Consider the following 56,884-nt stretch of genomic DNA (forward strand, 5'->3'; position numbering starts at 1 on the left):
GAATCTTCATCGCATGCTGCAAGGTGAACTGATGCACCAAGGGACGCGAGAAATTGATCACCGGATTTTTGGATTTCACCGGCTCATCATTGTTCGCCCATGAAAGCTGCTGCTTGTCCGTGTTACTTGCAAAGATGGAACTGACAAAAAGGAAGACCGCCACTCCTGCGAGCAGCAATCCCAGAATCAGCATTAACTCTGCACTTCCCATTTTCGCCTCTTCGTGTTCAAGTATCCTCATGAAACCAGCATTGATCTTGGCCTCAGAGTCACCGCGCCGAAAACAGCTTCTTAGCGAAGCGGGTTTTTCATTCGACGTGGTTCCAGTTAAAGTATCGGAAATTCCTAACAAAAACCTGAATGTAAACGATCAGATTTTAGATATCGCCAGACGAAAAGCGAGTGCCGCTTTGCCCCTGCTAAAGTCCAGCCGTACAGACGCGTTTATCGTGCTTTGCGCGGACACGGAGGTGATTTTCGACGGGGCCCCCCTGGGGAAGCCCGCCGATCGTCAGGATGCCTACCGCATTCTTAAACTTTTGTCGGGTAAATATCATGAGGTGATCACGGCGGTGTGCCTGGTCGAGTCCAGCACGGGCAAGGAAGTGTCTCAGACTGAGACCACCAAAATTTATTTCCGGGAGCTGACTGACGATGAAATCTGGACCTACATAGACACCGGCGAACCGATGGACAAAGCCGGCGCTTATGGAATTCAAGGCCAGGGCGGGAAATTCGTTGATCACTTCGAAGGGCCCTTCGACAACGTAGTGGGACTTCCCGTCGAGCTGGTGAAAAATCTACTGTCCAAATTTTAAACAGCGAAAGATCTCTGGGGCCTTCAGCGCACCTTCTGTTATGGTGCGCCTTTCAGCTCTTAACCGGAGGTCTTGATTCATGAAACGTCCTATTTCTTTGGCTTTGTCTGCGCTGACTTTTACGGCTGCCCTGGCTCACGCACAGGAAGAAGTTCTGCCTCAGGCGCCTTCCAACGAAAAATTGATTGAACTGCAGACGACTCAGGGTATGAAACGGGCGGTGGAGAAAGTCCTGAACCTCGATACTGAATGGGGCATCTTCGACAAATTCAAACCGAACCGCTGCAAGTACGCCATTCAGATTCCTGACTCTGTCACTCGCGGCACCATCGCCCTGACTTTCGATGACGGACCAAATCCTGAAACGACGCCAGTGATTTTGGATGTGCTAAAAGCGCATGGCGCCAAGGCGACTTTCTTTATTTTGGGAAGCAAAATCAAAGGCAACGAATCCATCCTGCGCCGTATGGTCGCCGAAGGTCATCAACTGGCGAATCACTCTTACAGCCATCCGAACTTCCATGAACTGAGTTCTTCACGCATGAATTCAGAAATCTCGCAAACCGACCGTCTGCTTCGCACTGTGGGCACGCCGCGCTTCTTCCGTTATCCCTACGGAAACTCCACATGCTCCAGCAACGAACTGGTCAGCTCTTTGGGTTATGTGAATGTAGGCTGGGATATCGACACCTGTGACTGGGCTTTTGCTGATGGCCAAGTAAGCGACAAAGAAAACGCCACCTGCCAGGCTCCACAGCACCTGCGCCGCGATTACGCGGGCTACGTCGCCAACGTGGTGGCCCAAACCCAAGGCGGCGTTCTGCTGATGCACGACATTCACAAAAACACCGCGCACAGCCTGGATCGCCTGATGACGATGCTGGAACAAGACGGCTACCGTTTCGTCTCCCTCACCGACCGCAACATCTTCCCCAAACTAAACCGCCGCTAACCCCAAAAGGTATCTGCTTACTTTTTCCGAAGCCCTGCACAAAACGCGGCGCTTCTGCAAAAGTAAGCAGGTACCTTTTAGATTCTTAGAGGATAGGGCTGGGATTGCAGTCCTATTTTTTTTAAATGTTCTAGTATTTCGCGGTCGGCGATGATGGAATAGCCGCGAATTTCTTCCAAGACCCGTGTCCACGGGCGCTGATCCCAGAATTTCTTTTTCAATTTTCGTGTTTTAGCTGCCCCGGTGATCATCAGGGCCAACATTCCGCTGACGGCGCGAATGAAGGGCGCAAAGGTGCGCCGTTTGCGCAGGCGAATCAGCACATGCAGGCTTTCGCCGGAGCAGACGATTTCCCTGAGGGAAATACCGTATTTTCTTGCCTGAGTCTTTAAAACTGAATCGATGATTTTTCTGTTCTTTGATTTTTCAAAAGCCCATTCGCCCCGGGCTGATTCTGACGACAACACAACATGCATCATGTTTTTCAAAGAAAGCGGTCGCGCCGTTTTGGCGTGGCTGTTCTTTAAAAGCTGACCCCCGAACTGCTTCGTAAGTTGCAGACGGGGGTTATCTATACGGGTTGTGGCTCTTCGGGAGGAGCGTCTCATGAACCATGTTCTACCATCATTTCCGATGTCGTCAACAAAAAAGTAGCGATGGTATTTTTCTGGACATTTTTGCGAAGAGGATGATAGTTTTCCGGTCATGGCATTAAAAGAGATCATAGAAAAAGCAAAACCCGCGAAGATCCTGGCCGTTTCCAAACTTCAACCGGCAAAAAAGGTGCGTATCCTGTACGCCGAGGGTCAGCGCCTGTTTGGTGAAAATTACGTTCAGGAAGCCCTTGAAAAACAAAGTGTGCTTTCTGACCTTCCTGATATTCAGTGGCATCTGATTGGACACCTTCAAAAGAACAAAGCAAAAATGGTGGTTGGAAAATTCCACCTCATCCATTCGGTGGACTCTCTGGAACTAGCCCAGGTGATCAGCCGGCAGTGCGAACAAAAAGGCGTCAGACAAAATATCCTGATCCAGGTGAATCTGGCGGGCGAAGCCAGCAAAGAGGGCTTTTCCACTGAAACCCTGGAAAGCCAGTGGGCGGACCTGACAAAACTGCCGCATCTTCATATTTATGGCCTGATGACCATGCCCCCATTAACCGAAACCGGGGCCGAAGTACGTCCTTACTTTGCAGAGCTGCGCCGACTGCGCGACCGACTGAAAGCGGCCACGGACACGACAGTTCACCCACTGAATGAGCTGTCAATGGGCACGAGTCACGATTATCCGGTCGCGGTCGAAGAAGGCGCCACAATCGTGCGGCTTGGGACTATTTTATTTGGCGAACGTCCCGCCAAAGGGTAGGATCACTATATGAATCCCTTGTTGAAATCGCAAAAAATCGGCTTTCTGGGTGCAGGGAATATGGCGCAAGCCATGATCAAAGGTCTCGTCGAAGGAGGCTTTCCTGCCAAAAACATCTTCGCTTCCAACCGCTCCGAAGGAAAACTTCACAAGCTCGCTGAAACTTTCAAAATAAATCCGGTCTTCAGCAATGACGAGCTGGTCGACACTTGCGACATCATCATTCTGGCCATCAAGCCTCAGGATCTTCTGCAGGCTCTGGAGCCTGTGACCCGCAGCTTTGACGAACACAAGATCGTCATCAGTGTCGCTGCCGGCATCCGCATGGAGAAACTGGAACGCTACATTCAGGGCGCCCGACTTGCCCGAGTTATGCCCAACACCCCGTCCCTGATCGGTCGCGGTGTCATCGGTTATCTTTTGAATGATGAAGACGACGGCGGACTGGATAGCACAGTGGAAGATCTTTTCCAGCCACTGGGTCGCGTGATTCAGGTGCACGACGAGGATCAGTTTGAAGCTTTGATGGTTTCCTGCTCCAGCGGAACCGGATTTGTCTTTGAAATGATGATGTACTGGCAGGACTGGATCGAAGAGCACGGCTTCTCTGTTGAAGAGGCGCGCATGATGACGATTGAAACTTTTGTCGGCGCTTCATTGCTGGCGGCGCAAGCCCGCGAAGGGGTTGAAGACCTGCAGGCCCGCGTCACCTCCAAGAAAGGTGTCACGGCGGCTGGACTTCAGTCCATGAGAGAGCTTGAGATTGAACGCGCTCTTCGCATCAGCTTTGAAAAAGCAGCGATGAGAAACAAAGAAATGGCCCGGGAAATCAAATAACCTTGCCCAGGCACAGACTCGGCCTTTATCCTTAATCATGTTGTTCAAGGAGGAACAAAATGAGAATTACTCCTATCGATATCGCTCACAAATCTTTTGGTAAAAAGATGATGGGTCTTGATGCTGACGAGGTTATGGATTTCCTTCAGCAGATCGCCGCTCAGATGGAGTCTTTAATTCAGGAACGAAACACATTCAGGAACGAAACACCCTGAAAGAAGCCATCCGCGAAAAAGAACTTTCTTTGATGGAATACAAAGAGCGCGATCAGGTTTTGAAAGAAACCATCGCCACAGCAACCCAGATGGCAGACCGCCTTCGCCAGGATGCCGACCGTGAAGCGAAACTGATCATCGCCGATGCTCAGCAAAAGGCTGAAATCATCACCCGTGATTCCCGTGACTCTTTGAAGAAAATGTACCAGGAAGTGACAGAACTGAAGCGTGCGCGCATGCAGTTTGAAGCCAACCTGAAAGCTCTGGCCCAGGCGCATTTGTCCCTGCTGGAACAAGGTGAAAAGTACATGCCGCAAGCGCAACTTCCAAATCACAATATCGTGAATGGAAATGGCTCTGGCCGCACCACCAACGTGTCCCCGCTTTCTGCCGAATAAGCAGCGCAAAAGACACCATGATTGAATCAACAAAAGGTGGAGTTCGACTCCACCTTTTTATTCAGCCCAAGTCATCCAAGAACGAAGTTGTCGGTCCCCACAACGGCGAACTCAAGATCAAACTGACCGCCCCGCCTGTCGACGGAAAAGCCAACGAATGCCTGATCGAGTTTCTGTCGGATCTTTTTGATATTCCCAAGCGCGATGTACATCTGATCAAAGGCGAAACCGGGCGCCACAAAGTGGTGGAACTGTCCGGCCTTGATGCCGAAAAAACAAGGGAAGCACTGAGGCTTCCCAAAAACTAACGACGTTTCTTTTTGTTGGATTTCAGCTCGATCTGGAATTCCGTATCATCGAGCTGCTGTTGCAGTTCATCATCAACACGCGGGCGCTTTTTCGGCTGCGTCGGACGTGGCTTGAACAGATTCTGATCCACTCCGTCGCTGGTTTGCTCTTTGAAGCGGCGAACTTTCTTTTCAGAACTCAGGTCGCTTTCCTCATACATGTTGGAGCGATAGTTCGGCACCGGGTTTTCAACCGGCGGAGCGTATTCAGGCTCGGAATAACCTTCACTCATATCGAAGCTGTAGCGGATGAAACCACCCACGTGGAATCCGGCTGCCGAGTTAGAACCGGTCAAAGTCATGCCTCCGTTGGCCTGCACACTCAGCTTCGGACTGATCAACCAGGTGGCGTACAACTGGCTGTCCATCAGATTCGGCTTCACAGAATAGAACTTCATGGAACCGGCATTGACGCTGTTGATATAGGATGTTCTTAAAGCTTCCGTCACATCCGTCGTGTCATCAGATACACTTTGATAACCAAAAAGCTCAGCCCCCAAACGCAGGCGCTGCATTTTCATTTGCGCCCCCACACCCCAAGGCATCAGGAACGAACGACCACTGCCACGATAGTTAAACCCCAGCCAGCCATAACCGCGCAAGGTGCCGAAATCTTTTTGCGCGATCAAACGGGAGCGAACCTCAAAAACCCCTTCAGAATTCAATACGGTATCCGAAGCAGGGTTCACCTCTTCAAAAGGCATGACCGCGATGACTTCCGGAATCAACTGAAACAGGTCGGAATACATTAAGAAATCAAAGCCCACGGCCGCTTCACTGATGGAGCTGTTGGAACGGCTTGCAACCGAATCCTTGCTTTCAGCGTTGCTAATCGTTCCCCAACCAAAAATGGACCAGTTCTTTTTCGGAACATAGCGGGTTCCAAATGAAGTGTCGATCAACGAGTAGCTGTTGCCACTCACCAGGCTCTGACTGCCGCCCCCTGAAGCCGGGTAATTGGCCTCAGAATAGAAATAGTTGGCATTCACCTCGAAATCCCAGTGATCCCGGCGAAACTCCTTGTAGTTATCCACAGCCAGAGCCGGCAATGAAATCGAAAAAATAGACAGAGCGACACACGCCCAACGCGGAAGATTATTTGCCATTTTCATAACTTCCTAATATTAACAACCCTATGACTGCGACATCAAACAAATCACAGCTTGCCATCATCTTTTTCACTGTTTTCCTGTATTTAGTGGGCTTTGGTGTGGTTATCCCGATCCTCCCCATCCTAAGTCGCAACTTCGGCGCGACCGCTCTTGAAACCGGCCTGCTGCTTTCCGTTTACTCCCTGATGCAGTTCCTGTTCGCACCGTTCTGGGGCCGCCTCAGCGACCGACTGGGTCGCCGTCCGATTTTACTGTTCTGTCTGGTGGGCGAAACTCTTTCTTACATCATGTTTGCCTGGGCAAGGTCTTTAGAGTGGCTCTTTGTTGCGCGTATTCTGGCGGGTTTCTTTGGTGCAAGTCTTTCCACAGCCTCGGCTTATATTTCAGACATCACTCCGAAACATGAGCGCTCCAAGGGCATGGCCCTGATTGGCGCCGCATTCGGTTTGGGCTTTGTTGTCGGCCCGGCTCTGGGGGGCGGTCTTGCGGTTTGGGGTCAGCACATCAATCCGGCCCCGCACTTTGACACTTCGTTTGCGTCTTACTGGGTGGCGGCGTTGTGCTTTGCTAACTTCCTGTTCGGCGTGAAGTTCCTGAAAGAATCCTTAAGCGAGAAAAGCGAATCCGCCGCAAAAAGAAAGCGCTTCTCGATCATGTGGCAGTATCTGAACAAAAAAACTGTCGGCCCCCTGATGACTGTGTTCTTGCTGTCCTCCTTGGCAATGTCATCGATGGAGGCCACACTGATTTTGTTCATGGGCGAAAAGTACCAATGGGACGTTAAGCAGGTCAGCTTTGGCTTCGCGTATATCGGAGTCATCATCATCTTCACTCAGGGTTTTTTGGTGCGCCGACTGCTGCCAAAATGGGGCGAGCGCAAAGTGCTTCGCCTGGGCATCTTGCTTTTGGCAGTGGGTTTAACCGGGATCGCCGTTGCTGACTCTATCACCGGCATGGCCATCACCATGACTTTGCTGTCACTGGGCAACGGTTTGGCCAATCCGTCGACCTTGGGAAGTATCAGTCTGTTGTCTGAGGCCAACGAACAAGGGGCTGCGATGGGAGTCACACAAAGCATGGCTTCCTTGGGGCGCATTTTGGGTCCAGCCTTGGGAGGCGCACTTTACGGAACGGTGGCCATCACGGCTCCCTTCTGGGCATCAGGTTTGATGGCGTTCCTTGGGCTTGCCATCGTTATTATCATTTATAAATTCATCCCCGAACACGGGCGTGTAGGATAGATCATGGACTTTAATTCAATCGGCTTTTTCCAATTCGACAATCTGATTCAAACCCGCACGCCGTTTCTTTTGGTGATCCTGGACAATGTGGATCTGAATGACTGGTACAAAAGCGTGACCAAAATGCACCTGGATAACATCAGTCTGCCATCCACCCCCGAGGGGGCGTTGGAGGCGGTTAAAGGCAAGAGCCTGCCTCCGCACTTTGCCGTGGTGGTTCTGGATCGCGATGAAAAGTCGGCCCCCCAGGTTGCGGCCATGTTGGAGCAAGCCGGATTCATCAACAGTTTCTATGTTAAAGGTGGTTTTGAAGGCCTCCTGATCGAACGCCAACAATAATTTGACACAGAACCAACACAAAAATTTAAAGCATTGTTGTTGAAGGCAAGACTTTATACCATACTAGCAACATCAAAACTTAGAACTTTAAACAAGGAAGTAACATGAAAAAGTTTTTGATTGCAGCTCTTGCTACAACAACGATGACTTCTGCAGCTCAGGCCGGAACTTTGAATTTGGACCTGCGTGCAGACTACAACTCAACCACTTATGACGAGTCTTCTCAACCGGACGTCTCTAAGTTCTACTTCAAGACAGGTCGCTTGGATTATATGGGCAAAGCCACGGAAGATCTTTCTTTCCGCGTTCGCTTGGCTTTCAATAAATCAGCAACTCAGCTTGTGGACAGCGCTCAAACTGCGGTTGAATACGCGTTCCTGACTCACAAGATGTCTGATATGTTCGCGTTGTCCGTAGGTCGCTTCAACACTGAATTCGGTGGTTTCGAAGGTGCTACGAGCGGTGCAGACTTGTACCTGACTTCCCAATTCTACACAGGCCGTGGACCTGATGGAGCTCTGGGTGGCGCAAACCTGGGTACTTCTGATCTTCTATACATGACTGGTGCTAAAGGGACTTTCACTTTCGGTGGCCACAATGTTTACGTAATGGCGACAAACGAAGCTGACAACGCAACGGCTGTTGGACCTGCCGCAACTCAGAATACAATGATGATGGGTGCTGTTTGGAGAGGCGCTTGGACAGAGGACAAAGCTTTGATGACAAACCTTTCTTACCACACATTGAACGGCCCTTCTGACGGTGACAAACACCAGTTCATGACTGCAGGTGTGATGTGGAATGCAAAACCAGCTATGGTTTCTGTAGACTACTTGATGTCTGAAGCAAAATTGGATGCTGGCGAGAAAGACACCGTAACTTCCATCGTGGCGAAATTCGCTTACACTGGTTGGGAACAGTGGACCCCGCGTCTTGAGTTCCAGACTTCTGAAGAAAAACTGGAAATCGGCGGCGAAGCTACCAACAAATTCATCGGTTACGGTGCAGTTCTTGAGTACAAACCATACGCTGACACCAACTTCCGCTACCACCTTGCTTACGCAAATGTGAAGGAAGAACCAGAAGCTGGCGACGACATCACAAGCCAGGAAATCGTTTTGGGTGCCCGCTTGATGGCGGACTTCCTAAAATAACGAAAATAAGCACTGTTCATACAGACTTAGATCAAGGGAGGCCGAAAGCCTCCCTTTTTTATTTCGCACCGCTCCCCATCCCCACACCTTCCCTCGTCTATTTTCACCTGAACTTCTGCCGATTTGGCCTATCCCAAAGTGCTTGAATTTGTTAGCCTCTAGGGGTTAAAAACTTAAGAATTTCATATCCTTAAAACCTTTAGAGGTCGTTGAAAATGTCAGAACAGTTATCAGATCGTTATAATCCCGCAGATGTTGAATCGCGCACGTATGAATGGTGGGAAAAGAACGGGTACTTCAAAGCCCAGGATCAATCCACAAAACCTCCATTCTCTATCATCCTTCCTCCGCCGAACGTCACGGGATTCCTGCACATGGGTCACGCTTTGGATCACACAATCCAGGACATGATGATCCGCTGGAAAAGAATGAACGGCTACAACACCATGTGGTTGCCGGGTACAGATCACGCCGGTATCGCGACTCAATCCGTGGTCGAGCGTGAATTGAAAAAAGACGGTGTCACTCGTCACGATCTGGGTCGTGAAAAATTCGTGGAGAAAGTTTGGGACTGGAAACACCAGTACGGAAACCGCATCTATGGACAAATGCGCCGCTTGGGTGATTCCTGCGACTGGGATCGCGCTGTGTTCACTTTGGACGAAGGCGTTTCCAAAGCCGTTCGCAAAGTGTTCGTATCCCTTCACAAAAAAGGTCTGATCTATCGTGGTCAGCGTCTGGTGAACTGGTCCGGTCCTCTGGAAACAGCGATCTCTGACCTGGAAGTTGAACACAAGCAGATCAAAGGTTCTTTGTATCACGTGAAATATCCTTTGGAAGACGGTTCCGGCTTCCTGATTGTGGCGACGACTCGTCCAGAAACCATGCTGGGTGACTCTGCCGTTTGCGTGCATCCAGAAGATGAGCGCTACAAGCACCTGATTGGCAAAAACGTTCTGCTGCCTCTGACCAACAGAAAAATCAAGATCATCGCTGACACTTACGTGGATAAAGAATTCGGTTCTGGCGTGGTAAAAATCACTCCGGCGCACGACTTCAATGACTACAAGATCGGGAAGTCCCACAATCTTGAGTTCATTAACATCCTGACGAAGAAAGCCGAGATCAACGAAAACGGTGGCGTTTACGCCGGCTTGAAAGTTCAAGAGGCGCGCAAGCGCATCCTGGAAGACCTGAAAGCTCAGGATCTTCTGGAAAAAGAAGAACCCCACGTTCATTCCGTAGGTCACTGTTCCCGCTCGGGTGCGGTGGTAGAGCCTTACCTGTCTGAACAGTGGTTCGTGAAAATGGAAGCTTTGGCTGTTCCGGCAAAACGTGTTGCTGAAAACGGCACCATCCGCTTTGAACCGGAATCTTGGACAAAAGTTTACCTGCACTGGCTGAACAACATCGAAGACTGGTGTATTTCCCGTCAATTGTGGTGGGGTCACCGCATTCCGGTTTGGTACTGTGAAGACTGCAACCATCAGACAGTGGCTGAAACAGATGTCACGGCATGCGAAAAGTGCGGCAGTACAAAACTTCACCAGGACGACGACGTTCTGGATACATGGTTCAGTTCCGCTTTGTGGCCGTTCTCAACAATGGGCTGGCCAAATGAAACGGAAACCCTGAAAACATTCTACCCAACCAGTTATCTGGTGACCGGTCACGATATCATCTTCTTCTGGGTGGCTCGTATGATCATGATGGGTCTTGAGTTCCAAAGAGACGTTCCATTCCGTACGGTTTACATCCACGGCCTGGTGCGCGACTCTCAAGGGCGCAAGATGTCCAAGTCTTTGGGCAACTCCATTGACCCGGTGGAAATGATTGAAAAACACGGTGCCGATGCTTTGCGTTTCACGTTTGCGGCGCACTTGTATTCAGGCAAAGACTTCAAGTTCAGCGAACAGCGTCTTGAAGGCTACCGCAACTTCATGAACAAAGTCTGGAACGCGGCTCGTTTCGCGCTTTCCAATCTTGCTGACTTCAAGGCTCCGGCGGAAGGTGTAAAAGCTTTGCCGAACAAAGCCCATATCAGCGTCTTTGACCAGTGGATCATCTCCAAACTTGAGGAAGTGACCAAAACTGTTGAAGAAGCGATGGAACAGGAAAGATTCTCTGATGCCTCCACAGCTCTGTACCAGTTCATCTGGAATCAGTTCTGTGACTGGTATATCGAGTTCACCAAACCGATCCTGAACGGCAACAATGCGGAAGAAAAAGCCGCCACCCAACTGGTGATTGCTCAGGTTCTGAACCGTATCATGCGCCTGCTGCACCCGTTTGCTCCATTTATCTCTGAAGAGATTTACCAGAAGCTTCCGATCAAAGGCACCGCATGTATCGTGGATCAGTACCCGAATGCCCGTAACGACAAAGAATTCCTAAGCCTGGGTTCTGCCCAAGCCGCTTTGGAAATCGACATCGTGAAAGAAGTGATCACCGCGATCCGCAATATCCGTGGTGAAAACCGCATCAGCCCGGCGGTCAAACTGAACGTGCGCCTGGGTGTGACCAACGATCAGACACAAAAGATCCTTGGCAACAACCGCACGGCTTTGATGACCATGGGTCGTCTGGAAAACATGGAAATCGGACCGGAAGGCAACATGATGAAGTGTGCCGTGGCTCCGGTGGTGGTGAAAGATGCCAGCGTAAAGGTGATCATCCCGCTTGAAGGCCTGGTCGATTTCGACGAGGAAGTAAAACGTATCAACAAGTCGATCGAAAAACTGACTCGTGATATCGGCATGCTTTCCGGCAAACTTTCCAACGAAAAGTTTGTCGCCAACGCCGACGAAGAGGTTGTAGCGGCGGACCGTGCCTTGCTGGCGCAGTCCAAGGTTCAACTGGATTCATTGCGTGATGCTTTGACCCGCTTCCAGTAAGCTGAAAACTCAAAAGCCTCCGTGGTGACTATCACGGAGGCTTTTTTTATGTCCGAAACTAATACCCCGCACGATGGCGCGGATGACGCCGAGGGCGTCGTAAAGGCCGCTCTTCACGACTGTCGAAATCAATATCATCACTGCCATAACGATAGTCAAAATGCCGGTCATAGTGGCGATCCAGTTCCGGATGGCGCGCTTCATAAGAATTGCGATAGCCGTTGCGAATGCGTTCGGCTTCGTAGGAATCCCGCGGCGTCCAGTCCGATTGACCGTAAGCCCGCTCATCAGGATAGCGTTCACGGTGAGGCTCGTAATCCCGATAGTCCATTTCGGTGCCGCGCTCATAGTCCCGATTCATTTCGAAATCTCGATTGTCAGAATTATCCCGGCGGCGCAGACGATACTCGCGCTCTTCGCGGTACTCCCGGCTGTCCCCCCGACTGCGGCTGCGATAGTCCACATAATCATCCGGCGCCTGGGATTCACGACGATAACGGGCCGTTTCATCTGTGGCCTGAGGAGGCGGCTGATACCGGTCGTATTCATCAATAAATTCACTGTAATCAGGTTCCCGCTCTGGACGCCGGCGGTATTCATCCTGTCTGAATCGATTTCTTTCCATGAAATCCTCCTTGTGGTGAACGACTTATTTTAAGTTCAGCCCCATTCACCCTCAAGAAAGCAAAAGGCCCTTTGCCAAAGCAAAGAGCCTTTCGTGCACTTCAACATGTCTCTGTCATTTAGAAGGTGATCTTCACCGAGTCCGCAGATTTTTTTGCGGGACCATGGAAGACCGCTTCAATATTATTTCCATCCGGATCCAGCACAAAGGCCGCATAATATCCGGGATGATAAGGACGTTCCCCCGGGGCTCCGTTATCCTGGCCACCGGACTTCAAAGCCACTTCGTAAAACTTCTTCACCATATCGCGGTCTTTAGCCTGAAATGCCAGGTGCGTTCGCCCCGTCAATTTTCCCGCGCTGGCCGGACTGTCGACTGCCGAAATAAACAGTTCATCACACCAGAAAAAGCCCGGTCCTTCCCCACCCATCGGAACACCCAAAGATTCAAAAACTGCGGAATAAAACTTTTTGGTTTTTTCCAGGTCTTTCACTACCAGTTGCAAGTGATCAATCAGACGCCCGCGGTGCAATTCATTCGTTTCCATCATTTTCTCCTAAGGGTTGTTGCGACACTGACATTGGAATGACGAGGCCTTGTCGGCTCCGCTGCAGCGGAAGGTCGCCCCGTCATGAGTCAGCTCAAATGAAAATATTCTGCCATTTTTTTCGACCAGCAAAAGATCATCACCATTTTGATAGTAAATGCGGCGGGAAATCGATCGACTGACAACCTCCCCGTCCGCCTCCAGACTGGCCACCAGGGCATCAGAAGGATTCGACATCTGCTCTTTGGAAAGTGGCAAGGCTTTGGCGGTGCCATCGGCAGAAAAGGCCTCGTACTTCAAGGTGCGCGAAGACCCCGCCTCGATGCTGGGTGCATTTTCAATGTAAATACGACGTAGCTCGCCGCCTTTGGTGCGGATGTCGGTTGCAGTCCATTCCTCGGTCTGTGTGACAATATCACCCAGATCCGGATTGATCACCTGATTGAAAGTGTCAAAGTTGATCTCCACATTGGGATCCAGGGTGTTCATCTGCATGTTAAGACAGACGGCCATCTCTTTTAGTTTTTGCTGGTAAGCTGCAAACTTGCCGGGATCTTCCATCTCAGTCGGCAAAAAGCCCGCAGACGGTGGAGCCGCACTGACGTCCACCGGTGGCGGTTCTGCCTTCACGGGCGGAGCCACGCTTTCAGCAGGGACACCTGTGGTTTCCTGAACCGCAAGCGTTTCATCAGCGGTCTCATCAGGAGAACCGCCATAGAAATGGCAGAAAGTAAAAATCAAAAGGACAGCGGCAACAAGGGATAGAATCAAAGCTGATTTCTTGCTCATCCCTTATTTATCGACTGATATCAACAGCGACGTCAATGGGTACAAACTGCGGCAGGGAAATTCCTTTGAAGTTGAAACGAACCTGCATAATATCAAATTTCTTGGCCACTTCTTCACATCCGGGGCCTTTCATTCCGACATACATAAGATAGTTTGGCAAACCGGGTTCGTATTCCAGATACCACTGATCCACCAGGCAGTATCCGCGCACAGTCGAGCCCTGATTGGTTTCAAAATCAACCTCACTGGCCGAAGCAAAAGAAATGGATTTATTCACCAGAAATGCATCCGCGGCATTCAGCACCAGACCGATGCGCAACATCGCTGTTTCACTGAGCGGATTCCAGATCGCCGAATAGTCATAGCCTTTGCCGCCCAAGGGCTGAATGCGGAAGCTCATACGATTGGCTTCCATCGTCTGCATTGCCTGGCCATACGCCGACCACAGAACCGTCAGGACCATCACCACTAACATCAAATATCGCATGATTCCCCCTCATGTGAAATTCGCAGGTGACTTTGTTCTAGTGGCCGTGGGGCCCAAAACGCAAGAAAGGGATCCACGTGGATCCCTTTCTTGAAGTCATTTCAACTGTGGTGACAAGTTTGGGCTTACTTTAACAGACCAATCTCGCGCAGTCGCTGCATCAAGAAATCCTGTCCAGTAATATCAGCGTACTTGGCGCCTGTCCCTTTACAAGATGGCAAGCAGCTCAGCATAGCATCCGGGTGCGGGTGCATGAAGAACGGCATGGAATAACGACTTTGATTTGTACCATCCTGTGGATTGATCACACGGTGAGTAGTGCTTGGCAGAACGTCATTCGTCAGACGAGCCAGCATGTCGCCCACGTCCACGATCAAAGTGTCTGGTTCAGAGTCGATATCCAACCAAGTGCCGTCACGATCTTTCAATTGCAGACCGGAAGCGGTTGCAGCTGGAAGAATTGTAATGAAGTTGATGTCCTCATGGGCCGCCGCGCGAACACAACGAGGATCCACACCCTCAGGAATTGGTGGGTAGTGCAAAAGTCTCAGGATGGAGTTTCCATCTTTGGTCATCTTGGCAAAGAAGTCTTTTTCAACTTCCAAAGGCATCGTCAACGCTTCCAGCATCACATCGCCCGCTTCTTCCAAAGCTGCATACAACTTGGAGAAATGGGACTGGAATTCCGGCAGTTCAGACGGCCATACGTTTGCAGGGTAAACAGCTTTCAAAGGGTTGCCTTCAGAAAGCTCACGGCCCACGTGCCAGAACTCTTTCAAGTCCATCACCGGAGAATCTTTGGCGTGTTCCTGACCGAATGGAGTGTAACCGCGCTGGAAGCCGGCTTTTGGAGAAATATAGGATTTTTTAACTTCGGTCGGAAGTGCGTAGAAGTTTTTAAGGATGTCGTAAGCTTTGTGCAGATCTGCAGCCTGGACGTTGTGATCTTTAAGAATGATGAAACCATATTCTTTCAGACCAGTGAAAAGTTTGTCGATGAACTCTGAGCGTTCGGCGCCAGTTCCTTTGGTGTAACTTGCAAGGCTCAATGTTGGCACTTTACGAAGAGTGCTGTTTTCAGAATGAGAAGCAGTTTCCAGTGTTCTCACGAATCCTCCCTTGTATTGGTTCATCCGGAGAGTAGCCTGCTGCGCAATTAAAAGGCAACTGCAACTAATTATGCATAAAAAGAATATCGAATACGCGCACCTGGGTGGGGCTTTCAAATTTGAAATGGACATCCACGTCGTACAGACGGACTGCATGCGAGCTTCTATAGGGGGAATCGCCCTCTTCAAAACCACGATAAACGACAGGACGCGGGTCCTGTTTCAGAGTTTCTTCAATCACTTCGCGCAGAGCTTTATCGGGATTTCGCATCTGCCACTCTTGTAAAAGTTGCTCGGCCTTGTCGTCGAACGTCACTGCAATTGGGTTCTTGGCGATCTCAGCCGGCCATCCCGTGCGGGCCGTGGGAATGGCTTCGACCTCAGGAAGGTAAGGTTTGATATCCAAAATCGGAGTGCCATCCACCAGATCTGCTCCGGCGACCACGATGCCGTCTTTTTCCACGCGCACCAGTTCCACCAAAGACAGCCCGATCGGATTCGGACGATGAGGAGTGCGGGTCGCAAACAACCCCATACTTTCCCCACCCAAACGTGGCGGATGCACTTTCGCATGGAAGCGCGCCACTTTGTTTTGATGGAAGACCCAAATCAGCCACACATGACTGAAGCCCTCAAGGCCCTGCAAAGATTCTTCAGGCTGAAGATCCGCGCGGATTTTCAGACGTGCTTCGGCCCGCTTAACAAGCCCGGGCTGTCGCGGCGTTCCAAATTTATCTTTAAAGCAAGACTCCAAGTAGCCAATAGGTTCCATAAGCTAGCCCGTACCGCTCGCGGTCTTCCTGCGTCAAGGACTTTCGAATAACAAGGCTTTTTCAGATGACATGAGCCCCTGAAAGCATAAAACGGAGGCAAATTAACAGCCATTTAGGAGGCATTGATGAAACACCTTATTTTGGTAGCAGCTCTTGTGTTGGGCTCAGGCTCTGCATTTGCGGGCGAACTTGATAACGAGTCTTCCGTAACCAATCAGTCCATGAACGGCACTGTGGTGATCCGTGTTGATAACCGCAACAACCAAACAGCGGTACTGGCAACTGAACAAGCCGTGACCAGCGACGCTCAGGCGCAGGTTCTGGCAAAAACAGGATCCTTCGACCAATCTGCAAACGTTCGCAACGAACTTGATCAGGATGGTGGAGCTTCCAGCTGGTACTTCTACAGCGGTTACAACTACTACAGCTACGTCTACTGGTACGGCAACTGGTACACACCATGCTACACGTATAACTACGGGTACTATTCTTACTACTACTACTCGAACTACTATTGGTAGTTTCCGGACGGCGGCTCTTGCTAGCCGCCCTTAGGAGGAGATTTAAGCTTGCGTCGACTCGGGCTCCTGCCCTCGCCGGTCTGTCCGCTTCGCGGCCAACGCATCCGCTGACCGGAGGTCGACTCCAGCTTAAATCTCCTCCTAAGGGCTCAACCAAACTCGTGTTGAATACCTTTTGTATTTTGAGGAGTGATGTATGAAAGCATTCGTTTTTCTCGCTTTAACTTTTGGTCTGACCTCTGCCTTTGCGTCTCCATTCACTAATACGGATTCTTTGAAAAATTCATTGGGGTTTACGCCGTATTATTCTTCGCAGAATCCTGGGCGCAAGTTGAAGGTTGCGGTTTTGGATAAAGGTTTCTTTGGGTACGAGAAAGAAATCGGGCGTACTTTGCCTGCGGGGACTCGTTATGTAGCCGGGCCGGTGGCGAATCCTGAGAATATGAAGGTCGTGCATGGGTTGAAGATGGCGCAGATTCTGACGGCCATGATGACCAATGATATGCGTGCTTCTCAGTGGATGCCCGAGCTGACTTTGTACAATGCTTTTGGGTATTCCAATTTCAAGGCGGCTATTGATGATGTGATTGCTCGTCAATATGATCTGGTTCTTTATTCTGAGGTCTGGGAATACGGCGGCAATGGGGACGGTGGTGGCTTTATCAATGCTGAGGTCAACCGCGCCACTCGTGCGGGCGTGATCTGGGTGAATGCGGCTGGTAACTTTGCTTTGACCACTTACAATGGGCCGTTGACGACGGTTCAGGACAATTGGATTTTGTTGCCGGATCAGAACAATGCTCTGGCTTTGCGCTGTCAGGCGGCGGCAGGCAAAAAATGTTCGGCAAAGATTGTTCTTTCCTGGAATGACTTCAAAGATGATGTTGAAGAAGGCACCACCAAGGATCTGGATCTGGCTCTGACTGATGACATGCTGAATGTGATTCAGAACAGTGCTTTGAAACAATCGGACAACCGCAATGAAGGTCGTCCCGGGTTTTCAAAGTATCCGCGTGAAATCATTTCCGCAGAACTTTCACCGGGGCTTTATTTCCTGCGTGTGAAAAACAGATCCAACAATTTCACCAACCGCGATCAATTGCGTATCACGGCCGACGGTGATGGTTTGGTGATGCCTTCCCATTCCCGTGGCGAAAGTATCTTGAATCCTGCTGACAACCCGACGGTGATCACGGTGGGTGCAAGTGATTCGGACCGTTCTTCGACTTCGTTCTTTAAAGACAAACCCGATCTGCTGGCGCCTTCTTCCATAAAGCTTTCTGATGGCACTGAGTATCGTGGCAGTTCCAACTCGGCGGCAATCGTGGCTGCCGGTTTGGGAATTTTGAAATCCCGTGAACCGCGCATGACTCGCAAAGATCTTTTGGATGCAGTCAGCTCCAAACACAACTGGGAACAGCGTGGATTGTCTTTGAACTTGTTGGGCTTTGGTCCAACAGGTCCCAACTGTTTTGTTGATGTGGCCTTCAATCCGATCCCGGAACAAATCCGTGATGTCGTTGCTCGTGGGGGTGTGCCCGTGCAAACGACGGCAGCCATTCGTGTGATGGTGGCATTTGATCCCATCTTGCTGACTCCGGGACTGAGCCGTCAGCTTTTGAATGACATGATTGTGGCTTTGCCTCAGGGCGGATACGGCATTTTCAATCGTCGTGCGATGATTCCTCCGGGTGCGGTGGAAGTCTTCCAGCGTCCGTTGGAGGCAGGTCTTTGCCGTCCGACTCCGGTCAACGGCAAGAACTTCCGTCTGTAATTGCTGTTCGCCACCATACGATGCAGACCTAAGCACTTATGTTTTTAATTTCCCGGATTTTTTCCATATAATCCGGGAATGACATTTCTGATGGGCTTTCTTCTTTTGATCTGCATCGGAGTCTCCCCTGCGTTCGCAGCGGGCTCTTCTTCATTTAATTTTCCGCAAGGCACAGTGGACCTTATCAGCTCGCACCCGGGCTGGAAGTCCCAGCAGAAGAATTCTTTAGGTCTGCATTTCAAAATGAAAGAGCACTGGCATATCTACTGGAAGAACTCCGGCGACTCGGGGGCTGCCCCCAAATGGAAGTGGACCGTTGAAAATGCCAGGCTGACTGGTGAACAATGGCCCCTGCCAGAGCGAATCCATGTCGAAGGGCTGACCAACCTGGGCTATTCCCACGAAAGTCTTTTTATCTTTGATCTTGAGCCACAAGACCCGGCGAAACCCGTCAGTGTGGTTTTGAATCTGGAGTTCCTGATCTGCAAAGTCGAATGCATTCCCTATTTTACAGAACTTCGAAAGGAAATTCCCTTCTCGGCCCAAACGGGGCCGCCGGCGGCGATCTTTTCAAAATTTATTTACCCCGAAAAAGCCCCTTCTTCATTCCGCTGGTCCGTGGATGGTCGCACCGACCAGATTCTGAAAACCACCCTGTCCTTGCCTGTAAATCTGAATCTTAAGAATCTCGAAGTCTTCCCCGAAGATGGCGAGACATTCAAAAGCAGCGTTCCTGCCTTGGAACCTCAAGGGTCGCAATATCTGATTCAACTTCCGCTGCAGGATACTTCCAAAACTGATTTTACCGGATCACGCTTTTTACTGGTCACGGAAGACACTGCCGGCAACAAAAAAGGCTACGAGATGGAGCTTACCGCGGCGGCTCCTGCGGCTTTGGCAACGATTCTGATCTGGGCTTTGCTGGGCGGGTTCATTCTGAACTTTATGCCGTGTGTGTTCCCGGTGCTTTCCATCAAAGTCTTAAGCTTTCTGGGACCGGATCAGGACAAACACAAGCTTCGCATCTCGGGCCTTTACTACACCATGGGTGTGATGTGTTCATTTCTTGCTTTGGGCGGACTGCTTTTGGCTTTGCGCGCAGGGGGCGAGCAGATCGGCTGGGGCTTTCAGTTGCAGTCGCCGTTGATCGCAGCAGGTATCGCGCTTTTATTCGTCTGGCTGGGCCTGAATTTCCTGGGCACTTTTGAAATAGGCCAGTCGTTAAGCTATTTGGGCGCAAAGAAAACTTCGCAGTCCCTGTGGGGCTCATTCATGACCGGCGTACTGGCCACCGTGGTGGCCACCCCATGCACGGCACCCTTCATGGGGGCCGCTTTGGGGGCTTCTTTGGCTCTGCCGGCGATGAACACGCTGATGGTGTTTGCAGGCCTGGGCTTGGGCATGGCCCTGCCATTCTTGATTTTGTCCTATACACCTCAGGCCTTGAAGTTTCTGCCCAAGCCCGGAATGTGGATGCAAACCCTGAAAGAGTTTTTGGCGTTCCCTCTTTTTGCCACTGTGCTCTGGCTGCTGTGGGTGCTGTCTCATCAGATTGCGGTGGATTCCATAATTTATTTACTGGGCGTATTTCTGCTGGTCGCGCTGTGGGTGTGGTTTACCCACACGGTCCGCCATGAAAAAGCCCGTCAACTGACACTGCTTGCCGGATTTATTTTGTCGTTTGTGCTGCTGGCAGCCCTTCCGCAAGAATCCATATCTGTTTCTGCCGCAAACACGGCTGCCGCGGAAGTATGGAAACCCTTCACGGCCGAGCAAGTCCAACAAGATCTGGAACAAGGAAAGTCCGTGTTCATCGACTTCACCGCCGCTTGGTGCATCACCTGTCAGGTGAATAAAAAGCTGGTCTTGCATACGACCGAAATTCAAAAGGCCTTCACTGAAAACAATGTGCAGCTTTACAAAGCGGACTGGACTGACAAGGATCCCAAAATCACGGAGGCTTTGGCTCAGTATGGTCGCAATTCACTGCCTCTGTATGTCTTCTACCCATCAGGCAGTCGCAAGGCCCTGCTGCTGCCTGAAATACTAACCAAAGGCATCGTGCTCGATTTATTTAACAAGGAGAAAGAACCATGAAAAAACTGATATTTGCACTGGCTTTGACCTTTACCTCAACACTGGCCTTCGCTGATGCGAAGGTCGGCGCACCAGCTCCGGACTTCAATGTGACTGATGCCAACGGCAAAACCCACAAACTTTCTGACTACAAGGGAAAATACGTGGTGCTAGAGTGGTACAACAAGGACTGTCCGTATGTGCGCAAACACTATGACAGCAAGAACATGCAAAACATCCAGTCGGAAATGACGGGCAAAGGCATCGTGTGGCTGTCGGTGATCTCTTCCGCCAAGGGCAAACAAGGCCATATGCCCGCGGCGGATGTGGTGAAAAACGGAACCAAAGAAGCTTCGAAAGCCACCGCCATTCTGGTCGACGAAAACGGTAAAATGGGCAAAGCCTACGGCGCCAAAACGACTCCGCACATGTACCTGATTGATCCCCAGGGTGTGCTTCGCTACAACGGGGCGATTGACAGCAACGATTCCGCGGATCCCGCGACGATTGCTTCAGCCGAAAACTACATCATCCGCGCCGTCGCCAGCGCAGAAAAAGGTGAAAAGATCGCCAAAGAAACCAGCAAGCCCTACGGCTGCAGCGTGAAGTACTAAACACCTGCTCACTTACAATTTGAGCCCGCACGGAAAGCCCCGTACCCTTAGCGGTATGGGGTTTTTCTTTTTGATTAAAAAATTCATACCCATTCCCGTCGTTCTTGCTTACCTAGGGTGCGCTTCGCTCCCACCCAATACAAATCGTTCTTATTCTGAAGCCCTGCCTCCTGATCCAAAGACTCAACTGGCCCAGGCGACAGAAGAACAGCTCAAAAAACATCCGGGTCTGTCAGGCTTCTATCCCCTGGCGTCCGGTCTGGAGGCATTGGTCGCCCGTATGGCGGCGGTCGCCGTTTCTGATCGCAGCATCGATCTGCAATACTATATCTGGGAAAATGACCTGACCGGCCGAATGCTGATGCATGAAGTTCTGCTGGCAGCCGATCGGGGCGTGCGCGTGCGTGTTCTGCTGGATGATCTTAACCAGGGACGCTATGAGCGAGGCCTTGCCATTCTGGATTCACACCCGAACATCGAAGTGCGCATGGCCAATCCTTTCGCCGGAAGAAGCTGGCGCATTCTGGATGCGATGAGATTTTCCACCGTCAACCGTCGCATGCACAACAAGGTCTTTGTGGTCGACAATCAAACGGCGATTGTGGGTGGACGCAACATTGGCAATGAATACTTCTGGGCCAGCGAAGAAATGAACTTTGGTGACTTCGATCTGTGGGCCATCGGCCCGGTGGTTCAGGATCTTTCGCGGGAATTTGATTCTTATTGGAACAGCGAAATCGCCTATCCTATTTCTGTCTTGGTCAATGGATTCAAGCCCACCGCCGAGGACCTGCAAAAACTGAAAGCCGATGCCGCAGCCGCCATCGAGGAAGCCGAAAAAACCCAGTATGCCGCCGCCCTCAAAGAAACCCCGATGGTGAAAAAGTTCACCCGCGAGCCGTTAAAACTTTATTGGGGAAAGGCCGAAGTCGTGATTGATCCGCCGGAAAAATTCCGCCAGCATTCAAAGGAACAGACCGACAACCTTGCCCATCAGCTTTATCCTCTGATCGAAAAGACCCAGAAAGAACTGATTCTGGTTTCCCCTTACTTTATTCCCGGCAAAAAAGGAGTGCAGTTTTTTAAGAGTCTAAATAACCGTGGTGTTGCCTCTCTGGTTCTGACCAATTCCCTTGCTTCCAGTGATGTGGCCACCGTGTTTTCAGGCTACAAGGGTTACCGCAAGGATCTTCTTGAACAGGGGGTTCAGCTTTATGAGCTAAAACCCACCCCGCAAAAAACCATGCCGAAAAAGAGCCGTGTGGGCGCCAGCTTCTCCAGCGCAGGCTTGCACGGAAAGATCTTTGTCTTCGACCGAAGGAAGGTCTTTGTCGGGTCAATGAACCTGGATCCACGATCGGCCACTTTGAACAGCGAAATGGGCGTGGTTGTCGACAGCCCCGAACTGGCCGAAGCGATCAGCAAGAACCTGATCGCCAATCTTCGCGAAGACAATTATCAGGTTTTACTGGATGACAGAAAGAACCTGATTTGGAAAACCACCGATGACCATGGCAAAGAACAGGTCTTTACCAAAGAACCTGAAACCAGTTGGTGGAAGCGCCTGAAAGCGGGGCTCAGCGGGATCTTCGTTCCCGAATCCTGGCTGTGATTGGCAGCTTGGGCATAAAAAAACCCCGAGTTTTCAACCCGGGGTCTTCACAATTTCGTCAGCAGATAGCGTTGCGACTAGAAATTGCCAGATCTTCTCATCAGACCGTCTTTGTTCTTGATGATGATTTCTTTACCATTGAGGTCGATAAGGCCTTCGTTTTTAAACTCTGTCAAATGACGAGACAAGGACTCATTGATCGTGCTGGCAAGTTGAGCGAACTCATTTCTTGTCAGTTTCAAATTCAAAGAAATACCATTCGGTGTCTGAACCCCGAATCTGTCTGCCAACAGCACCAGTTGATAAGCAATACGTTCCTGAACAGAGGCCAGGTAGTGAAGCTGACTGATGGTTTCGAAAGATTCCAGGTCGTTAACGGCCTGATTCAAAAGCAACTTAATCAGCGGGCTGGATTGTGCCATCGCCACTTGAATAAGTTCGCGTGGATACAACCAAAGAACTGTGGATTTCACAGCTTTGGCATGACTTTGTGTTACAGCACCTTTCACAAGTGCCTTGTAGCCAAAGTATTCACCTGGTGATACAAGCTTCGTCACGTATTCGTTAGTCGTGGTGCGGCCGCGCGCGTGGGATCGATTTACAACAACTTTTACACATCCCGACTGAACGTAATACAGACCCTTCGCCGGCTCCCCTTCTTTGAAGATCATCTCCTCTTCTTTGAGATGAATAACTTCATAGGGAACGTTTGAAGTATTCGGAATACTTAGGTTTTGACCACCCATAAAACCAAGGGAGTTTACTCCGCCGTTGAGTATTGTCTGAGATTCCATACTCTTTTACCTCCGAGCTTTCTTCGTTGGGTTAATTGTTGAGGTCATCCTAAACTGGTATTATACAGCCTCCTAATTGAAATTTCGACATAACACTCTTGTAACGGCCTCCTGTTTACGCACAAACATACTTATGACTTGACTCACAATGCCCCCTCCCCTACTTTCAGCCCCATCCAAAAATGGAATTTTTTCGTAATTTCATGCTCTTACTCAGCATATGACGGCGCTGCAAGAGTGGTTCAAGTGGAGTACTAAAATGGCAAAAAGCTTCCTTACGATGCTGTTATTCTTGTCAGTCGGCACATTTTCCCACGCAAATCCCCTCAAAGTTGGCTTGGTTCTCGATAAAGGCGGCAAAGACGACAAGTCTTTTAACTCTGCGGCTTATCAGGGAGCTAAAAAAGCCGAGCAGGATTTGAAGATCGACCTGAAATACGTTGAAGCCACAGACACCAACGCCATTGAAAATCTGCACCGTGCTTTTGCCCGTAAAAATTTTGATCTGATCATCGGCGTGGGCTTTGCCCAGCAGGAAGCGGTTAAAAAGGTAGCAGCTCAATTCCCGAAAATTAAGTTTGCTGTTATCGACAGTGATGTCAAAGCACCAAACGTGCGTTCTTTGCTGTTTGAAGAGCATGAAGGCTCGTTCCTGGTGGGGGCCCTGGCGGCAATGGCTTCCAAGTCGAACTCGGTGGGTTTTGTTGGCGGCATGGACATCCCGTTGATCCGCAGATTCTCAATGGGTTATGTGGCAGGTGCCAAATATGTGAACCCGAAAATCAATGTCACTGAAAACTATGTGGGCGTGACAGGTGAAGCCTGGAACAACCCGGCCAAAGCCAAAGAACTGGCGCTGGCGCAAATTGCCAAAGGCGGCGACGTGATCTTCGTGGCGGCGGGAGCTTCCAACACCGGTGTCTTCGACGCTGCTGAAGAAAAAAAGAAATTCGCCATCGGTGTGGATTCCAATCAGAACTGGATCAAGCCCGGCATTATTCTGACCAGCATGATGAAAGCCGTCGATGTGGCGGTGTATGACACCATCAAAGAAACCCAGGCCGGCAAATTCACCGCAGGTGAAATCCGCTATGGCCTGAAAAACCAGGGTGTGAACTACACTTTGGACAAACATAATGAAAAACTGATCACCGCCGACATGAAGAAAAAGGTCGAAGAGATCAAAAAGAAAATCATCGCCGGCCAAATCCAGGTTCCTGATTACTACAAAAAGAAATAGGTGCCTCTTAATATGTCCATGGCGGTTGAATTCAAAGGGATCAGCAAATACTTTGGCGCCGTTCGCGCCAACTCGGACATCTCTTTTGCCATTCCGTCGGGCTCCATTCATGCCATCGTAGGCGAAAACGGGGCCGGCAAATCCACGGCCATGAAAATCCTGTTCGGAATGTACCAGCCTGATGGCGGCGAGATTCTGATTCACGGAAACCCTGTTACCTTTGAAACCCCGATCGATGCCATGGCCGCCGGCATCGGCATGGTTCACCAGCACTTCATGCTGGCTGAACCCTTCACGGCCCTGGATAATATTCTGCTGCAACAAAAAGGTTCGGCATTTTCCCTGCTTCCGCGCGCAGAACAGCGTCAGCGTCTGAATGAAATCGCCGGTCGTTATGGCTTTCATGTTGACCTTGATGCCAAGGTCGAGGATCTGTCTGTCGGTGAACAGCAGCGCATTGAGATCCTGAAAATCCTTTCCCAGAACTCCGAAATTCTGATTCTGGATGAACCCACAGCCGTTCTGACTCCGCAGGAAGTGCAGGAACTGTTCACCAATCTTCGCAAACTGAAAGCCGAAGGCAAAACCATTCTGATCATCACCCACAAGCTGAAAGAGGTGATGGCACTTTCTGATGCCGTGACCATCTTCCGTGCCGGTCGCATGGTCGCCCACAAAGCAACCCGCGAAACTTCCGTGGAAGAACTGGCCGAACTGATGGTGGGTCGCTGCCTGCAAGATCCGAAAGAGCGAACCTCCACCATTGAGCAGAATCACGTGCTGCTGAATTTTGAAAAGCTTTCTGCAGCAATGGGCAACCATCGCATTGAAAACATCACACTGAAAGTTCACGCCCGCGAGATCGTCGGTGTGGCGGGCGTTGAGGGCAATGGACAGGACATCCTGATCCGCGCCCTGCTGGATCAAAAATCGCTGAACAAACACTCCTTGCAGGGACAGGTTCTTTGTGAAGGCAAATTGCAGGCCTTCCCTGAAGACCGTCTGCGCTTTGGTGTTCTGCCTTCCCGTCCTGTTTATGAAAACTTCCTGCTGGGGCAGCAGCGGTCTGGCCTGTTTAATTCCGGCCTTCTGCTAAAAACCCGTGCTTTGATTGAGCGCACCCGCGAAATCATGAAGGAATACGATGTTCGTCCCCACGATGAACATCTGCCGTTTGAAAAGCTGTCCGGCGGAAACCAGCAAAAATTAGTCGTGGCCCGTGCCCTGACTCAAAAGCCGGATGTAATCATTGCCGCACAACCCACCCGCGGCGTGGATATCGGGGCTATTGAATTTATTCACAATGAACTGCGCCGCTGCCGCGATGAAGGTGCAGGCGTGCTTTTGATCTCTTCTGAGCTGGATGAACTGATGGCCCTTTCTGATCGCATTGTTGTTCTTTACAAAGGCCATCTGGTGGCGGAATTCCCACGCTCCGCCTTTAATGAAATCGCCTTGGGGAAAGCCATGGGAGGTGGACATTGAAACGTGTCTTCGGCTTCCTGTTGGGACTGACACTGGCTTTGCTGCTGACTTTGTTCGCGGGTGAAAACCCGTGGAATGTCTTTATGATTCTGGTGCGCAGTGCTTTTGGCTCCATATACGATCTGGGCCTGACTCTTTCATACACCACGCCTTTGATTTTCTGTGGCCTTTCCGTGGCCATTGGCTTTCATGCCGGTCTTTTCAATATCGGCGCTGAAGGTCAGCTGACCATGGCGGTGGTGACCACTGCTGCCATTGGCGTGCTGTTCCCGCAGATCCCTTTCCCGCTGGCTCCGGTGATTGCCCTGCTGGCAGGTCTGGTGGCCGCCGGGTTGTGGGGCTGGATTGCGGGCTGGCTGCGCGCCGTGCGTGGCAGTCATGAAGTCATCATCACCATCATGATGAACTTTATCGCCGCAGGCCTTGCAAGCTGGTTCACCCTGAAGATCATTCCCAATCCTGAATCCCAGAATCCTGAAACCGCCATGGTCGCACCTCAGTACATGTTTAAGGACTATGATCTGATTGCCCGTCTGTTCCCGGACACCCCGGCCAATGCCTCGTTGGGCTTTGCGATTGTGCTGGCCGTTTTGATGTGGATATTCCTCTGGAAAACCACGTGGGGCTTTGAATTGCGGGCGGTGGGCTCTAATCCCGAAGCCGCTCACCGTGCGGGAATTTCAGAAAAGAAAGTGCGCATTCTGGCGATGACCTTGGCCGGAGTGATGGCAGGCTTTGTCGCGTTGTCTGAGGTTCTGGGCAGCGCCGGGCAATACCGCATTGGCTTTTCTCCGGACTATGGTTTTATCGGTATCGCTGTGGCCCTGCTTGCCAGCAACAACCCTTTGGGAATTATCGTGGCGGCCTTCCTGATGGGTGCGCTTCACAAGGGCGCTTCGGATCTGGATCTTGAAACGACCACGATCACCCGTGATTTCTCTCGCATCATCCAGGCTTTGGTGATTTTGGGTGTGGTGGCGCAAGGCTATTGGGAATGGATCAAAATCAAAAGGAGGAAAGGTTAGATGGAAACTATGACCTGGATTCTGGCTTTGACTTTGGCCACCCTGCGACTGGCAACACCTTTGGTGTTTGCCTCCATGGGTGGTTTGATGAGCGAACGCTCGGGTGTCGTGAATGTCGCCCTTGAGGGCTTTATGCTGATCGGTGCCTTTGCTGGCGCCATTGCCGGTCAGTATTTCGCTTCAGCGTGGATGGGGTGGGGCTTTGCCATTCTCGCAGGCCTTGTTATTGGCGCTCTTTACGCTTTGTTTGTGATTGAGCTTAAAGCCGATCAGATCATCACGGGCATGGCCGTGAATCTTTTTGTGATGGGTTTCATCCCCTTTGTGACGAAGATTCTTTACAGCTCCACCGGCTCCACCCCAGCGCTGCTAGTGGAAGACCGCTTTACCTTTGAACCGTTGTTGATGGCCGGGCTGCTGGTCGCCGCGATCAGCCTCTGGATGTTCCGCACGCGTTCAGGTCTGTGGGTTTTGTTTGCCGGCGAAAATCCTGAAGCCCTGACCGCCAGTGGTGTCAGTGTTCGCAAAGTCCGCTGGTCCGCTGTGACGTTGAGCGGGGCTTTTGCTGCCATGGGTGGCGCCAGTCTTTCATTGTTCCTGGCTTCGTCTTATTCCCCGATGATGACCGGCGGCCGTGGTTTCATGGCTTTGGCGGCGCTGATCTTCGGTAAATGGAAGCCGGTACCAGCCTTTGCGGCGTGCCTGCTGTTTGCCTTTGCTGATGCCGTGCAAATCCGTCTGCAAGGTGTGCAAATCGGCGGCGTGGAAGTTCCGGTTCAGTTTGTTCAGATTTTACCTTACATCGTGACAGTCATTGCTCTTGCGGGCTTTATCGGCAAAAGCCGGGCTCCAAAGGCACTGGGTCACCAATAATTTAAGAGGTCTCTATGAGAAATATTCTGTTGGCATTGCTTCTTCTTGGATCTTCTCAGGCATTTGCCTGGGGCGGCCGCGGTCACGACACCATCTGCCGTGTTGCCACCTTCCTGGTGAAAGAACCGGGCTTGAAAGAATACATGCAACACAAACCCCAGATGATGGGACACCTGTGCAATATGCCGGACTTTTACTGGAAAAGCCTGGGTGGCGACGCTGCGAAACTGGGGAACTCCACGCACTTCATCGATATTGAAGTTATTGGCCTGGATGTGAAAGATATCACCGTTGATTACAAACAACTGATGACTGAATTCACCGGCAAACCAAACAAGTTCAAAAACGACGGCTCCACGATCAAATCCATCCCGCAGGAATTCGGTTCTTCCTGGTGGAGAGCCGACCAGTTCATGCGCCACATCGCTGGCCTGAAAGAGGAGTTTGCGAAAGCCAAAGCGCCAACGAACTTCAAAGAAGAACAGGACAACGAGCTTCCTTACAACAAGCTGGCCTATGATATGGTCGTGTCCATGGGGCTGATGGGTCACTTTGTTGGCGACAACTGCCAGCCATTCCACACCACGGCGGACTATGACGGTTATGCCGCCGGTCACGGTGGCATCCATGCTTACTTTGAAGATCAGGTTGTTGGCCAGTTCGATGGCGACCTTGACTATCTGGTGCTGAAAGCGGCTCGCGGAATGAAAAATCCGGAATTCATGAAGCCAAAAACAGCCATTGAGAAAATGAAAGTTCTGAGTGTGATCTCAAACAAAGAGATCCCGAAGATCCTGAAAATGGATCCAGTCATCAAGAAGTCCACTCTGGTGAAAGAAAAAGGCATGGAACTTAAAACCGCAGCGGAACGTCAGCCGGCATCTGTGGCCTTCAAAAAAATGAAACCGATGATCGTGACGGAAATGGCTCGTGGCGCAGTTCTATTGGCGGCGCTTTGGGATGAAGCTTATGTTTCTGCCGGCAAACCAAAAATCGGCGCTTACAAGTCCTACAAGTATCCGTTCACTGTTGATTTCGTAACCCCGGACTATATCGAAGTTCCGAAAACAGAAGAAAAGAAATAGTTCAAAAAAATGTCCACTGCTTTTCTGGCGGTGGACATTTCCTTTTAGTGTTTGTGCGCTTGAATTGCGTAGTCCACCATTCCCTGGAAATCCACGATCACCACGGGTTCATCGCCCACCACCCAGGCATCATGGCCGGGCGGAACCAAAGACACATCCCCGGGTTTACAATCTATCTCTGTTCCATCATCCATCTTGATTCTGAGTACTCCTGAAACATGGTACTGAAAGTGCGGAGCTTCGCAGCTATCGGTTTGTGCGATCTCTTTCACTGATTTGGACCAGCGCCAGCCTGGCTGCAGGGTCGCCCGGCCCACAACGGCCTCGCCAAAGCGGACCAGCTCCAAACGGCCGTTAGGAAACTCGCGAACCTCATCTGCAGAACTGAAATTCAAAGCTTTAAGCGTTCCGCTGACCTTTGCAAAGACCGTCGAAGGATTCGGCTTTTGCGGTGATGCGGAAGTTTGTTGCGTAGCCATAGTCACCTCCTAAAACCCATTCTACGCCCGTTCGGCATACCACTCAAATTCCTCTCCTCGCCCGTGCCGACCGCCACTGGCCCACTTCCATGTTCTTGGAACGAATCTCGATTTTTAGATAGTGGGTCTGGAAAACTGCCCTCAGTAAGAACCTATTGCAGATGGCCGCGGCACGTCCGGTGCTATCCGACTTAGGACATCCGCAGGAGATAAAATGAAAATGCCGCTTTTACATCTATTAAAACTGACCATGCTGAGCGCCCTGATAGCTCATTTGGGAATTCATGCCCTTTATCTGGCACCCAACAATCCCGCCACTCCCCAATATATGAGCTTCGTCGACACTTACATGGGAACGTTCTTTACTCAGAACTGGCACCTGTTCGCACCGGAACCGGCAACCGCCAGCCTGCAACTTTCCTATCGCTGCGACAGCCTGCAAGCGTGGAAGTTTCCTTTGAGCGACATGCTTGAAGCCCACAAATCCCTGCCGGTCACAGCCAAGGGGAAACAATCCTACGTTCTGCAACATCTGGCGCGTGAGATCTTTAACAGCAAGATTCTAAAGAAAACAGACGCGGCCATGGATGAACTGCACATCCTACAAAGATATTTGCAAGACCAGTGCGGTGAGCAAGCCGCAGCCGAGGTGCGCATTCAGCGGGTGTTCACTCAAGATTATTCCAAGCGCTTTTCCAACACGGAAGTCCGCACTGAAACCTTCACCTTCGGCATCAAACAGGAGTCCTTCGCATGGAACTGATTCAGCAACTTAAGGAATTCTATCTAAAACTGCATCTGGAAGTGAAGTCTCTGCAGGCACTGCGCTTTGCCCGCCGCCTGGTGTATGCCTGGGCATTTATCAACTACGCGATCCTTGCGACAAAGGCCGCCTACTTCTATTCCAGCAGTGCTTACATTCCGGCCAAGGATTTCGACAGTCTGAATCTGCTGGAAAAGTCCCTGAACCTTCTGCACTGGGGGCCCTTCGCCGACGCTTATCCCATGTTCCTGGCGCTGATTCTGGCTGCGACGGCTTTTGCCTTCTTTGAAAAAGCCCCGCGCGCCTCTGCAGCGGTGGTTTATTTTCTGATGATGAATCTGGATAACAAGGCCTATGTGACTTTGGATGGCGGTAACAATCTGATGCATTTGGTGACCTTCTATCTGATCTTCATCAATACAAAAGAAACACAATCCGCATTTTCAATCACCCTGACGAACCTTGCTGCGCTGATGATCAAAATCCAGGTTACCTTGGTTTATGCAACTGCAGGTCTTTTAAAGGTCATGGGACCTCTGTGGAATAAAGGCGTCGCTCTTTATTACACCATGGGCGTCAGCGAATATGGCAATCATGAGATTTTTAAAACTCTTGCCAACTATCCGCTGCTGCTGGCGGCGATGACGTTGGGAACTGTTCTGTTTCAAATCTCGCTGCCTTATCTGATCTGGCAGCGCAACTGGAGACCTTACATCGTACTGATGGGAACGGCCTTGCATCTTTCGATCTCTTTGGTGATGGGTCTGTTCATGTTCGGATTCGCCATGTGTGTAAGCTACTTCTTCTTCTATGAAGACGGAGAAAAAGGATTGTTTGGATCCTTGCTGAAAAGGGTGCGGGTATGAAAATCAAAAAAGTGCTGAGCCATACTTTCACCGTGCTGATCTATTCCTGGGTGGGCCTGCAGTTCTTTTCGTGCAGCCCCGACATCCAGAAAGTGAAGGAAAACGAATTAGCCACCCGCCTGCAGAACACTTGGCAGGAGCTAAAGAAAGACAATCTGATTCACGGAAGCATTCTGATCCAAAAAGGCTCCGAAGTTCTGTTTGCCGACGGCGACCTGAATAAGGTCTATCCCATCGCCAGCATCTCGAAGTCCTTTGTGGGTTTGATTTACTTTCACAAATCGCAGCAGGGTTTAAAACTCGACACCCCGGTCTGCCACTGGCTGAAAAACTTCTGCACCGGAGACTTGCGGAAGATCACTCTGCAACAGCTATTGGATCATAAGTCCGGCTTTGGCCGGGATCTGAGCCTCGTAAGCTTTTTAAAACGCTCCATGAGTGCTGACTGGAACTTGCAGGATATCGACACACTGGTTCTGGAAGACAAGGACCTGAAATCAGCACCCGGGAAAGAATTCGGATATTCCAACTTTGGATATCTGGTTCTGTCCCGGGTTCTGGAAATCATCGAGCAGAAAAACTTTCCCCAAATCCTGCAAGAGCATGCCCCTGCTTCCACAACTGCGGCGATTCAAAAAGGGGACAAACTTCCGGCTTATGCACTGGTCCCGGGAAGTTCAATTCAGTGGGAGCTGAACAAGGAAAGTACTCTGTATAAATCCGCCGGTGCCGGAGGCATCAAGTCGTCAGCCCTGGATCTTATGCAGTGGCTAGGACAGCAGCGACAAACGCTGCCGAAGCTGAACAAGGACAAGCACTATTCACTGGGATGGGTGCGCTCGGAAAAGCAGTCTTATCAGGCTTACTGGCACAACGGGGCAACTCCGGGATTTTACTCGCTGGTCGCGGTGATACCGGAATCGGACCTGAAGATCGTGATTCTGACTGACAACTATAAATTTATAAAACACTGGTCCGACAGGGCCGAAGCATTTGAACAATACCTTTATTAAGGAGGAAAAAATGAAAAAGTTTATCACAGGGGCTCTGGCAGGCTTGGTCCTTGTCTCTTCAACAGCGAACGCACAACTGTGCAGTCCGGTCACCCGCCCCGCGGGCGGCTTTGTTCCACCCATCGTCGTGAAAGAGCGACTGAAAGAACTCCGGCAGGAACTGGGCGACCGCAAGCTGGAAGAGATTTTGGGAAGACCTGTCCTGGTTTCACTGGACAAGTATTCTGAGATGGATCCGAAAGGAATTAACGCCAACGCCTTTGTGGCAGCCGCTGCAGCAGGCGCCGCCGCTTCCGTTGTCGAGTATGTTTGGGATCGCTATGTTGGTAACGGCCCGAAAGATCGTTATATTCAGGAAGAATACTTTGATATTCGTCCCGGCACGGTGCCGGTGCTACCCGCCGATCCACCCAAAGTGGGCGGACGCGATATCGGTCCCGTAGCCCTGACACCGGCTGCAGTGGGAACTGCCGTGGCGGGAACGGTGGCTTACAAAGCGGCTGAATACAGCATGCGAAAAGTCTTTGGCGATCCGAATAAGGATGTCCGCCAGTATGATGAAAGAGACTTTGATATTCAAAGGAACTATCAGAACTAAGACCCCCGAAGGCCCGCCAAAAGCGGGCTTTTCTTATTGTCTCATTCTGAAACTGACCTCGGGGCCTGTATGCCGCTGCAAGGCCTCTGTCATTTTTTTAGACGCCCAGCTCTTCCAGGCTTCGTTTGGCCAGGGCACAAAGCTCGCACTCTTCAAAGTTGGAGAAAAACTTTTATTAAGGAGAGAGAGCATGAAAAAGAAGATTGTATTGGCGATGGCTGTCATTATGGTTCTGGGTTCTGTTAAGGCGATGGCAGAGAATTTCGAACAGGATGAAATCTACCGCGAAATTCAATTGGGAAAAGTGGAAGCCACTGAAGCTGCGAACGGCTGCGAAGAGTGCGCACTGAATACCGACGGCAAACTTGACGCCGTGGAGTTCGACAATCTGAATCAGCTCACCAAAACTTACGCCGCTGAAGAAGATATGAAAGAGCGCCAACTTATCAGTGAAGTGAGCGTTAAAATCTCCAAAATTGAGAGATTAAAAGATGTAAGTCAGCCTCAATTGAATAAAGAAGTGCTAAGAACAGTCAGCGAGGCCAAGAAACTTCGCGACATGAATAAGCACAACTCCAAAATGCTACAGAAGCTTTCCGGAGATCTTGATGAAAGATGGCAGTCCTTGAATGAGATGGACGAAAGAAATCAAATTCAGGGTCTGCGTGTTCACCCTGAACTGAGATACTAATCAGGGCGGGCGTCATGAAAATGAAGTTACTAACACCGCTGATTGTATTTTGTCTGATAGCTCCGGCGTCATCCATGGCGCAGGAGCTGGAAGAAAGCCGTATCATCACCGCTCAGATGAATGACATGCAGAGAATGATTCATGAGATCGCGGAATTGCAGGATCAGGCAGACGTTGAGTACGAACATGATGGCGTCGAACGCGTCGGCCAACTGGGTAAGATCATTGTCGAAGCAGAGATTCTTCGTGAATCGGCTGAGCTCTCAGAATCAGGTGACCAGGTTAACGAAGCCTGGCTGGAGGTCTCAAACCTGAGAACCATGGCCTGCAAAATTGTAAAAGGCGAACAAGCGACAGAGTGCAAATAGACAAAGAGAAAAGAACAAAAGCAAAGACCTGGCGAACGCCGGGTCTTTTGCGTTCTCAGGCAGTCCTTCGCTTACCGCGCCGTCAGGGTGCTGCCTGCCGAGGCCGCCATAATACATCCGATGGCCAGCCACTGGGATGGCATCAAAGATTCACTTAAGAACAGTATTCCGATCATTGTTGCAAACGCTGGCTCCAGGCTCATCAATATCCCGAAGGTCTTTGCCGGCATGTTCTGCATCGCTTTCATTTCAAGTGAGTATGGTAATGCACTTGAAAGAATCGCGATCACAAATCCTATCATCCACAATGACGGATCCACAACTTGATCAAAGTTTGTGTAAAGTCCCACAGGGAAAGTCACTGCGGCGGCAAAACACATTCCCACCGCTGCCGTCGCCGAAGAAGAATTTTCTTTTCCCGTCGATTTTCCAAAGACGATATAAAGAGCCCAGAAGAGCCCCGCGCCCAAAGCCAACAGCACTCCGACCATATCCAAAGCCTGACTGACTTCAGATAATGGCAGTATCAGATAGATACCCAGGCCCGCCAGGACCGCCCACACCAGATCCAAAATTCGTTTGGAGGAAAGCAGCGCCACCGTCAGCGGACCTGTGAATTCCAATGCTACAGCGATTCCCAGAGGAATACGTTCCAGGGCAAAATAGAACAGCAGATTCATCAGGCCCAGGGAAATACCATAGGCAGCGATACGGCGAAGGCCGGACGCAGTGAATTTTTCCCGCCACGGACGCATCACCAAAACCAGGATCAAAGCAGAAATGAAAACCCGCAGGGCCGTTGTGCCCGCAGGTCCCGCCACCGGGAAAAGACCTTTAGCAACCGAAGCGCCAAACTGAATTGAAAGCATGGCGATCAAAATGAGATAGATGGATTTATAAAGCGGTTGCACTAGAGGCTTCTCCGTCACTTTTCTAACAGGTGCGCGCGCTCTTGGGCTCAAAGTGTCAGGCCAGTCTCACACTGAGAATCGCGCTTGCTAAGTGCCTGACAGCAGGTCGAAGGATTCTCATCTTTAAACAGCCGACATGGCACGGTCATAGCAATAGGTGTATGTATACCGCTTGTTACAAAGGAGTTCAAAATGACATTCACTAAAATCATCACAGCAGCAATCATCACAATGTCAGCTACAGCTTCTTTCGGTGCTACCAAATGTGCAGACAAAGCAAACATGGGCCGTCACGCTCACACAGCTTCCCAGTCCAAATTCTCCCCGACTGTGAAGGTTGTTAAAACTGCTACAAACTCTGGTATCCAGTAATTAGCTAATTTAATTCAAGTTCCCCCAAACCCAAGCCTTCCCCCAGGGCTTGGGTTTTCCCTTTTTTAGACCTTCAAAAAACAAAAACCCCACTCTTTTCGGAGTGGGGCTCTTATTAGATCTTCAACAAGTATCCGGTTCCGTGTATCGACGACAGTCGCCCTTTTAGCTCGGGCACCTTGCGCTTCAGATTGTATAAATGAGTGTCCAGAGAGTTCTTAACAATGTGGCGTCCGCCCCAGATGTTTTCTTCCAGTTCTACACGCGTAACCAACTGGTTCTTTTTATCCATCAGAACTCTTAGAATCATGTATTCCACTTTCGTCAGGGAATGACTGTTGCCGGACACATAGATACAACGATTTTTATCATCCAATGAAATATGGGCTTCATACCAGCCAATGGCAGCCAGTCGACTCTGCAGATCGCCCTCATTGATGGGCTTTTCCAAAAAACCACTGACGCCGCTATTAACAGCCCGGATGGCCATGTCTTTGTCGGCGTTTCCAGAAACAATCATGATAAAGGCGCGCGGGCTGCGCTCGCGAATTGCGGGGATCAACTCAAAACAAGTGTGCTCATCCAGCGTGTGATCCAGGAAAAACAAATCCCACGACTGGCTTTCAATCATTCGCATCGCTTCTGCGAAAGAGGAAGCACACTCAATCTTACCCAAATGACTGAATTTAGCCTGAAAAAGCAGGGCGAAATCCTTGTTGTCATCAACAAGAAGTATCTTTTTCTCCATGGCTCCTTCCAACGTTCAATATTACCACTAAAGAAATCAGTTCAACGCTTTATTGTTAAAGCTATGTTAAAAAGTAAACTAACATTAACTTAGTCCGCAGACATTATAAGAGTTTACTTCACTCATCTATTTGAGTTTTTCTTGAGTTTTTCAGAATACAGAACAGAAAGATATCGGCCGAACGGGCGATCAGGAGCGGAAAAGAAGGGATCTGCTCTTCTACAAAAACAAAAAGCCCAGGGGTTACCTGGGCTTTGAGTTCTTATACTTTAAGACTAGGTCTTAGAAAGTGTAAGTGTAAGCAACTTGACCGAACATGTTTGCGTTCGCATCGAAGGAACCTGTTGCTACACCTTTGAATGTAACATCAAGCAAGCTTTTGCCGAATTTGAAACCAGCACCCGCAGCTGCGAATGTAGAATCAAGGTCTTCTTTGTCACCAGAAGCGTCGTCTTTAGTTTCATTCAGGATCACGTTTTGACCAACGGATGCACGAAGAACCAACCAAGAAGCTGCGTTAGCTTCTACGCCCATGTAAACTGGAAGTGTCAAAGACTCTTCAACATCTTTAGTTTTAGAAGAAGCTACTTCTACACCGTAGAAGAAGTTACCTTCTTCAGATTTTGAAAGAGTGTTAACCATACCCAATTTGTAGGAAGTTGTTTCAACTTCTTGAGTAGTCCCGTTGATGTCGCCTTCAACTTTGGACATTTTTACGTTACCGTAAACTTCCATTTCTGGAGACACGTGGTAACCAACAGTTACGTTAGTCAAACCTTTGGATTCAACTTCAGCATCAACTACGCCATTGTCGAATTCAGATTTGCCAGTGAAACCTTGAACCAATTCGAAGTCCCAAGTGCCATTGGAAGCTGCAACTGCAACACCCATGGAAGAGGATTTAGCTTCGATAGAGTCATTTTTACCGTTGGAGTACTTCGCAGTCACACCCCAAGTCCAGTCGCCCATTTTGGAAGCGTAGAACAGGTTCAGACCGTTTTGTTCTTTCATCAACAAACCGTTACCAGCTGCAAGAGCTTCGATTTGAGCATTTGCAGTGTCGATTGCATTAGTGAAATCAGCAGAACGACGACCGAAGTAAGCACCGAATGCAGAATCGTCACCGTGACGTTTTACGAAACCGCCTTCAGCGTGAGGAGCTGCTGCATCACCAGTACCACCCCATTCGATAGTCGCTTGTTCAGAAAGCGCCATGAATTGGTAAGGTCTGTCAAACGCAGTTTGGAAATCCAAAACGTGACGTGAGTTAGCCAAAGCCTCTACACGTGCTTTAGAAGCCATTGCTGCTGGAGCTGCTGCCATAGTCAAAGCTGCTGCTACTAGAATCTTTTTCATTGTTGCATCCTTTCGTTTCGTTGCAATCTTATGAACTTTTAAATCCATTAAAAGCTTTAATCGTTTACACAAAAAATGCTAATGAGGACCAGTTCCAAGATCAACAACAAAAATTTTCGGTAAGTTTTCAGCGCACCCAAAAAGCCGAAAGACGCATCAGGACTGTGACTTCAACTCCACAGGACTTTGTTACCAAGAACCCTCGCCAAAAAATCCGCTTTTTTAAAGTTTTTATTCCAGTAAAACTCGCGCCAGTAGCGGCTTTCATTGAAAAAGTAAAACTGCGAATTTTTCCTCGGGAAAGATGCATAGTGTTGTGAATTGTCTGCTGTTTGTTGGTCCAAAATAAAATGCAAAAACGACAATTGACGCAAAAGCTCCATTTGGGTCTGGAATGCTGGATCAAGGTCTAGCTTTACAAACATTTTACGTTACACAACAAGACCTCAGTCATAATCTTTTTCCCAAACTTAACCATTTTTTGAACTTATATATAAGGAGTTCATGTGAAGATCCCAATGCTATTGTCCGCTTTGCTGGTGCTTGGCAGTTTCAGTGCACAAGCTGCAGAAATCTCTGGCCTGACTGTTAACGGAGAGGTTGCTTTTGATTACAGCTTCCTTTCCACGAAAGATACAGCCCTGCAGAATTCTGACGGTGTTACTAATGAGGCGTACCGCTTGCGTAACGCTCAGGTGCTGATCAGTAAGGAAACCGAACAAGTTTACTTCGTAACCCGTCTGAACTATGCGCCGACGGCTTATCAGTCCTCTCCTACTGACAGCAAAACTGCGAACTTTGGTATGCTGGACCAGGCAGAGATCTTTTATAAAGCCATGCCTAATTTATATATAGGTTTCGGTCGTTTCCTGACCACCATGGGTTATGAATCATTGATGAAGTATGAAAACGCGTTCTACAGCAACACCATTGCATATCAAAGCATCGTGCCTGGTTATGGTGAGGGTTTGCGTGCAAAGTATGTGGCTGGCGACTGGCTGACGGCAACTTTGTCCACTTATAACCAAGCGGCTTACGGAGCTTTCGGCGAAGACTATTCTCCGACCAAAACAACAGAACTGTCTGCAACTGGCAAAGCCGCAGGTCTGACATGGTTTGCGGGTTACTATCTGGGCACGGATGATCCATCAGGCGTTAAAACGGAAAGATCATCTTCCAGCGTGTGGGCTTCTTACCAGATCACTGAAAACTTCCTGGCTGCATTGATCTATGATTCTTTGACGACAAAACCAGATGGCGATCGCTTGCACTGGTCTGATGCCACCACGGTTCTACTGACTTATGGTCTAGGTCGTAACAACCTGGGTCTGCGTTATGAGATGGTCCGCGGCGCCAACGAAATCGGTTATGGCGCGGCTGACACTGTGAACTCTATCAGCGTGACAGACAAGTTCGTCCTTAACGACAACTTCAATCTGTATGTGGAGTACCGTCAGGACATGTCTAATGAAGACGCGTTCGTTGATGGCGATGGCGCAGCTACCGACAAAGCCAGCGTTGTAACCCTGGGTGCCCTGGCGCACTTCTAATTTTCAGTCCGCATGACGGGGGCCTCTGGCCCCCGTTCTCTGTCTAAGCTACCGAAAGCACTCACAATAGTCCGCAGTTGCATTTTTTCGGCAATTCCGCTATCTTAAAGCCACATCTCTTAGAAAAGATTCCTCTGCGAATCTTGATCCAATCTCTAAGTTCCATTCACTGTTCGATCACAAGTCAGCAAAAAAGATTCTACTTTAAGCCTGCGTAACTTGTGCTAATCTCAAATAAAAGGAAATACAGCCTGTAATGCAAAAGAAAAAAATCCTCACTGGCACCATCAAAAGACATCCTGACGGATTTGGATTTTTCATCCCCGACGACAAAGAACACCCCGACGTCTACATTCCCCGCCACTCCATGGAAGGCATCATGACCAATGATAAAGTCGCCGTGGAAGTCACTCCCGAAAAAGGGGGCGAAAGATTCCGTGGTGAACTTGATCATGTTCTAAGTCGTGGAACCAAAACCGTGGTGGGCCGCTTCTTCAAAATGAACGAGCGCACCGGACTTATCCGCGATGAAGGCAAAGGCTGGGGTCAGGATCTTAAAATCAAGATCGAAGACTCTATGCAGGCCAAGGACAAAGAACTGGTCGCTGCCGAAATCACCAGCTATCCCGATGACGGCAAACCATTCACCGGCAAAGTCACCGAAATCATCGGTGACGCCATGGATCCGCTGACAGACCTGAAACGTGTGATTCGCGCCAACAATATTCCTCTGGAGTTTTCAAAAGCCACTTTGGAAGAGGCCGAACACTTCACAGAAGTTCCTGACGAAAAAGACTTCAAAGGCCGCCGCGATCTGCGCGACAAAGCCCTGATCACAATTGACGGCGCCACCGCCAAAGACTTTGACGATGCTGTTTACGTGGAAACCCTGAATGAGGGCTTCCTGCTTTATGTCGCCATCGCCGACGTCAGCCACTACGTCAAAATCGGGACCGCTATCGACAAAGACGCCTACGAGCGTGGCACCTCGGTGTACATGCCAAACTTTGTGGTACCGATGCTGCCGGAAGTTCTGAGTAACGGTCTTTGCTCCCTGAATCCTCACGTGCCGCGCCTGTGCCTGGTGGCTGAGATGCTGTTTGATTTCACCGGCGAGCTTGTCAAATCCGACTTCTATGAAGCCGTGATGGAAAGCAAAGCCCGTGTCACTTACGGTGAAGCCCAGGAAATTATCGACGGCAGCGAAGTTGAAAAACACAAACACGTCAAAGAGCACATTCTGCGTCTTTCTGACCTTGCGAAGATCCTTATGGCCAAACGCTTTAAGGAAGGTTCCCTGGATCTGGAAATCCCGGAAACCGAACTGGTTATCGACGGTGCCGGAGTTCCGGTGGACATTCAGCGCTCTGAGCGCCTGTTTGCCCATCGTCTGATTGAAGAAATGATGCTGGCTGCGAACGTCGCAGTGGCCAAATTCCTGCACAGTCGTGAAATCCCCGCTTTGTACCGTATTCACGAACCGCCAAATGAAATGGCGATTCGCACTTTGGAAAAATATCTGGCGAACTTCGGTGGTAAGACCAAACTTGGCAGCGGAAAACTGCAAAAACGCCTGACCAAGGCGCTGGAAGAGTTTGAAGGCCGTCCGGAAGCGCAGATCCTGAACATCCTGACCCTGCGATCCATGAGTCAGGCGAAGTACAGCATGAACAACGTCGGCCACTTCGGTCTGGGGTTTGAGTTCTACACTCATTTCACCTCCCCGATTCGTCGTTATCCCGATCTGATCGTGCATCGTCTGCTTAAAACCCAGGTCATGCCCAATTCCCGCTATCGCCTGATGAGCGAAGATGATCTGGCAACAGCCGGAACCATTCTATCCGCGGCGGAACAGCGCTCGACCAAAGCCGAACGTCAGGTTCAGTCCATCAAGAAGGCCCGCTTCATGCAGAAATTCGTCGGCCAGGAGTTCGACGGCATGATCAGCTCCGTGGCAAAATTCGGCGTCTTCGTGTTGCTTCGTGAATATGACATTGACGGCTTGGTACGCCTGGATGATCTGGGTGGCGAGCGTTTCGAGTTCGATGAGGAAAATCTGCGCCTGGTGGCGAAACGTTCCGGCTTTGCCTATTCCATCGGCGACAGCATCCGTATTCAGGTTGTGGCCGCTGATCCAGAGGCCGGGCAGATCAACTTTGCTCTGGCGGGACTGGAAAAAGAAGAACACGACGATGACAGAACTCCGGCGGAAAGATCCGCGGCGGCTGTTCTGAAACGTTTGCACGGTGAAAAAAAGTCTGAAAAACGACCTAAAGATCACATCAGTCACGGTAAGAAAAAACATCAGGACCGTGAATTTGAACGCGGCGAAAAACGCGCTGACAAAAAAGCTGGCAACAAGGACTTCGGCAGCAAGAAGAAAGAATTCGGCAAAAAGAACTTCCGCGAGGAAGGCCCGGACCGCTTCAAGCAGAAGCCTGGAAAGTCCAAGTTCTTCGGTGACGTTCGTAAGGATGCTCCTGAAGGAAGCGCTGAAAAGCTGCGCAAGGTTGAAAAACAGTACAACCTGAAGCCACGCCAACTGGATAACGAGGAAAAGCGGGGTCCAGACAAGACCTTGCTCGAGATGATCCTTGGTCCAGAGAGATACCGCGAACAAGTCAACGGGGACGCTGCAGACAAACCAAAGCTCAGTAAAAAATTGATGTTTGCCGAACAGTCTAAACTCCGGGATAATGACGGCTATTCGGAGAAGAATAGTGACAGCCTTAAACACCGGACGCCAGATCGGAAAGACTCTAAAAAACGCGGCAAGACTGAGAACGATCGTGGGGGTGTTCGCAAAGCACGGGTTTCACCAGGTCGCGGAAAAGGTAAAACTCGGTAAATTCATCATCCAGCGTTTGAACGCAAGCTCTGACGTCGAAGAACTTTCGATGCCAGAGCGGATGAGAATGAGTTTTGAGGAACTGGGTCCCACGTTTGTAAAACTGGGACAATTGCTGGCCACCCGCCCTGACTTGGTTCCCGATGAGTACGTCACTGAATTTGAGAAGCTGCACGATCGTGTGCAACCCCTGTCCTTCGAAACTATTGAAACCGTTCTTCGCGAAGAATTCGGAAACTCCCTTTATCAGAAATTTGAATCCATCGAACAAGAACCTCTGGGATCGGCCAGTATTGCCCAGGTTCACCGCGCTCGCCTGAGCACCGGAGAAAACGTTGTCATCAAAGTTCAGCGTCCGGGCATCATTCAGACCATCAACGATGACTTGAATGTTCTTTATCTGCTGGCGGAACTGCTGGTCACTTATATTCCTGAAACCCGCACCTACAATCCCGTGGGGATCGTGGATGAATACTTCCGCACCCTGGAGCTGGAAACAAATTTTGTTGTTGAAGCCAACAACATCCGCCGCTTCCAGGAAAACTTCGCCGATGATGAAAATGTTAAAATCCCCAAGGTCTATCTGGATCTGACCACCGAGCGCGTCCTGATCATGGAGGCCCTGCCAGGGGTTCCCCTCAGTCAGGAAGCCTCACTGCAGCAGCCCGGTATCGATCCTGAAGAAGTCATCCGCAGGGGTCTTAAAGCCTATCTGAAGATGGTCTTTGAAGACGGCCTTTTTCATGGCGATCTTCATGCCGGAAACTTCTTCGTTCTGCCTGAAAACAGAATCGGCCTGATTGATTTTGGCGTCGTGGGCCGCCTCAACACACGCACGCAGGCCTCCATTGCGAATATGCTTTTGGCACTGTCGCGAGAGGACTATGAACGTCTGGCCTATGAATACGTGGATCTGGCACCGTTCACCGACCGGGTGAACATTGATATCTTTGCCAAGGACCTGCGCGAGCTGATCGCGCCCTATTTTGGACTGACATTGAAAAACGTGAATCTGGGAAAAGTGCTGATGCGCTCCTCCGGGATTGCTGCCCGCCACCACATTCAGGTTCCGACCGACCTGATGCTGTTCTTCAAGTCGATTGTTTCCATCGAAGGCATGGGCCGCAAAATTCACAAGGACTTTGATTTCCTTCAGTACTCTTTGGAATTTGCCGGTGATCTGGCCAAGACCCATTTCGGCCCGGAAAGAATTCTGAACGATATGTCGCAGATGGCGCGGGAATCAAAAACATTCCTGAATGCCCTGCCTCGCCAACTGAATTTCTTCCTGCGCAAGGTGAACAGTCCGGATCATGCCTTTAAACTGAACGTTACGGAAATCAAAGACCTGAAACGCTCGGTGGAAAGCTCTTCCAATCTGCTGTTCCTGGGTGTGATTATCGCAGCCCTCATCATGAGCGCCTCGTTCGTGTATGTGCACGATACCGTCAGCCACATTGCCGGAATGCCGACGATCAGCTTTATCGGCTATATCATCGCAGGCTTCCTGGGCATGTTTGCGTTTCTTAATTATATTAGAAAACCCTGATACGGAGATAAGATGCAACAGTTGTACTATGAACTCAGTGTTCTGGCCAAAGCAGTCAATTTTAAGAATCTTTCTGCCGCCGCCCTGCACGTGGGACTGAGCCAGCCCCAGCTTTCCCGTATCATCGCCAAGATTGAAGACGAACTGAAAATCGTTCTGCTGGATCGTTCGGCGAAAAGAAAGTCCGGATGGACCGCCGTGGCCTTTCAGCTTTCCGAAATCTTTGAAAAATCCATCCGTCGTCTTGAAACTGAACTTCAGGGGATCAGCAACAACCAGATGGTGGGCGAACTGCATATCGGCACCCTGGAAGGGCTTTCGGATTTTGCGCTGAACACGTCCCGTCTTTGTTTTGAAGAAGTCGGCGTTAAAAAAATCACCCTGGACATCTTTGACCTGAATGAACTGGAAGCGAATTTCCTTTCCGGAAATCTGGATCTGATCTTCACCTCCAAACAGCCGGGCCGTCAGAAATTCAAATATCTGATGGAACTGGGCTTCCAGAAACTGGAGCACATCGAGTCCTCGAAAAAGTTCAACGTTCTTTCCACATTTGAATACGGTCGCGCCAACAAGAAAGAACTGGAACACTTCCCTCACGTTTTCGTCTCAAATTCCCTGTCTATCCGTCGCTCGTGGTTTGAAAAACACGGAGGCACCGGGCATCTTCCCACCGAAGCCAAACGCGGTCGCGCCAAAGACGCCGAACCCGTGATGATGATCGGGTCTGAACTGCTCAATCCCATGCTCTGGGAAAACATCATTTCCGCCATCGAGGAATAACCCCCGCCCCCCCCAATTGAAACGAGCCAGTGACGCCATAAAACGTCACCGCTGTTGAAATTATTCACACAGGGTTCTGTGGGGGCCTCGTATTGAGACACTGGGCTCTGGCACCCCCCTTGCTCATAAGGATTCCGGATTCTTTTAACGGAGGACTTATGGAATTCCTATTGTCACTTGGTCGCGCTTTCACTTCTTCTGACGCTTTCTGGATGTGGGCTATTTTGGCTGCTCAGGTAGTGTCCGTGGCGATTATCGCCGAACGTTCTATCGCTCTTTTTGTAAACCGCAAGGTGAACCAAAAAGACCTTTCCAAAGCCATTGCTGAAGACATCAAAAATGGCAATCTGGACAAAGCTTTGCGCCGCTCCCTGCAGCTGAGCGCCAAAGAACCATTGGGAGTTGTGGCTTCTGCTGGTATTCAGGCGGCTATTGATATGGGCGGCAAAGAGGAAATCCAGTTGAAGATGGACGAAGTCCTTCTGGAAGAAAACTCCCGCATTGAAAAACGCATCGGCTTCCTGGCGATGTTTGCCAACGTGGCCACTCTGGTGGGTCTGTTGGGTACTATCACCGGTCTGATTCATTCTTTCGCCGGTATTGCCAATGCCAACCCGGTTGAAAAAGCAGCCATTCTTTCCAATGGTATCTCTTTGGCGATGAATACAACTGCTTACGGACTGATCGTGGCCGTGCCTGCTCTGATCATGTATGCAGTGTTGCAGAATCGTGCGACCAAACTGTCAGAAGATCTTAATAAAGCGTCTTTGAATTTGTTCATCCAACTGGGTTTCCACTACGCTCCGGTTTCTGACAAGAAAGAAAGATCTCTTGTATGAGCAGCAATAAAGAGTTGAATTTCGAAATCAACATCCTGCCCATTCTGGACATCCTGTCAGTCATGATTTGCTTCTTGCTTCTGACTGCGGTGTGGATCCAGATCGGGACACTGGATACCAAGCAGGCTATTGGAGACAACTCCACAGCCGGCGCCAAGAATCCCCCTTCACTGTGGGTGACGATGGCTGCTGACGGTGGCGTTCAGCTCTCTTTGCGTGATCTTCCCCAGGCCAAGGTTCTTGAGTCCCGCATTACCAAATCCACCAAGGGTGTGAACTGGGAAGCGCTGGAAGGAAAGCTGAAGGCTCTGCGAGATCAGTATCCGGATCTTAAAACAAGTGTTGTGCGCCCGGAAGCGAACACCTCCTACGGTGATGTGATTCGCGTGATGGACCGCCTGAAACAAAGTGCCTTTGAAGGCGTGGGCTTGTCCCCGCTGGGGTAGGAACTATGAGAAAATCACTATTGGAAAATGCGGCATCCCCTAAACGTTCGCCAATGACTGAGTCGCTGACTTTGAGCAGTGGTGGCAAAAAGAAAGGCCTGTTCCGTCGTGAGCTGGCTCTGGCTTTGCCACTAACGTCCTTGATCGATGCGTTTTCGATCATCGTGATCTATCTGTTGATCGGAACTCAAAACAGCGGGATGGAAACACAGATTCCAAATAAAATGACACTGCCTTCGGCCAATCACAGCCAGGGTGTGGAAAAGGTCACCCCTATTCTGCGCATCGAAAAAGGGAGCTACTTCCTTGACGACAAGCGTGTTGCCGCCAATGACCTGACAAACAAGCTGGCGGAGCTGAAAAAGAACACCGAGGAAAAAGAACTCGAACTGATGGTTCAAGCTGACACGGAAATGAGATACGCCGACCTGGATCCTCTGTTAAAAGCCGGATCTCTCGCCGGTATCGAAAAACTTAAATTCGCAGTGGTGCCGGGCAAATGAAAAATCTAAGACGAATCACTCTGATCAGTATCGTAGTCCTTGGTGCTCTGAATGGTCGTCTTGCCCTTGCTGACAAGATGAACGCCGGAACGCAGGACCTGGTTATCCAGAAAATGGAACGGGTCCTGTCCGCCATTGGCAAGGAAGATCCATCCTGGGTTCCGACCCAGCAGCGCCTGGCCGATTTGCTGGCGGAACGTGGGCGGGACCGCTTCATGCTGGAAGTCGAAGCCAATTGTGACGGCTGCAAAGGATCGAAAGCCGACCGTCAGAAGGCCATTGGTATCTATGAGGAACTGCTTCGTCAGGTCAGTCTGAACGAACACGGACCTATTCTGTTCCAACTGGCGCATTTGTACGAAATGGCCGGTCAGAACGACAATGCGATTCGTCTGTTTGAACAAATCATCAAGGAAGCCAAAGCCAAGAAAATCAATCCGGCGATTGTTTCCCGTTCCCACGCCTCTTTGGGCGATCTGTTGTTCCAAAAGAACAAATTCAAAGATGCCCGTTATCACTATGTGATCGCTCTTAAAGACGACAAACTGGAAAACCGCGCCCTGGTGACTTACAACATGGCTTGGTGTGATTTCAACGAGGACAAACTTTCCTCGGCGATCACGATTCTGGAAACGCTTCTTAAAAACAAACACCTGATCACCCGCGACACGGAAGAGGGCTCCAAATACGACCCGGTTTTCCATGCCGATATCATGCGTGATCTGGCGACTTTCTATTCCCGCAAAGAAATCAACGACAAAGAAATTGCCCAGTTTGAATCCCTCGCCCCGGCGCAGAACCGCAAAGAGTTGCTGTATCACTTTGCCAGCGAAGCGGACCGTCTGGGACAAAAGCAGGCCGCCCATAAAATCCTGAACCGCTATCTTGAACAGCCGGATCTGACCAAGTCAGAGCGCCTGTCGGCGTTTGTGCGCATGGCGCAAGTGAACTATGACCGCGGTCAGACCACACAGTCGACGCAAGACTTTGCCAAAGCGGCAGCAGCCTTCAAAAACACTGATTGTGATGATGAATCCAAGTGTGAAGAGCTGCAGAAAACGATGAAGCGTTATGTAACAGAGCTTCACCGTCTGAAAAAGCTGAATCCGGACCAGGATCTGCTGAACGCTTACGTTATCTATAACAAGACTTTCCCAACCGACATCGAGATGGCCAACCGCGGTTCCCAAATCGCAATGGACATGAAGAAGTATCCACTGGCAATCCAGATCTATCGCAGCATCAGCGAAAGCCGCAAGTTCTCTGCCAAAGAACGTGAAGAGGCTTTGAACAATGAAGTTTCCGCAGCGGAAAAATCCCAGGATTTGAATCTGCGTCGTGAGGCTTACCTTCACTATCTGAAGTATTCCGACAATGACGCAAAATCCTTTGAAGTTCGTTACCAGCTGGCTTACCTGAGCTATCAGCAAAAACAGCTAAAGGAGGCCGCTGTCGCCTTCAACGACCTGGCTGAAGACAAAAAAGGTTCTGCTGATCTACGTAAAAAAGCAGCAGACCTTTCTTTGGATGCCGCAGCTCAGTTGAAAGACGAGGAGTCTCTGCAAAAATGGGCTTGGGATTACGCCAAGCTTTTCCCGGCTCACCGTGCAGAGTTTGAAACACTGGCGCGCAAAGCCCTCATGAATGAGGTCGCTTCTGTTGCCAACAATCCAAAATCGTCTTCTTCAGACATGAAAAAAGCCCTGAAGAAGGTGATGAGCACCGACGTGGCGACAGCAAAGCCTGCTGAAAAAGTTCTGTTCTATACCAACGCCAGCGTTCTGGCTCAGAAAACCGGCGAAGACGGAATCTATATCCAATCCATTCAGGCTTTGATTGCCATGAATGAAGTTTCTGAATCCAGAAAGGATGAACTGCGCGAACAGCTGGCAGCTCATTACGAAAAGCATCTGGATTTCAAAAACGCTTACCGCATGGCATCTCAGGTCCGTACCCCAAAAGTGTCTGAAAAAGACCGTGAGTTCCGCCTGGGAACACTGGCTGATCTGGCAGAAATGAATCCGGAAAAGCACTATAAGGCTGCTTTGAAAGCCGGTCTTAAAGGTGAACGTTCTTTGATCATGAGATCCCGCCTGGTTCTGCTTTCTTCCAACCCGGTGAAAGAGCTGAAAGCTCAGGCGCCAGAGTTGAAACAGAAGCCGGATCTGCTGAACGAAACTGCTTTGCTGGTTTACGCCCGCACCATGGACAAATCCGGTTTGAAATCCGTATTTGAAATGAAAGAACTTCGTCGCAAGTCTGCGGCGCAGTTCTTCCAGAAGCAGGACTTCTACAACAAGGTGGCTAACTTCCATCCGAAGATTGCCTCCCACCAGTTGAATGGCAAGAACGATCGCACTGTGCAAAAATCCATTCAAGAGCGCATGAACCTGACCGCGAAAGCCGACGGCATGCTGAAAGAATCTTTGGCACTGAAAGACATCACAGCTCAGCTCATTATGTTGAATATCGTGGCGTCTGAAAATGAACGCCTGGTGAAAGACCTGGCTTCTTTGCCAATGCCAAAAGGTTTGAGCCCCGCAGAACAGCGCCAGTACGTGGACCTGCTGAAAGGCCGCTCTAAGCCATACCTTCTGAAGGCTCGCACTGCGAAGCAGAAGATGGATGAACTGTGGGCTCAGTCCCCGGCTTTGGGTCAACTGGCTGCTGAATACAAAATGGCGCGCCCTGAAATCCAGAAACTGCTTCTGCGTGAAATGCAGATTCTGGAAGACCTTCCGGGCCGTGGTCGTATGAAAACAGCGGTTTCTGATGCTTTGGGTTCTTCTTCCTTCTCTAGCCGTGACCTGGTTTCTGCACGTAAATCCGTGTCTGAAAACCCGTCCAATGTGCGTGATTTGGAAAACCTCAAATACCTAGAGACAAAAATGGGCCACCCTCTGATGCCGTCCTACCTGGAAGCCCGTTTAAATCAAATTCAGAAAGGAAAGAGCCTATGAAATCCCTGATTGTTGTGGCCCCCCTTTTGCTTAGTCTACTAGCGGTACCCTCCCTGGCGTCTCAAAAAGCGACAGGGTCGAATAAGGTGAAAAAAGAGCAAAGCCACAGGCCCAAACTCGGCACCTCGTTCAAATTTGATGGCAGTGCGCTTAGAGGAAAGTACCAGAGCTCACTGAATACGAAAGCCACCGTAGAGAACGACAAGCTTCTTGAAGATCTCCTGGGTGGCCGAAACCGGTTCGATGACAAAATCGACCAAGACGAGAAAAGAAACTAGGACGTAAATATGAGTACTGCAAAGTTGTTAATTCTCGAAAACAGGTTAGGACAAAAAGTCCGCACCTTTGCTGTGGACTCCGAATCGCTGAACATCGTTTACCTGAAAAACAGCCGTCGTATTGAGGCTGTTTCCAACCTGCAGGCCCTTGATTCCAACGACATTGAATACCGTCTGCTGCAAACCGTGGATCTTTCCCAGATGGGTGATCAGGGTGTGGCGCTTGAAGGCCTGGGCCGTCTGCGTGTGGCTGATGCTTCTGCTCAAAACAGCCCGACTTATCAACTGGCGGATGAACAAGACGACGAACAACTGAAAATCATGCTTAAGAAAACCTCGCTGGCTCACTTGGCTGCCGTCTTGAGTCTGATGATGGGTGCATGGATCTGGGCGTCTTATTTCACTAAAGCGGAAGAGCCAATGCTGGTGACGATTGAGTTGCCTCAGGAAAAACCCGTTCAGAAGGCTGAACCACGTCAGCACGTTCAGGTATCCCAGAAAAAAATCAAACAAACCAACAAAGTCTATCGCCCGAAAGCTCAGGCGAAACTGAAAACCAAACCTTACAAAGTAAACACGGCCAAAGCCAAAGACGTTTCCCGATTTGGTGCTCTGGCTGCTTTGGGTGGCACACCAAAAGGCACACGTGGCTACGAGGGTCTGGATAACAACTCTATGAAAGCCATTCGTTCTGCCGGTGTTGGCAGCGGCGGTGGAGGCGTTGGTTCTGCCGGTCGCGGCGGTATCAAAGGTTATATGCCGGGTAACGGCCTGATTGCCGGTTCCGCCGGTGAAGGCAGCGGCAAAGCGGTCAGCGCTGGTGGTTACGGTACAGCCGGTATCGGCGGTGGCCGTGCTGGTAACGGCAAAATCTCGTTGGTTGGCGGCACCTCTGCGGTGAGCCTGCCTTTGGATGAAGAAGCCAGCGTTGAAGGTGGTCTGGATCGCGATCAGATCATCGCCGTGATCAACAAAAACAGAGGTCAAATCGTTTATTGCTATGAAAAAGGTCTGCAGGCCCAGCCATCCATCGGTGGACGTGTGGCGGTGGACTTTGTGATCGGCCCTGCAGGTCGCATCACCACAGCCAAAGTGGCGCAATCCTCTTTGGGCTCCCGCATGGTGGAAAACTGCATGCTTCAACGCATGAAAACATGGCAGTTCCCCCGTCCGGTTGGAAATGTAAATGTGGACGTTCTTTATCCATTCGAACTCATGCGCGTAAGCAGTCGCTAAGCGAGGTAGAATATGAACTTTCTTAAAACCACTCTTCTAGCTGTCCCTGTCACTTTGGTACTGTCTGGCTGCGGTGACTGGAATAAAAATCCGGTTCCTGAATCAAAGACTTCCACAGGTGAGGCTTTCGATCTGGACACTTTGAGAAAGCATTCCAAGGACGTGATCACTCACGGCCAGGACAAACCCCGTGAAATAACCAACACCGTGATCGTTGAAAAACCGGTTGTGGTGGTGAAAGAAGAATCCACCATCGACCAGAAATTCATCGTCATCACTCCTGATGCCCAGATGACTTTCAACGAAGACCAGGAAGGTGTGTTTAAAGTTTACGCCCGTGTTCTTGTTCCAGGCGTACAAATCTCCCTGACAGCGAAAAACCTGCCGGAAGGCGCAACTTTGACGGCTTCTCAGGCGGAAAAAGATCTTTATCTTTTGAAATGGAACCCGGCTCTTTACACGGTTTCTTCCAATGAAAACATGAAAACCTTCAACGTGAAACTGGTGGCTGAAATCACTTCTGTTTCCAGCCAGCAGAACGCAGACAAACTCAAAGGTCTGGTTCGTGAGCGTGAAGTGAACCTGTTCCTGTTCAAAAACCAGGAAGCTCCTTCTGAACTGAAAGTTGATGGTCTTGCGGCTGAAGTGGCGCAAGGTCAGGAGATTCCGTTCTCTGTAACAGTGAAAGTTCCGGGCATCGACGGTCGTTCTGCTCAGAAACCACGTCTGGTGATCAGCTATGACGGTGTCAGCTACACTACAGGCAATGACTTCCTGGAACTGGATGGTTCCCGTCACGTTGTTGCAGACAAAAACAAAAAAGATCCTGAATACCTGGGTGACTCCAAATGGAAATTCTCTTTGGTGTTCGATACCAAGAATATCTCTGTTCAACCGCAACTGGCAAAAGACGGGTCCTTCATGGTTAACGCCAACGGCCTGCGTGTTCGTCTGAGCTTCAAAGCTTACAGCCCGAACAGCTTGTCTACACCGGAAACTCTGTCCAAGCTTAAAATCCGCTTTGCTTCCCAGGAGCCAACAACTCCTCCTCCAGCAGTGGGTCAAGCAACCACAGGAGCACAATAGTCATGAAAACACTTAAACTGCTTTCCCTGTCCGTGATCGCTGCAACATTTATGGCCTCCCCAGCAATGGCTCAAGGCAAAGCGTCCGCGAAAAAAGCGACGCTGGCTGATGACATTGATTCTTTGGGCGGTAACAAAGAGCTGGCTGAAATGGCTCAAAACATCAAGTCCCAAACCCGCACTCGCATCGTGCAGGACCGCATCGTTGAGCGCAGAAACCGTGTTGAGTTCGGCTTGGCTTATGGTTCCACTTTCGGTGGTGATTCTTACGTGAAGACTCAGTCCCTGAGCCTTGCGATGGACTATCACATCACTCCACGCTGGTCTTTGGGCGTTCGTTACATGGACTTCGGTAACAGCCTGACGGACGAAGGTAAACGCGTGTTTGAACAAGCTCGCAAGAACTACGAAGCTGGTGGCCGCGCTTACGCGGTGGATATCGACTATCCTGAAAATGCCGCCCTGGCCGTTGTGAACTGGTATCCGATCTATGGTAAAACCAGCTTCCTTGATATGGGTGTGACTCAGTTTGACCTTTACCTGCTGGCAGGTGGTGGTCAGATGACTCTTTCCAGCGGTACGACGGCTTTGATGACGGCGGGTGCTGGTGTGGGCGCCTGGATCACCAAAAATCTTTCCGCTCGCGCCGAGATGAGATACCAGACTTACAAAGACCAACCGGTGACTGGCTCCAGAACTCTGGACACTGTGACTGGTTCTTTGGGACTTGGATGGATTTTATGATCTCCGGCAATTTGTTCCTGAAAAACATTTTGATGATGGCTTTGGTCAGCTCTGCATCTGTGGCAGGTGCGGCCGACAAGCTGTCCATCAAGGACTGGGGCAAATCTTTTGAAACGGCCCTGAATTCCAAAAACTCTGGCGACGCTCTGAAGCTGTTGGATTTTAAGAGTCTTGAAAAAGACGCTTTGCCAAAGTGTGTAGACTGCTCCAGCAAGGACGCGATGAAAAAAGCCCGCGTTCTTTTTGCCAAAGGCAACTTTGACGAATCCCTGAAGCTTTACAATCAGGTGCCTAAAGGCAGTGATTATTGGTTCCAGGCGATCGAGGAAAAAGGCTGGGCTTATTTCCGCCAAAATGACTCTGAAAAAGCCCTGGCGCAAACCAAAACTCTGGTCAGCCCTCAGTTTGGTGAAGTCGTGAACTCGGAAGCGTACTTCCTGCGTTCCCTGACCCAATTGCGCATTTGTGATTACAAAGGTGTCTTTGAAACTCACGAGATTTTCAAAGAAAGACAAAAGGCCCGTATTTTGGAAGTTCAAAACCTTTCCAAGACCGGCATGAATGCGGCCTTTGCTAAAGCTTTGACCAAAGTGACGAGCTTCCCGGTTAAAGCTTCCGACGTGGCAGAATCCCTGCTGGATCTTCCGGTTCTTTACTATAAGGACACCGAGCTTCAGGGTCAGATGCTGCGCTTTAAAGTCGCCGAAAAAGCTCTGGAGGTTCTGCAAAACCGTGGCACTCACCCGACTTTGCAGTCCCAGGTCACCAAAATTCAGCAGGACAGTCTGGATAAGATGAAGTCCCGCCTGAAAAAACTGGCTCAGGAAGAAACCGATGCGAACTTCCGCATCGTGCAGAGGCTGAATCTGATTGAAGTTGAAGCCATTCAAAGAATCCACACCGACATGAAACTGGCTCAGGAGCTTTACTCCAAGGGCGATTTCAAAAAAACCGGTGAAGATCAGTTGGTATTCATGGACGACGGTCGTCCGTGGATTGACGAACTTGATAAGTACGACGTGGCAGCCAAAACCTGCCCGCAGAACATCAGGAGGAAAATGTGAAACAGATCATCGCTCTTTGCATTTACACATCTGCTTTGATGCTGGTTACGGCCTGCAGTCCTGAATCCCCGGGCCTGATGGTGCAGCAGGATCCTATCCCTGAAACACCGGTTGAAATCCCTCAGTATGAAATGCCGGCCCAGCAGGAATTCAAGTGGATCACTGAAGACGGTGGCCAGTCCCAACTTGATTTCAATCCACAAGTGGACATTTTATTTGTGACGGACAATTCTGAATCCATGAAATCCGCCCAGGAAAATCTGGTGCGCAATCTGGATCGTTTCACCAACGGGATCAATAAAAACGCCATGATCGATTATCAGATCGGTGTGATCTCCACGTGGGACAGCTCTGAGCGTTTCTCTGCAACCAAAAAAGACAAATACGGCATCGGTGAACTTCGCCACATCAAAGACGGCAAGTCTCAGAACTACAACAAACGCTTCGTGACCAAAAAGGAAAAACACCTTCTGGCTTCCACGCTGGATCTGGGTGTGGCCCCATACGCTCAAGGCGGCCCGGAGGATGAAGAGTTCTTCGCTCCTCTGACGGCAGCGCTAGAAAAATCCGGCCGTGGTGGTGTGAATGAAGGCTTCTTCCGTGAAGACGCCCAACTGGTTGTGGTGTTCCTGACGGATGCTGACGAATTTAAACAGTCCCGCATCACTCCGGAACAAATGGCCCGCACTCTGCTGGATTTCAAAAAAGGCAAAGCCAACAAGCTGGCGGTTTATGGTGCTTTGGTAAAAGCCTCAGATTCTGATCAGTACAAAGACTGGGCTTTGCGCATTCACCCTAAGTACAACGAACAGTGCTTCGACATGACTCAGAAGACGCCGAAAAACAACGGCACTTGCACTGGCTTTGGCCCTGAGAAACTGGAAGAGCTGATTGTTCGCGCCAACGAAGACAAAGGTGCCCCGGATGCGATCAAATCCAAATACATCGTGGGTATTGTGAACAAAAACTTTGGTGAGGATCTGGCCCGTATCGGTTCTGACATCACAAAGAAGACCCTGGCTAAAGAGATCTTCCTGACTCAGCGCCCTCGTGCAACGGCTGACGGATCCCTGCAGATCCGCGTTCGTTACGGCACTCCGGAACAACTGAACGCCGGTCGCGGTCAGGTGATTCCGAACAAAGCCAATGGCGGCTGGACTTATGATCCAGAGAACAACTCGGTGTTGCTGCCGGGTGATATCGAGTACAAGTACCAGGACAAGGCCCGCTTCGCTGTAGACCTTATTCCTCTGACTTTGGCGCAGTAATTCTGTTGATGAAGTCCGCCACTTCGGCGGACTCATTGATCACGCGCTGGCTGATCGCCACATTCTTCCCGAAATAACCCAAAGCCCGAATCTGCTGGGTATTCCAGATCTCGACACTTGTGTTTTTCAGATCATATTTTGGATTGCCGTAAATTTCCTGGCTCCACAGTTTTTCAACCTGTAAATCCGGACGTTTGTTCAACACCCAGTGAATGGCTGGCTGGGCCACGTGGCAGCTGACGCAGTCCATGTTTTCCGGATTGAAGAATTTGGGATTTTCAATGCGGAAGGCGGCGCGCACTTCCTGACGAATGGTGTCCTCGGTGCCCTCCCCCATGCGGATGGATTCTGCCGCCAGATTATTGAAAGTATCATCCCCTTTGGGAATCGGAGAGATCCCGCCACCACTGAAGTGATCTGCCGGTACCGCCATGTTGATAAAGGACTGGGACAGGCGGTTCAGGCGAGGAATTGGCAAAAGTTCCAGTTTGTTGTTACGCGGTTCAAAACCGGCAAAGGCCCACATATCCCCGTTGCCACGCAAAACCATCGCCGTCACACGACTGAAGTTCTCAATACCTGCGTATTTCAAAATGATCTTGTAAAAATCCGCCAGCGCCACAGAAGAATCTTTTTCTGCCGCCCATGCCGGATGAACCTGCAAAGGCAGGTACTTGGTGTTCACGGAGTGTTTGGATTTCCAGGCGTCGATTTCTTTCAGAAGATTCGCAAACTCCCAGTCCTGCAGAACATAGAAGCTGTGCAAAGCCGCATCGACGGTCTGAACTTCGTTCCGACGATTCATTTCAATCGGCTGCCACGCCAGGCGGATTTGACGCTGACAGGACTGCGGAGTCGGCAGCGGGAAGCAAGGATCAATTCGCACCGCCATGACACGAAGAGTGCTGTTCACTTCCGGACGAGTGCGATCAATGGCCAATACCGGCAACTGATTTACCATCGAAACAGGAAGCAAAGCCCCGCCGCGCGCCGGGCTTTCAAGTTTAAGCAGTCCATCCCCGCCCACGGTTTGGGGCAAAGGCATCAGATAAGTGACATCGTTCAAGTCCCACGCCGCTTGGGCGTGCACAGCCATGCTGGTCAGAAGAATCATTAGCAATTTCATAGGATTGGTTGTTCCTTGGAGATCTCTTTGATTCAACAATAATCGCTCTGGCCGGGGTTGGAAATACCTAAATGAAAACGCGTTGAAAACGCAAATGATCGCTGACAGCGACGGGAACAAAAAACGGCCTCCCGAAGGAAGCCGTTTTCTGGTTTTGGTTGTAATTCAGCCTTAGCCCAAAAGCTTCAAAGCCAATTGTTGTGACTGGTTCGCCTGACCCAGGACTGACACACCCGCCTGCAACAAGATGTTATTTCTTGTCATCTCGGAGGTTTCTGCCGCCACGTCAGTGTCTCTGATTCGGGAATTCGCAGCTGACAAGTTTTCATCAGCGATCAACAAGTTATTCGATGTTGATTGCAGACGATTTTGTAGCGCACCGAAGTTCGCGCGAATCGCGTTCACCGATGTCAAAGCGGAATCGATAGTACCCAGGCTCAATTGAGCACTTTCCTTGGTCCCCACATTCTCTGCCGTCAATCCCAGGGCATCGATGGAGGCGTTGGCCGCGCCAGCATTGAAGCTGATACGGTCACGGAAAGCGTCGTTGTTTACGCCGACCTGGATGTCAATCATCCCACCAGTACCGTTGAGCAGTTCGTAACCGTTGAAGACCGTGGATTCAGTAATACGCTGGATCTCGGATTTCAGCTGTTGATACTCAACGTCCAAAAACTTTCTTTCTGTTTCACCAATTGTGTCAGAGGAAGCCTGTACACCCAATTCTCTCAAACGAATGAGCATATTGGATACTTCATTCAAGCTGCCTTCCGCGACCTGCACAAGGGAAATACCGTCGTTGGCATTTCGGTTGGCCTGTCTTAAACCCCGGATTTGTCCTTTGAGGTTTTCGCTGATCGCAAGACCTGCAGCATCATCAGCAGCCTGATTGATTCTCATTCCAGAAGCCAATCTTGCCATTGATCTGTTTGCGTTGATGTTAGTCATGTACAGATTTTTTTGTGCATTCAACGCTGCCACATTGGTACCGATTCTTAATCCCATTCTATCCTCCGTGCTTCATAGTTCTTCCTCCGTGAAAGTTTGCCATCCATTGGCATAAGGCGCGATCCGTGCACCTGTAAAATTAATATTCGGAACTTGCGATACAGTTCCCTGCTTAACTTTTCGGAAAAATAATGCAACTGCTCGAGTCCAGTTTTTGTCTTTTCTTTTTTATTTTTTGCTGAGGAAAAACTTTTTGAAAATTCGGTCGCTGCGAAGAAAAATGCAGCATGCAAAATCGGCGGATAAAGTCACTCGAAAGAGAGCTTTATCAAAAGGCAGAATCCTGTTTCACACATCCATCCCCGCCAGTCACAGTTTGACTGAAAAAATG

At 50.1% G+C, this 56,884-nt stretch carries 58 protein-coding genes (1 of these 58 only partly in view); 42 read left to right on the top strand and 16 right to left on the bottom strand.

The features are described 5' to 3' along the window. Positions 1–211 carry the start of a type II secretion system F family protein gene (locus tag B9G79_RS15975; protein WP_232468804.1) on the bottom strand. Its footprint begins 698 nt before the window's first position, so 211 of the gene's 909 nt are visible here — the first part of the coding sequence; its start codon is at positions 209–211; the stop codon falls past the left edge of the window. 28 nt (positions 212–239) lie between these two features. On the opposite strand from B9G79_RS15975, the gene B9G79_RS15980 reads away from it, so the two are divergent. Then, positions 240–818 carry a Maf family protein gene (locus B9G79_RS15980; protein ID WP_088566380.1) on the top strand — a complete coding sequence of 193 codons (579 nt, stop codon included), beginning with the start codon at positions 240–242 and terminating at the stop codon, positions 816–818. 79 nt (positions 819–897) lie between these two features. Then, positions 898–1,770 (top strand): polysaccharide deacetylase family protein, encoded by an 873-nt coding sequence (locus B9G79_RS15985; protein WP_088566381.1) that lies wholly within the window; start codon positions 898–900, stop codon positions 1,768–1,770. Between the two features lie 77 nt (positions 1,771–1,847). On the opposite strand, the gene B9G79_RS15990 is transcribed toward B9G79_RS15985, so the two are convergent. Continuing rightward, the gene (locus B9G79_RS15990) at positions 1,848–2,378 is read right to left on the bottom strand and encodes a hypothetical protein (protein WP_088566382.1); all 531 of its coding nucleotides are present in this window, start codon (positions 2,376–2,378) and stop codon (positions 1,848–1,850) included. 97 nt (positions 2,379–2,475) lie between these two features. Between B9G79_RS15990 and B9G79_RS15995 the strand changes: the two genes are divergently transcribed. The 5 genes from B9G79_RS15995 to B9G79_RS16010 are packed head-to-tail and all read left to right on the top strand — an operon-like array spanning position 2,476 to position 4,893. Beyond that, positions 2,476–3,135 carry a YggS family pyridoxal phosphate-dependent enzyme gene (locus B9G79_RS15995; protein WP_088566383.1) on the top strand — a complete coding sequence of 220 codons (660 nt, stop codon included), beginning with the start codon at positions 2,476–2,478 and terminating at the stop codon, positions 3,133–3,135. A 9-nt stretch (positions 3,136–3,144) separates the two neighbouring features. Beyond that, positions 3,145–3,972: a pyrroline-5-carboxylate reductase family protein gene (locus B9G79_RS16000; RefSeq protein ID WP_088566384.1), complete on the top strand. Its 828-nt coding sequence runs from the start codon at positions 3,145–3,147 to the stop codon at positions 3,970–3,972. Positions 3,973–4,031: 59 nt separating this feature from the next. After that, the gene (locus B9G79_RS18530) at positions 4,032–4,187 is read left to right on the top strand and encodes a DivIVA domain-containing protein (RefSeq protein ID WP_269768121.1); all 156 of its coding nucleotides are present in this window, start codon (positions 4,032–4,034) and stop codon (positions 4,185–4,187) included. 8 nt (positions 4,188–4,195) lie between these two features. Then, positions 4,196–4,585, top strand: coding sequence for a DivIVA domain-containing protein (locus B9G79_RS16005; protein WP_269768135.1), 390 nt, complete (start codon positions 4,196–4,198; stop codon positions 4,583–4,585). Positions 4,586–4,602: 17 nt separating this feature from the next. Further along, positions 4,603–4,893 (top strand): DUF167 domain-containing protein, encoded by a 291-nt coding sequence (locus tag B9G79_RS16010; protein ID WP_088566385.1) that lies wholly within the window; start codon positions 4,603–4,605, stop codon positions 4,891–4,893. On the opposite strand, the gene B9G79_RS16015 is transcribed toward B9G79_RS16010, so the two are convergent. Continuing rightward, a complete protein-coding gene (locus B9G79_RS16015; RefSeq protein WP_232468805.1) occupies positions 4,890–6,038 on the bottom strand; it encodes a hypothetical protein in 1,149 nt (382 codons plus the stop codon). The two genes, B9G79_RS16010 and B9G79_RS16015, sit on opposite strands and share 4 nt — an antisense overlap. Before the next feature lie 29 nt (positions 6,039–6,067). Here B9G79_RS16015 and B9G79_RS16020 point away from each other — a divergent pair, with 29 nt between their 5' ends. The 4 genes from B9G79_RS16020 to B9G79_RS16035 all read left to right on the top strand — a co-directional run bounded on the left by B9G79_RS16020 (position 6,068) and on the right by B9G79_RS16035 (position 11,672). Then, positions 6,068–7,285 (top strand): MFS transporter, encoded by a 1,218-nt coding sequence (locus B9G79_RS16020; RefSeq protein ID WP_088566387.1) that lies wholly within the window; start codon positions 6,068–6,070, stop codon positions 7,283–7,285. Positions 7,286–7,288: 3 nt separating this feature from the next. Then, positions 7,289–7,624 (top strand): rhodanese-like domain-containing protein, encoded by a 336-nt coding sequence (locus B9G79_RS16025; protein ID WP_088566388.1) that lies wholly within the window; start codon positions 7,289–7,291, stop codon positions 7,622–7,624. Between the two features lie 104 nt (positions 7,625–7,728). Next, positions 7,729–8,778, top strand: a complete 1,050-nt coding sequence (locus B9G79_RS16030; RefSeq protein WP_088566389.1) for a porin — start codon at positions 7,729–7,731, stop codon at positions 8,776–8,778. Positions 8,779–8,993: 215 nt separating this feature from the next. Beyond that, positions 8,994–11,672 carry a valine--tRNA ligase gene (locus tag B9G79_RS16035; RefSeq protein WP_198298021.1) on the top strand — a complete coding sequence of 893 codons (2,679 nt, stop codon included), beginning with the start codon at positions 8,994–8,996 and terminating at the stop codon, positions 11,670–11,672. Positions 11,673–11,730: 58 nt separating this feature from the next. Here B9G79_RS16035 and B9G79_RS16040 read toward each other — a convergent pair whose 3' ends face one another. The 6 genes from B9G79_RS16040 to tsaA all read right to left on the bottom strand — a co-directional run bounded on the left by B9G79_RS16040 (position 11,731) and on the right by tsaA (position 16,001). Continuing rightward, positions 11,731–12,297 carry a hypothetical protein gene (locus tag B9G79_RS16040; protein ID WP_088566391.1) on the bottom strand — a complete coding sequence of 189 codons (567 nt, stop codon included), beginning with the start codon at positions 12,295–12,297 and terminating at the stop codon, positions 11,731–11,733. A gap of 118 nt (positions 12,298–12,415) precedes the next feature. Continuing rightward, a complete protein-coding gene (locus B9G79_RS16045) occupies positions 12,416–12,844 on the bottom strand; it encodes a VOC family protein (protein ID WP_088566392.1) in 429 nt (142 codons plus the stop codon). A 9-nt stretch (positions 12,845–12,853) separates the two neighbouring features. Continuing rightward, positions 12,854–13,633, bottom strand: a complete 780-nt coding sequence (locus B9G79_RS16050) for a hypothetical protein (RefSeq protein ID WP_088566393.1) — start codon at positions 13,631–13,633, stop codon at positions 12,854–12,856. A gap of 7 nt (positions 13,634–13,640) precedes the next feature. Next, positions 13,641–14,120, bottom strand: coding sequence for a hypothetical protein (locus tag B9G79_RS16055; protein ID WP_198298022.1), 480 nt, complete (start codon positions 14,118–14,120; stop codon positions 13,641–13,643). 125 nt (positions 14,121–14,245) lie between these two features. Continuing rightward, the gene (locus B9G79_RS16060) at positions 14,246–15,229 is read right to left on the bottom strand and encodes an isopenicillin N synthase family dioxygenase (protein WP_088566394.1); all 984 of its coding nucleotides are present in this window, start codon (positions 15,227–15,229) and stop codon (positions 14,246–14,248) included. 64 nt (positions 15,230–15,293) lie between these two features. Next, entirely contained in the window at positions 15,294–16,001 is a 708-nt protein-coding gene (tsaA, locus tag B9G79_RS16065) for a tRNA (N6-threonylcarbamoyladenosine(37)-N6)-methyltransferase TrmO (protein ID WP_088566395.1), read from the bottom strand. A gap of 126 nt (positions 16,002–16,127) precedes the next feature. On the opposite strand from tsaA, the gene B9G79_RS16070 reads away from it, so the two are divergent. The 5 genes from B9G79_RS16070 (at position 16,128) to B9G79_RS16090 (ending at position 22,599) form a co-directional block, all read left to right on the top strand. Then, positions 16,128–16,523: a hypothetical protein gene (locus tag B9G79_RS16070; RefSeq protein WP_088566396.1), complete on the top strand. Its 396-nt coding sequence runs from the start codon at positions 16,128–16,130 to the stop codon at positions 16,521–16,523. 196 nt (positions 16,524–16,719) lie between these two features. Next, a complete protein-coding gene (locus B9G79_RS16075; RefSeq protein ID WP_088566397.1) occupies positions 16,720–18,297 on the top strand; it encodes a S8 family serine peptidase in 1,578 nt (525 codons plus the stop codon). A 78-nt stretch (positions 18,298–18,375) separates the two neighbouring features. Beyond that, complete coding sequence (locus B9G79_RS16080) at positions 18,376–20,394, top strand: protein-disulfide reductase DsbD family protein (RefSeq protein WP_088566398.1); 2,019 nt, start codon at positions 18,376–18,378, stop codon at positions 20,392–20,394. Continuing rightward, a complete protein-coding gene (locus tag B9G79_RS16085; RefSeq protein WP_088566399.1) occupies positions 20,391–20,987 on the top strand; it encodes a redoxin domain-containing protein in 597 nt (198 codons plus the stop codon). The genes B9G79_RS16080 and B9G79_RS16085 overlap by 4 nt, the downstream gene beginning before the upstream one ends. Before the next feature lie 70 nt (positions 20,988–21,057). Then, positions 21,058–22,599 (top strand): phospholipase D family protein, encoded by a 1,542-nt coding sequence (locus B9G79_RS16090; RefSeq protein ID WP_088566930.1) that lies wholly within the window; start codon positions 21,058–21,060, stop codon positions 22,597–22,599. A 77-nt stretch (positions 22,600–22,676) separates the two neighbouring features. Here the strand turns inward: B9G79_RS16090 and B9G79_RS16095 are convergent, their stop codons facing one another. Then, positions 22,677–23,393 (bottom strand): Crp/Fnr family transcriptional regulator, encoded by a 717-nt coding sequence (locus B9G79_RS16095; RefSeq protein WP_011163030.1) that lies wholly within the window; start codon positions 23,391–23,393, stop codon positions 22,677–22,679. A gap of 259 nt (positions 23,394–23,652) precedes the next feature. Here B9G79_RS16095 and B9G79_RS16100 point away from each other — a divergent pair, with 259 nt between their 5' ends. The 5 genes from B9G79_RS16100 to B9G79_RS16120 are packed head-to-tail and all read left to right on the top strand — an operon-like array spanning position 23,653 to position 29,101. Further along, on the top strand, positions 23,653–24,633 hold the full coding sequence (locus tag B9G79_RS16100; protein ID WP_232468808.1) for a BMP family lipoprotein: 981 nt from the start codon (positions 23,653–23,655) through the stop codon (positions 24,631–24,633). After that, positions 24,634–26,118: an ABC transporter ATP-binding protein gene (locus B9G79_RS16105; RefSeq protein WP_232468809.1), complete on the top strand. Its 1,485-nt coding sequence runs from the start codon at positions 24,634–24,636 to the stop codon at positions 26,116–26,118. Next, the gene (locus B9G79_RS16110; RefSeq protein ID WP_088566402.1) at positions 26,115–27,143 is read left to right on the top strand and encodes an ABC transporter permease; all 1,029 of its coding nucleotides are present in this window, start codon (positions 26,115–26,117) and stop codon (positions 27,141–27,143) included. The genes B9G79_RS16105 and B9G79_RS16110 overlap by 4 nt, the downstream gene beginning before the upstream one ends. Beyond that, entirely contained in the window at positions 27,144–28,016 is an 873-nt protein-coding gene (locus B9G79_RS16115; protein ID WP_088566403.1) for an ABC transporter permease, read from the top strand. It abuts the gene before it with no gap. Between the two features lie 14 nt (positions 28,017–28,030). Continuing rightward, the gene (locus tag B9G79_RS16120) at positions 28,031–29,101 is read left to right on the top strand and encodes a hypothetical protein (protein ID WP_088566404.1); all 1,071 of its coding nucleotides are present in this window, start codon (positions 28,031–28,033) and stop codon (positions 29,099–29,101) included. 44 nt (positions 29,102–29,145) lie between these two features. On the opposite strand, the gene B9G79_RS16125 is transcribed toward B9G79_RS16120, so the two are convergent. Continuing rightward, positions 29,146–29,580 (bottom strand): cupin domain-containing protein, encoded by a 435-nt coding sequence (locus B9G79_RS16125; protein ID WP_088566405.1) that lies wholly within the window; start codon positions 29,578–29,580, stop codon positions 29,146–29,148. Between the two features lie 214 nt (positions 29,581–29,794). Between B9G79_RS16125 and B9G79_RS16130 the strand changes: the two genes are divergently transcribed. From B9G79_RS16130 to B9G79_RS16155, 6 genes are all read left to right on the top strand, one after another. Next, entirely contained in the window at positions 29,795–30,343 is a 549-nt protein-coding gene (locus B9G79_RS16130) for a DUF5819 family protein (RefSeq protein WP_088566406.1), read from the top strand. Next, positions 30,334–31,209: an HTTM domain-containing protein gene (locus B9G79_RS16135; protein WP_088566407.1), complete on the top strand. Its 876-nt coding sequence runs from the start codon at positions 30,334–30,336 to the stop codon at positions 31,207–31,209. The genes B9G79_RS16130 and B9G79_RS16135 overlap by 10 nt, the downstream gene beginning before the upstream one ends. Further along, entirely contained in the window at positions 31,206–32,222 is a 1,017-nt protein-coding gene (locus B9G79_RS16140; RefSeq protein WP_088566408.1) for a serine hydrolase domain-containing protein, read from the top strand. Before B9G79_RS16135 ends, B9G79_RS16140 begins: the two co-directional genes overlap by 4 nt. Positions 32,223–32,232: 10 nt before the next feature. Then, positions 32,233–32,820 carry a hypothetical protein gene (locus tag B9G79_RS16145; RefSeq protein ID WP_088566409.1) on the top strand — a complete coding sequence of 196 codons (588 nt, stop codon included), beginning with the start codon at positions 32,233–32,235 and terminating at the stop codon, positions 32,818–32,820. 190 nt (positions 32,821–33,010) lie between these two features. Continuing rightward, positions 33,011–33,511 (top strand): hypothetical protein, encoded by a 501-nt coding sequence (locus B9G79_RS16150; protein ID WP_088566410.1) that lies wholly within the window; start codon positions 33,011–33,013, stop codon positions 33,509–33,511. Positions 33,512–33,525: 14 nt separating this feature from the next. Beyond that, the gene (locus B9G79_RS16155) at positions 33,526–33,879 is read left to right on the top strand and encodes a hypothetical protein (RefSeq protein ID WP_157678800.1); all 354 of its coding nucleotides are present in this window, start codon (positions 33,526–33,528) and stop codon (positions 33,877–33,879) included. Between the two features lie 71 nt (positions 33,880–33,950). Here the strand turns inward: B9G79_RS16155 and B9G79_RS16160 are convergent, their stop codons facing one another. After that, positions 33,951–34,748, bottom strand: a complete 798-nt coding sequence (locus B9G79_RS16160) for an EamA family transporter (RefSeq protein WP_420042859.1) — start codon at positions 34,746–34,748, stop codon at positions 33,951–33,953. A gap of 234 nt (positions 34,749–34,982) precedes the next feature. Between B9G79_RS16160 and B9G79_RS16165 the strand changes: the two genes are divergently transcribed. Continuing rightward, the gene (locus B9G79_RS16165; protein ID WP_088566413.1) at positions 34,983–35,162 is read left to right on the top strand and encodes a hypothetical protein; all 180 of its coding nucleotides are present in this window, start codon (positions 34,983–34,985) and stop codon (positions 35,160–35,162) included. Between the two features lie 115 nt (positions 35,163–35,277). Here the strand turns inward: B9G79_RS16165 and B9G79_RS16170 are convergent, their stop codons facing one another. Together B9G79_RS16170 and B9G79_RS16175 are read right to left on the bottom strand one after the other, a co-directional pair. After that, positions 35,278–35,910 carry a response regulator transcription factor gene (locus tag B9G79_RS16170; protein WP_088566414.1) on the bottom strand — a complete coding sequence of 211 codons (633 nt, stop codon included), beginning with the start codon at positions 35,908–35,910 and terminating at the stop codon, positions 35,278–35,280. Between the two features lie 282 nt (positions 35,911–36,192). Then, positions 36,193–37,266: a hypothetical protein gene (locus B9G79_RS16175; protein WP_088566415.1), complete on the bottom strand. Its 1,074-nt coding sequence runs from the start codon at positions 37,264–37,266 to the stop codon at positions 36,193–36,195. A 506-nt stretch (positions 37,267–37,772) separates the two neighbouring features. On the opposite strand from B9G79_RS16175, the gene B9G79_RS16185 reads away from it, so the two are divergent. From B9G79_RS16185 to B9G79_RS16250, 14 genes are all read left to right on the top strand, one after another. Beyond that, on the top strand, positions 37,773–38,816 hold the full coding sequence (locus tag B9G79_RS16185) for an outer membrane beta-barrel protein (protein ID WP_232468810.1): 1,044 nt from the start codon (positions 37,773–37,775) through the stop codon (positions 38,814–38,816). 256 nt (positions 38,817–39,072) lie between these two features. After that, positions 39,073–41,664: a ribonuclease R gene (gene rnr, locus B9G79_RS16190; RefSeq protein ID WP_088566418.1), complete on the top strand. Its 2,592-nt coding sequence runs from the start codon at positions 39,073–39,075 to the stop codon at positions 41,662–41,664. Then, positions 41,606–43,213, top strand: coding sequence for an ABC1 kinase family protein (locus B9G79_RS16195; RefSeq protein WP_232468811.1), 1,608 nt, complete (start codon positions 41,606–41,608; stop codon positions 43,211–43,213). Before rnr ends, B9G79_RS16195 begins: the two co-directional genes overlap by 59 nt. A 12-nt stretch (positions 43,214–43,225) precedes the next feature. Then, entirely contained in the window at positions 43,226–43,996 is a 771-nt protein-coding gene (locus tag B9G79_RS16200) for a LysR family transcriptional regulator (protein WP_088566420.1), read from the top strand. A 158-nt stretch (positions 43,997–44,154) separates the two neighbouring features. Continuing rightward, entirely contained in the window at positions 44,155–44,835 is a 681-nt protein-coding gene (locus B9G79_RS16205) for a MotA/TolQ/ExbB proton channel family protein (protein ID WP_232468812.1), read from the top strand. Beyond that, positions 44,832–45,281, top strand: a complete 450-nt coding sequence (locus B9G79_RS16210) for an ExbD/TolR family protein (RefSeq protein WP_011163008.1) — start codon at positions 44,832–44,834, stop codon at positions 45,279–45,281. Before B9G79_RS16205 ends, B9G79_RS16210 begins: the two co-directional genes overlap by 4 nt. Before the next feature lie 5 nt (positions 45,282–45,286). Next, positions 45,287–45,784 carry an ExbD/TolR family protein gene (locus tag B9G79_RS16215; protein ID WP_088566422.1) on the top strand — a complete coding sequence of 166 codons (498 nt, stop codon included), beginning with the start codon at positions 45,287–45,289 and terminating at the stop codon, positions 45,782–45,784. Then, entirely contained in the window at positions 45,781–48,744 is a 2,964-nt protein-coding gene (locus tag B9G79_RS16220; RefSeq protein ID WP_088566423.1) for a tetratricopeptide repeat protein, read from the top strand. The genes B9G79_RS16215 and B9G79_RS16220 overlap by 4 nt, the downstream gene beginning before the upstream one ends. After that, a complete protein-coding gene (locus B9G79_RS16225) occupies positions 48,741–49,022 on the top strand; it encodes a hypothetical protein (RefSeq protein ID WP_041576864.1) in 282 nt (93 codons plus the stop codon). The genes B9G79_RS16220 and B9G79_RS16225 overlap by 4 nt, the downstream gene beginning before the upstream one ends. Before the next feature lie 9 nt (positions 49,023–49,031). After that, on the top strand, positions 49,032–50,258 hold the full coding sequence (locus B9G79_RS16230; RefSeq protein WP_232468813.1) for an AgmX/PglI C-terminal domain-containing protein: 1,227 nt from the start codon (positions 49,032–49,034) through the stop codon (positions 50,256–50,258). A gap of 12 nt (positions 50,259–50,270) precedes the next feature. After that, positions 50,271–51,344, top strand: coding sequence for a hypothetical protein (locus tag B9G79_RS16235; RefSeq protein ID WP_088566424.1), 1,074 nt, complete (start codon positions 50,271–50,273; stop codon positions 51,342–51,344). 2 nt (positions 51,345–51,346) lie between these two features. Continuing rightward, a complete protein-coding gene (locus tag B9G79_RS16240) occupies positions 51,347–52,087 on the top strand; it encodes an outer membrane beta-barrel domain-containing protein (protein ID WP_088566425.1) in 741 nt (246 codons plus the stop codon). Next, positions 52,075–53,151 carry a tetratricopeptide repeat protein gene (locus B9G79_RS16245; protein WP_232468814.1) on the top strand — a complete coding sequence of 359 codons (1,077 nt, stop codon included), beginning with the start codon at positions 52,075–52,077 and terminating at the stop codon, positions 53,149–53,151. The genes B9G79_RS16240 and B9G79_RS16245 overlap by 13 nt, the downstream gene beginning before the upstream one ends. Continuing rightward, positions 53,148–54,419, top strand: coding sequence for a hypothetical protein (locus B9G79_RS16250; RefSeq protein ID WP_088566426.1), 1,272 nt, complete (start codon positions 53,148–53,150; stop codon positions 54,417–54,419). Before B9G79_RS16245 ends, B9G79_RS16250 begins: the two co-directional genes overlap by 4 nt. On the opposite strand, the gene B9G79_RS16255 is transcribed toward B9G79_RS16250, so the two are convergent. Continuing rightward, positions 54,394–55,545, bottom strand: a complete 1,152-nt coding sequence (locus tag B9G79_RS16255; protein ID WP_232468815.1) for a hypothetical protein — start codon at positions 55,543–55,545, stop codon at positions 54,394–54,396. The genes B9G79_RS16250 and B9G79_RS16255 overlap by 26 nt on opposite strands. Before the next feature lie 171 nt (positions 55,546–55,716). Beyond that, a complete protein-coding gene (locus B9G79_RS16260) occupies positions 55,717–56,550 on the bottom strand; it encodes a flagellin N-terminal helical domain-containing protein (RefSeq protein ID WP_015089592.1) in 834 nt (277 codons plus the stop codon). Between the last annotated feature and the right edge of the window lie 334 nt (positions 56,551–56,884).

Origin of the sequence: Bdellovibrio bacteriovorus, assembly GCF_002208115.1 — a bacterium.
In the GTDB taxonomy this organism is placed as follows: Bacteria; Bdellovibrionota; Bdellovibrionia; order Bdellovibrionales; family Bdellovibrionaceae; genus Bdellovibrio; species Bdellovibrio bacteriovorus_C.

Excerpts from the sequence above, each read along its gene's own strand:
- B9G79_RS16070 (WP_088566396.1), top strand. The coding sequence starts at position 16,128 with ATGAAACACCTTATTTTGGTAGCAGCTCTTGTGTTGGGCTCAGGCTCT.
- B9G79_RS16135 (WP_088566407.1), top strand. The coding sequence starts at position 30,334 with ATGGAACTGATTCAGCAACTTAAGGAATTCTATCTAAAACTGCATCTG.
- B9G79_RS16125 (WP_088566405.1), bottom strand. The coding sequence starts at position 29,580 with ATGGCTACGCAACAAACTTCCGCATCACCGCAAAAGCCGAATCCTTCG.
- B9G79_RS16155 (WP_157678800.1), top strand. The coding sequence starts at position 33,526 with ATGAAAATGAAGTTACTAACACCGCTGATTGTATTTTGTCTGATAGCT.
- B9G79_RS16200 (WP_088566420.1), top strand. The coding sequence starts at position 43,226 with ATGCAACAGTTGTACTATGAACTCAGTGTTCTGGCCAAAGCAGTCAAT.
- B9G79_RS16240 (WP_088566425.1), top strand. The coding sequence starts at position 51,347 with ATGAAAACACTTAAACTGCTTTCCCTGTCCGTGATCGCTGCAACATTT.
- B9G79_RS15990 (WP_088566382.1), bottom strand. The coding sequence starts at position 2,378 with ATGAGACGCTCCTCCCGAAGAGCCACAACCCGTATAGATAACCCCCGT.
- B9G79_RS16025 (WP_088566388.1), top strand. The coding sequence starts at position 7,289 with ATGGACTTTAATTCAATCGGCTTTTTCCAATTCGACAATCTGATTCAA.
- B9G79_RS16225 (WP_041576864.1), top strand. The coding sequence starts at position 48,741 with ATGAAATCCCTGATTGTTGTGGCCCCCCTTTTGCTTAGTCTACTAGCG.
- B9G79_RS16050 (WP_088566393.1), bottom strand. The coding sequence starts at position 13,633 with ATGAGCAAGAAATCAGCTTTGATTCTATCCCTTGTTGCCGCTGTCCTT.
- B9G79_RS16055 (WP_198298022.1), bottom strand. The coding sequence starts at position 14,120 with ATGCGATATTTGATGTTAGTGGTGATGGTCCTGACGGTTCTGTGGTCG.
- B9G79_RS16115 (WP_088566403.1), top strand. The coding sequence starts at position 27,144 with ATGGAAACTATGACCTGGATTCTGGCTTTGACTTTGGCCACCCTGCGA.
- rnr (WP_088566418.1), top strand. The coding sequence starts at position 39,073 with ATGCAAAAGAAAAAAATCCTCACTGGCACCATCAAAAGACATCCTGAC.
- B9G79_RS16075 (WP_088566397.1), top strand. The coding sequence starts at position 16,720 with ATGAAAGCATTCGTTTTTCTCGCTTTAACTTTTGGTCTGACCTCTGCC.
- B9G79_RS15995 (WP_088566383.1), top strand. The coding sequence starts at position 2,476 with ATGGCATTAAAAGAGATCATAGAAAAAGCAAAACCCGCGAAGATCCTG.
- B9G79_RS16030 (WP_088566389.1), top strand. The coding sequence starts at position 7,729 with ATGAAAAAGTTTTTGATTGCAGCTCTTGCTACAACAACGATGACTTCT.
- B9G79_RS16020 (WP_088566387.1), top strand. The coding sequence starts at position 6,068 with ATGACTGCGACATCAAACAAATCACAGCTTGCCATCATCTTTTTCACT.
- B9G79_RS18530 (WP_269768121.1), top strand. The coding sequence starts at position 4,032 with ATGAGAATTACTCCTATCGATATCGCTCACAAATCTTTTGGTAAAAAG.
- tsaA (WP_088566395.1), bottom strand. The coding sequence starts at position 16,001 with ATGGAACCTATTGGCTACTTGGAGTCTTGCTTTAAAGATAAATTTGGA.
- B9G79_RS16220 (WP_088566423.1), top strand. The coding sequence starts at position 45,781 with ATGAAAAATCTAAGACGAATCACTCTGATCAGTATCGTAGTCCTTGGT.
- B9G79_RS16260 (WP_015089592.1), bottom strand. The coding sequence starts at position 56,550 with ATGGGATTAAGAATCGGTACCAATGTGGCAGCGTTGAATGCACAAAAA.
- B9G79_RS15980 (WP_088566380.1), top strand. The coding sequence starts at position 240 with ATGAAACCAGCATTGATCTTGGCCTCAGAGTCACCGCGCCGAAAACAG.
- B9G79_RS16045 (WP_088566392.1), bottom strand. The coding sequence starts at position 12,844 with ATGGAAACGAATGAATTGCACCGCGGGCGTCTGATTGATCACTTGCAA.
- B9G79_RS16100 (WP_232468808.1), top strand. The coding sequence starts at position 23,653 with ATGGCAAAAAGCTTCCTTACGATGCTGTTATTCTTGTCAGTCGGCACA.
- B9G79_RS16210 (WP_011163008.1), top strand. The coding sequence starts at position 44,832 with ATGAGCAGCAATAAAGAGTTGAATTTCGAAATCAACATCCTGCCCATT.
- B9G79_RS16035 (WP_198298021.1), top strand. The coding sequence starts at position 8,994 with ATGTCAGAACAGTTATCAGATCGTTATAATCCCGCAGATGTTGAATCG.
- B9G79_RS16120 (WP_088566404.1), top strand. The coding sequence starts at position 28,031 with ATGAGAAATATTCTGTTGGCATTGCTTCTTCTTGGATCTTCTCAGGCA.
- B9G79_RS16015 (WP_232468805.1), bottom strand. The coding sequence starts at position 6,038 with ATGGCAAATAATCTTCCGCGTTGGGCGTGTGTCGCTCTGTCTATTTTT.
- B9G79_RS16255 (WP_232468815.1), bottom strand. The coding sequence starts at position 55,545 with ATGAAATTGCTAATGATTCTTCTGACCAGCATGGCTGTGCACGCCCAA.
- B9G79_RS16085 (WP_088566399.1), top strand. The coding sequence starts at position 20,391 with ATGAAAAAACTGATATTTGCACTGGCTTTGACCTTTACCTCAACACTG.
- B9G79_RS16170 (WP_088566414.1), bottom strand. The coding sequence starts at position 35,910 with ATGGAGAAAAAGATACTTCTTGTTGATGACAACAAGGATTTCGCCCTG.
- B9G79_RS16205 (WP_232468812.1), top strand. The coding sequence starts at position 44,155 with ATGGAATTCCTATTGTCACTTGGTCGCGCTTTCACTTCTTCTGACGCT.
- B9G79_RS16010 (WP_088566385.1), top strand. The coding sequence starts at position 4,603 with ATGATTGAATCAACAAAAGGTGGAGTTCGACTCCACCTTTTTATTCAG.
- B9G79_RS16230 (WP_232468813.1), top strand. The coding sequence starts at position 49,032 with ATGAGTACTGCAAAGTTGTTAATTCTCGAAAACAGGTTAGGACAAAAA.
- B9G79_RS16215 (WP_088566422.1), top strand. The coding sequence starts at position 45,287 with ATGAGAAAATCACTATTGGAAAATGCGGCATCCCCTAAACGTTCGCCA.
- B9G79_RS16235 (WP_088566424.1), top strand. The coding sequence starts at position 50,271 with ATGAACTTTCTTAAAACCACTCTTCTAGCTGTCCCTGTCACTTTGGTA.
- B9G79_RS15985 (WP_088566381.1), top strand. The coding sequence starts at position 898 with ATGAAACGTCCTATTTCTTTGGCTTTGTCTGCGCTGACTTTTACGGCT.
- B9G79_RS16140 (WP_088566408.1), top strand. The coding sequence starts at position 31,206 with ATGAAAATCAAAAAAGTGCTGAGCCATACTTTCACCGTGCTGATCTAT.
- B9G79_RS16150 (WP_088566410.1), top strand. The coding sequence starts at position 33,011 with ATGAAAAAGAAGATTGTATTGGCGATGGCTGTCATTATGGTTCTGGGT.
- B9G79_RS16040 (WP_088566391.1), bottom strand. The coding sequence starts at position 12,297 with ATGGAAAGAAATCGATTCAGACAGGATGAATACCGCCGGCGTCCAGAG.
- B9G79_RS16165 (WP_088566413.1), top strand. The coding sequence starts at position 34,983 with ATGACATTCACTAAAATCATCACAGCAGCAATCATCACAATGTCAGCT.
- B9G79_RS16095 (WP_011163030.1), bottom strand. The coding sequence starts at position 23,393 with ATGGAATCTCAGACAATACTCAACGGCGGAGTAAACTCCCTTGGTTTT.
- B9G79_RS16130 (WP_088566406.1), top strand. The coding sequence starts at position 29,795 with ATGAAAATGCCGCTTTTACATCTATTAAAACTGACCATGCTGAGCGCC.
- B9G79_RS16245 (WP_232468814.1), top strand. The coding sequence starts at position 52,075 with ATGGATTTTATGATCTCCGGCAATTTGTTCCTGAAAAACATTTTGATG.
- B9G79_RS16175 (WP_088566415.1), bottom strand. The coding sequence starts at position 37,266 with ATGAAAAAGATTCTAGTAGCAGCAGCTTTGACTATGGCAGCAGCTCCA.
- B9G79_RS16145 (WP_088566409.1), top strand. The coding sequence starts at position 32,233 with ATGAAAAAGTTTATCACAGGGGCTCTGGCAGGCTTGGTCCTTGTCTCT.
- B9G79_RS16000 (WP_088566384.1), top strand. The coding sequence starts at position 3,145 with ATGAATCCCTTGTTGAAATCGCAAAAAATCGGCTTTCTGGGTGCAGGG.
- B9G79_RS16080 (WP_088566398.1), top strand. The coding sequence starts at position 18,376 with ATGACATTTCTGATGGGCTTTCTTCTTTTGATCTGCATCGGAGTCTCC.
- B9G79_RS16160 (WP_420042859.1), bottom strand. The coding sequence starts at position 34,748 with ATGCTTTCAATTCAGTTTGGCGCTTCGGTTGCTAAAGGTCTTTTCCCG.